Annotated in this window: 44 protein-coding genes and 1 tRNA gene; 16 read left to right on the plus strand and 29 right to left on the minus strand. The window is 71.5% G+C overall.

The features are described 5' to 3' along the window. Positions 1-120: 120 nt before the first annotated feature. From C1J01_RS15160 to C1J01_RS15190, 7 genes are read right to left on the minus strand one after another with little or no spacing between them, the layout of a single operon-like run. The gene (locus tag C1J01_RS15160) at positions 121-528 is read right to left on the minus strand and encodes a hypothetical protein (protein ID WP_111179604.1); all 408 of its coding nucleotides are present in this window, start codon (positions 526-528) and stop codon (positions 121-123) included. A gap of 58 nt (positions 529-586) precedes the next feature. Continuing rightward, positions 587-1,933, minus strand: a complete 1,347-nt coding sequence (locus tag C1J01_RS15165) for a dihydroorotase (protein WP_111179605.1) — start codon at positions 1,931-1,933, stop codon at positions 587-589. Then, positions 1,930-3,414 (minus strand): aldehyde dehydrogenase, encoded by a 1,485-nt coding sequence (locus tag C1J01_RS15170; RefSeq protein ID WP_111179606.1) that lies wholly within the window; start codon positions 3,412-3,414, stop codon positions 1,930-1,932. Before C1J01_RS15170 ends, C1J01_RS15165 begins: the two co-directional genes overlap by 4 nt. Next, entirely contained in the window at positions 3,407-4,369 is a 963-nt protein-coding gene (locus C1J01_RS15175) for an amidohydrolase family protein (protein ID WP_181448758.1), read from the minus strand. The genes C1J01_RS15170 and C1J01_RS15175 overlap by 8 nt, the downstream gene beginning before the upstream one ends. After that, entirely contained in the window at positions 4,366-4,977 is a 612-nt protein-coding gene (locus tag C1J01_RS15180) for a cysteine hydrolase family protein (RefSeq protein ID WP_111179608.1), read from the minus strand. Before C1J01_RS15180 ends, C1J01_RS15175 begins: the two co-directional genes overlap by 4 nt. Further along, positions 4,974-6,221, minus strand: coding sequence for an alpha/beta hydrolase family protein (locus C1J01_RS15185; RefSeq protein WP_111179609.1), 1,248 nt, complete (start codon positions 6,219-6,221; stop codon positions 4,974-4,976). The genes C1J01_RS15180 and C1J01_RS15185 overlap by 4 nt, the downstream gene beginning before the upstream one ends. Continuing rightward, complete coding sequence (locus tag C1J01_RS15190) at positions 6,221-7,432, minus strand: MFS transporter (protein ID WP_181448759.1); 1,212 nt, start codon at positions 7,430-7,432, stop codon at positions 6,221-6,223. The genes C1J01_RS15185 and C1J01_RS15190 overlap by 1 nt, the downstream gene beginning before the upstream one ends. Positions 7,433-7,585: 153 nt before the next feature. Between C1J01_RS15190 and C1J01_RS15195 the strand changes: the two genes are divergently transcribed. The 3 genes from C1J01_RS15195 to C1J01_RS15205 all read left to right on the plus strand — a co-directional run bounded on the left by C1J01_RS15195 (position 7,586) and on the right by C1J01_RS15205 (position 9,826). Further along, a complete protein-coding gene (locus tag C1J01_RS15195) occupies positions 7,586-8,605 on the plus strand; it encodes an asparaginase (protein WP_111179611.1) in 1,020 nt (339 codons plus the stop codon). Between the two features lie 10 nt (positions 8,606-8,615). Further along, the gene (locus tag C1J01_RS15200) at positions 8,616-9,290 is read left to right on the plus strand and encodes a GntR family transcriptional regulator (protein ID WP_111179612.1); all 675 of its coding nucleotides are present in this window, start codon (positions 8,616-8,618) and stop codon (positions 9,288-9,290) included. A gap of 113 nt (positions 9,291-9,403) precedes the next feature. After that, positions 9,404-9,826, plus strand: coding sequence for a Fur family transcriptional regulator (locus tag C1J01_RS15205; protein WP_111179613.1), 423 nt, complete (start codon positions 9,404-9,406; stop codon positions 9,824-9,826). A 52-nt stretch (positions 9,827-9,878) separates the two neighbouring features. On the opposite strand, the gene katG is transcribed toward C1J01_RS15205, so the two are convergent. The 8 genes from katG to C1J01_RS15245 form a co-directional block, all read right to left on the minus strand. Then, the gene (gene katG / locus C1J01_RS15210; protein ID WP_111179614.1) at positions 9,879-12,110 is read right to left on the minus strand and encodes a catalase/peroxidase HPI; all 2,232 of its coding nucleotides are present in this window, start codon (positions 12,108-12,110) and stop codon (positions 9,879-9,881) included. Positions 12,111-12,142: 32 nt separating this feature from the next. Continuing rightward, entirely contained in the window at positions 12,143-12,547 is a 405-nt protein-coding gene (locus C1J01_RS15215; protein ID WP_438943119.1) for a Fur family transcriptional regulator, read from the minus strand. A 124-nt stretch (positions 12,548-12,671) separates the two neighbouring features. Further along, positions 12,672-13,913, minus strand: coding sequence for an NAD(P)/FAD-dependent oxidoreductase (locus C1J01_RS15220; RefSeq protein WP_111179616.1), 1,242 nt, complete (start codon positions 13,911-13,913; stop codon positions 12,672-12,674). A 101-nt stretch (positions 13,914-14,014) separates the two neighbouring features. Further along, positions 14,015-15,517, minus strand: coding sequence for a PucR family transcriptional regulator (locus C1J01_RS15225; protein WP_111179617.1), 1,503 nt, complete (start codon positions 15,515-15,517; stop codon positions 14,015-14,017). A 53-nt stretch (positions 15,518-15,570) separates the two neighbouring features. Beyond that, complete coding sequence (locus tag C1J01_RS15230; protein WP_111179618.1) at positions 15,571-15,912, minus strand: TraR/DksA family transcriptional regulator; 342 nt, start codon at positions 15,910-15,912, stop codon at positions 15,571-15,573. Positions 15,913-15,958: 46 nt separating this feature from the next. Further along, a complete protein-coding gene (locus tag C1J01_RS15235) occupies positions 15,959-16,765 on the minus strand; it encodes a rod shape-determining protein (protein ID WP_111179619.1) in 807 nt (268 codons plus the stop codon). A 142-nt stretch (positions 16,766-16,907) separates the two neighbouring features. Next, complete coding sequence (locus C1J01_RS15240; protein WP_146615599.1) at positions 16,908-17,279, minus strand: hypothetical protein; 372 nt, start codon at positions 17,277-17,279, stop codon at positions 16,908-16,910. Between the two features lie 91 nt (positions 17,280-17,370). Next, complete coding sequence (locus C1J01_RS15245; protein WP_111179621.1) at positions 17,371-19,605, minus strand: ATP-binding cassette domain-containing protein; 2,235 nt, start codon at positions 19,603-19,605, stop codon at positions 17,371-17,373. Positions 19,606-19,667: 62 nt separating this feature from the next. On the opposite strand from C1J01_RS15245, the gene C1J01_RS15250 reads away from it, so the two are divergent. Beyond that, positions 19,668-20,624, plus strand: coding sequence for a helix-turn-helix transcriptional regulator (locus tag C1J01_RS15250; protein WP_111179622.1), 957 nt, complete (start codon positions 19,668-19,670; stop codon positions 20,622-20,624). Between the two features lie 75 nt (positions 20,625-20,699). Further along, complete coding sequence (locus C1J01_RS15255) at positions 20,700-24,746, plus strand: discoidin domain-containing protein (RefSeq protein WP_111179623.1); 4,047 nt, start codon at positions 20,700-20,702, stop codon at positions 24,744-24,746. A gap of 34 nt (positions 24,747-24,780) precedes the next feature. Here the strand turns inward: C1J01_RS15255 and C1J01_RS15260 are convergent, their stop codons facing one another. After that, a complete protein-coding gene (locus tag C1J01_RS15260) occupies positions 24,781-25,287 on the minus strand; it encodes a DinB family protein (RefSeq protein ID WP_111179624.1) in 507 nt (168 codons plus the stop codon). A 131-nt stretch (positions 25,288-25,418) separates the two neighbouring features. On the opposite strand from C1J01_RS15260, the gene C1J01_RS15265 reads away from it, so the two are divergent. Then, positions 25,419-26,567, plus strand: coding sequence for an MFS transporter (locus tag C1J01_RS15265; protein WP_111179625.1), 1,149 nt, complete (start codon positions 25,419-25,421; stop codon positions 26,565-26,567). 80 nt (positions 26,568-26,647) lie between these two features. Continuing rightward, positions 26,648-27,583 (plus strand): RNA polymerase sigma factor SigJ, encoded by a 936-nt coding sequence (sigJ, locus tag C1J01_RS15270; RefSeq protein WP_111179626.1) that lies wholly within the window; start codon positions 26,648-26,650, stop codon positions 27,581-27,583. A gap of 51 nt (positions 27,584-27,634) precedes the next feature. Here the strand turns inward: sigJ and C1J01_RS15275 are convergent, their stop codons facing one another. Further along, positions 27,635-28,108: a carboxymuconolactone decarboxylase family protein gene (locus tag C1J01_RS15275; protein WP_111179627.1), complete on the minus strand. Its 474-nt coding sequence runs from the start codon at positions 28,106-28,108 to the stop codon at positions 27,635-27,637. Between the two features lie 88 nt (positions 28,109-28,196). On the opposite strand from C1J01_RS15275, the gene C1J01_RS15280 reads away from it, so the two are divergent. Continuing rightward, positions 28,197-28,505: a protein kinase family protein gene (locus tag C1J01_RS15280; RefSeq protein WP_111179628.1), complete on the plus strand. Its 309-nt coding sequence runs from the start codon at positions 28,197-28,199 to the stop codon at positions 28,503-28,505. A 1-nt stretch (position 28,506) separates the two neighbouring features. Next, the gene (locus tag C1J01_RS15285; protein ID WP_111179629.1) at positions 28,507-28,743 is read left to right on the plus strand and encodes a hypothetical protein; all 237 of its coding nucleotides are present in this window, start codon (positions 28,507-28,509) and stop codon (positions 28,741-28,743) included. A gap of 154 nt (positions 28,744-28,897) precedes the next feature. On the opposite strand, the gene C1J01_RS15290 is transcribed toward C1J01_RS15285, so the two are convergent. Together C1J01_RS15290 and C1J01_RS15295 are read right to left on the minus strand one after the other, a co-directional pair. Then, positions 28,898-29,743 carry an NAD(P)H-binding protein gene (locus C1J01_RS15290; RefSeq protein ID WP_111179630.1) on the minus strand — a complete coding sequence of 282 codons (846 nt, stop codon included), beginning with the start codon at positions 29,741-29,743 and terminating at the stop codon, positions 28,898-28,900. Beyond that, the gene (locus tag C1J01_RS15295; protein WP_111179631.1) at positions 29,736-30,173 is read right to left on the minus strand and encodes a nuclear transport factor 2 family protein; all 438 of its coding nucleotides are present in this window, start codon (positions 30,171-30,173) and stop codon (positions 29,736-29,738) included. The genes C1J01_RS15290 and C1J01_RS15295 overlap by 8 nt, the downstream gene beginning before the upstream one ends. Positions 30,174-30,268: 95 nt before the next feature. Here C1J01_RS15295 and C1J01_RS15300 point away from each other — a divergent pair, with 95 nt between their 5' ends. From C1J01_RS15300 to C1J01_RS15310, 3 genes are all read left to right on the plus strand, one after another. Next, positions 30,269-30,871, plus strand: a complete 603-nt coding sequence (locus tag C1J01_RS15300; RefSeq protein ID WP_111179632.1) for a TetR/AcrR family transcriptional regulator — start codon at positions 30,269-30,271, stop codon at positions 30,869-30,871. A gap of 102 nt (positions 30,872-30,973) precedes the next feature. Beyond that, entirely contained in the window at positions 30,974-31,543 is a 570-nt protein-coding gene (locus C1J01_RS15305; RefSeq protein WP_111179633.1) for a hypothetical protein, read from the plus strand. 157 nt (positions 31,544-31,700) lie between these two features. Further along, entirely contained in the window at positions 31,701-32,927 is a 1,227-nt protein-coding gene (locus C1J01_RS15310) for an MFS transporter (RefSeq protein ID WP_111179634.1), read from the plus strand. 17 nt (positions 32,928-32,944) lie between these two features. Here the strand turns inward: C1J01_RS15310 and C1J01_RS15315 are convergent, their stop codons facing one another. The 3 genes from C1J01_RS15315 to C1J01_RS15325 form a co-directional block, all read right to left on the minus strand. After that, complete coding sequence (locus tag C1J01_RS15315; protein ID WP_111179635.1) at positions 32,945-33,283, minus strand: hypothetical protein; 339 nt, start codon at positions 33,281-33,283, stop codon at positions 32,945-32,947. A 476-nt stretch (positions 33,284-33,759) separates the two neighbouring features. Then, on the minus strand, positions 33,760-34,413 hold the full coding sequence (locus tag C1J01_RS15320; protein WP_111179636.1) for a class I SAM-dependent methyltransferase: 654 nt from the start codon (positions 34,411-34,413) through the stop codon (positions 33,760-33,762). A gap of 43 nt (positions 34,414-34,456) precedes the next feature. Continuing rightward, the gene (locus tag C1J01_RS15325) at positions 34,457-34,762 is read right to left on the minus strand and encodes a transposase (protein WP_111179637.1); all 306 of its coding nucleotides are present in this window, start codon (positions 34,760-34,762) and stop codon (positions 34,457-34,459) included. A gap of 213 nt (positions 34,763-34,975) precedes the next feature. On the opposite strand from C1J01_RS15325, the gene C1J01_RS53050 reads away from it, so the two are divergent. Next, entirely contained in the window at positions 34,976-35,110 is a 135-nt protein-coding gene (locus C1J01_RS53050) for a hypothetical protein (RefSeq protein WP_268958677.1), read from the plus strand. Between the two features lie 69 nt (positions 35,111-35,179). On the opposite strand, the gene C1J01_RS15335 is transcribed toward C1J01_RS53050, so the two are convergent. From C1J01_RS15335 to galU, 7 genes are all read right to left on the minus strand, one after another. Then, a tRNA-Ala gene (locus C1J01_RS15335) sits at positions 35,180-35,253 on the minus strand. A gap of 50 nt (positions 35,254-35,303) precedes the next feature. Next, entirely contained in the window at positions 35,304-35,888 is a 585-nt protein-coding gene (sepX, locus tag C1J01_RS15340; RefSeq protein ID WP_111179638.1) for a divisome protein SepX/GlpR, read from the minus strand. A gap of 142 nt (positions 35,889-36,030) precedes the next feature. Beyond that, positions 36,031-36,684 (minus strand): GNAT family N-acetyltransferase, encoded by a 654-nt coding sequence (locus C1J01_RS15345; protein ID WP_181448761.1) that lies wholly within the window; start codon positions 36,682-36,684, stop codon positions 36,031-36,033. Positions 36,685-36,725: 41 nt separating this feature from the next. Beyond that, on the minus strand, positions 36,726-37,202 hold the full coding sequence (locus C1J01_RS15350; RefSeq protein ID WP_111179646.1) for a MogA/MoaB family molybdenum cofactor biosynthesis protein: 477 nt from the start codon (positions 37,200-37,202) through the stop codon (positions 36,726-36,728). After that, positions 37,202-37,678 carry a cyclic pyranopterin monophosphate synthase MoaC gene (moaC, locus tag C1J01_RS15355; protein WP_111179640.1) on the minus strand — a complete coding sequence of 159 codons (477 nt, stop codon included), beginning with the start codon at positions 37,676-37,678 and terminating at the stop codon, positions 37,202-37,204. Before moaC ends, C1J01_RS15350 begins: the two co-directional genes overlap by 1 nt. Next, positions 37,675-38,862: a molybdotransferase-like divisome protein Glp gene (glp, locus tag C1J01_RS15360; RefSeq protein ID WP_111179641.1), complete on the minus strand. Its 1,188-nt coding sequence runs from the start codon at positions 38,860-38,862 to the stop codon at positions 37,675-37,677. Before glp ends, moaC begins: the two co-directional genes overlap by 4 nt. Beyond that, complete coding sequence (galU, locus tag C1J01_RS15365) at positions 38,849-39,751, minus strand: UTP--glucose-1-phosphate uridylyltransferase GalU (protein WP_111179642.1); 903 nt, start codon at positions 39,749-39,751, stop codon at positions 38,849-38,851. Before galU ends, glp begins: the two co-directional genes overlap by 14 nt. A gap of 24 nt (positions 39,752-39,775) precedes the next feature. On the opposite strand from galU, the gene C1J01_RS15370 reads away from it, so the two are divergent. The 3 genes from C1J01_RS15370 to C1J01_RS15380 all read left to right on the plus strand — a co-directional run bounded on the left by C1J01_RS15370 (position 39,776) and on the right by C1J01_RS15380 (position 42,257). Then, complete coding sequence (locus tag C1J01_RS15370) at positions 39,776-40,345, plus strand: 5-formyltetrahydrofolate cyclo-ligase (RefSeq protein ID WP_181448760.1); 570 nt, start codon at positions 39,776-39,778, stop codon at positions 40,343-40,345. 24 nt (positions 40,346-40,369) lie between these two features. Further along, positions 40,370-41,872 (plus strand): potassium/proton antiporter, encoded by a 1,503-nt coding sequence (locus C1J01_RS15375; protein ID WP_111179644.1) that lies wholly within the window; start codon positions 40,370-40,372, stop codon positions 41,870-41,872. A gap of 85 nt (positions 41,873-41,957) precedes the next feature. Then, on the plus strand, positions 41,958-42,257 hold the full coding sequence (locus C1J01_RS15380; RefSeq protein ID WP_111179645.1) for an FmdB family zinc ribbon protein: 300 nt from the start codon (positions 41,958-41,960) through the stop codon (positions 42,255-42,257). Positions 42,258-42,302: the final 45 nt, after the last annotated feature.

A 42,302-nucleotide genomic window follows, 5' to 3' on the forward strand; every position in this document is an offset into this window, starting at 1 on the left:
CCCCGCACCCCTGATCCCGCACGGGTGGGCCTGAAGCCGCGTGACCTGCCTACCACGAGCGAGACCTTCCATGACCCACCGCCCCCTGACCCGACGCCCTGGCCCGTGGTCCTGGACTGATCATCCGCCGCGACGGAAGCGGGCCGCCGGCCACGCGGCCACCGGGTACGCGACCGCACCGCTGCACAGGAGCAGGCCGAGCCGGGTGAGGAACGACGACTCCGACGCGACCCACCAGATCACGACCAGCACGGGCACGGCCAGCAGGGCGACCGGCCAGGCCGGGCGCACCCCCACGAAGCGCAGCAGCGGCCAGGCCAGCACCACCGCGATCCAGCGCCCGACGTCCCAGACCAGTTCCGACGCCGCCGCCAGCCTGCCGAGACAGCCCGTGTAGTGACCGCAGTAGCGGTCCGCGGGATAGAGCGGCGCGATCACGAACGCCGCGACCACCAGGAGGGTCGCCAGCGCCATCCCCACCAGACCGGCGAAGACGAGCCGCTGGACGCCCTGCGTGGAATCACTCATGCCCGCATCGTGATGCCCCGCCGTACCAGGACGGGCACGGCTTGGCATCGGTCGATGATCAGGCGACGGCACCGGCGCCCGGCAGGAAGCGGCCGGAGCGGAGGTCCAAGGGCCGGCCGTTCTCGGCGACGAGGGTGCCGCGCAGGTAGGTGCGGACGACCCGTCCCGTGACCTCGCGCCCGTGGTACGGCGTCCAGCCCGCCTTGGAGATCACGTCCTCGTTCCGCAGCGTCCGGCGGGCCTGCGGGTCCACCAGGACCAGGTCGGCGTCCGCGCCCGCCGCCAGCCGGCCCTTGCGCGGCCACAACCCGTAGATCCTGGCGGGCCGCTCGGCGTAGACGGCGGCCACGTCCTCGTACGCCAGGTGCCCGCGGGCGGCGGCGTCCAGCAGCAGCGCCATGGTGCTGTCCAGGCCGGGCAGGCCGAAGTGCACGTTCCAGATGTCGCCGGCCCGCTTCTGCTCCAGCGTGGAGGGGGCGTGGTCGGTCGACATGTGGGTCAGCGTGCCCTCGCGCAGCAGCCGCCACATGTGCGCCTCGTCCTGTTCCGTCCTGGCCCGGGCCGGCGGGGTGAACTTGCGCAGCGCGCCCTCGCTCAGCGCCTCGTCCTCACGCAGCAGGAAGTACTGCGGGCACGACTCGGCGGACAGGTGCGCGCCGCGGGCACGTTCGGCGGCCACGTAGGAGGCGACCTCGGGGTGGCTGACGTGCGCGACGACGGCCCGCGCCCCCGCCCGGCGGACCAGCAGCGCGGCCACCGCGGCGGCCACCAGCTCGGCGTCGCGGTTGCGCCAGTCGATCAGGATGCCGCCGTCGTCGCGGCCCTCCTCGCGCAGCAGCCGTTCGGCGTGCTCGGTCAGCGACTCGTCCTCGCAGTGCATCAGGCTGACCCCGCCGATGCGCGCGGAGGCCGACAGATGCTCCTTCAGCGCCGCCGCGTCGTGGCCGGGCACGCCGTGCGTGGTGCAGGTGAACAGCTTGAAGAACGTCACGCCCGCCGCCCACAGTCCGGGCAGCTCGCCGGTCTCGCCCGGCCAGGCGTGCGCGGCCAGCCCGTAGTCGACCGACGACCGGCCTTCCAGGTAGCGCCGCTTGTCCTCCAGGTCGGCCGCCGTGCGCACCGGGCGGCCGTGGGCGTGCTCGACAATCGTGGTGACGCCGGAGGCCGCCGCGGCGGCGGTGCCGGTCGGGAAGTCCTCGCGCTCGGTGCTGCCGGGGTCCATCAGGTGGACGTGGGTGTCCACGCCGCCGGGCAGTACCAGCAGGCCGGCGGCGTCCACGACCTCCCTGGCGGCCGGACGGCCGGGGCCGACGCCGGCGACCACCCCGTCCTGGACGGCGACGTTCGCCCGCCGCCGGCCCTCGGGGGTCACCACGGTGCCGCCCTCGATGAGCAGGTCGATCATGAGTACCTGAGTTCCTCCGTGCCGGCGAACCAGTCGAAGGGCTGGTCCGCAGTGTTGACGATCGTGCTCTGGGCGCGGGTGTAGGAGCGGTAGGCGTCCAGGCCGTTCTCCGAGCCGATGCCGCTGTCCTTGGTGCCGCCCCACGGCGAGGCCGGGTCGATGCGGTGGTGGTCGTTGATCCAGACGATGCCGATGTCCAGCCGTTCGGTGACCCGCAGCGCGCGGGCCACGTCGCGGGTCCACACGGAGGCGGCCAGCCCGAACGGCGAGTCGTTCGCCTTGGCCACCGCGTCGTCCTCGTCGTCGAACGGCACGGCCACGACGACCGGGCCGAAGACCTCGTCGTACCAGATGTCGCAGTCGGGGGTGACGTCGGCGAGCACGGTCGGCTCGTAGAACCAGCCGGGGCCGTCGGGCGCGCGCCCGCCGCACAGGACCGTCGCGCCCTGGGCGCGGGCCTGGTCGACCGCCTCGGCGACCTTGGTCCGCTGCGCCTGCGAGACGAGCGGCCCGATCTGCGTCGCGAGGTCGAGCGGGTCGCCGAGGCGCAGCGCCCTGGTCCGCCCGGTGAGCGCGGTGACGATCTCGTCGTAGCGGTCGCGGTGCACCAGCAGCCGGGCGCCCTGCACGCACGTCTGCCCGGTGGCGATGAACGACGCGAACAGCGCGCCGGCCACCGCCCGCTCCAGGTCGGCGTCGGGGAAGACGACGACCGGCGCCTTGCCGCCCAGCTCGGCGGTGACCGGGATCAGCGCCCGGCCGGCGTTCGCGGCGACGACCCGGCCGGTCTCCGTGCCGCCGGTGATGTCCAATTTCTGCAGGCCGGAGTGCTCCGACAACGCGCGCCCGGTGGTCGCGCCGAGGCCCGTCACCACGTTGACCACGCCCGCGGGCACACCCGCCTCCTCCAGCAGCACCACGAGCTCGCGCGGCACGACCGGCCCCAGCTCGCTCGGCTTGATCACCAGCGAGTTGCCCGCGGCGAGCGCGGCCGAGAGCTTCTTCATGGTGATGAGCAGCGGGTGGTTCCACGGCGTGATCAGGCCGGCCACGCCGAGCGGGTGGCGGCGCACCACGTTCAGGTAGCCGGGGCCGAAGTCGGGCACGCTGCCCTCGGTGGTCTGCGCGACCGCGCCGAAGTACTCCAGCCACTCCGGCAGCCGGGCGAGCTGCGCCCGCATCTCCCGGAGCGGGCGGCCGACCTGGAGGGTCTCCAGCCGGGCGTAGTCGGCGACGCGCTCGGCGAGCAGCTCCGCCGCCCGGTTCAGCACGCGGGCGCGGCGCCGGGCCGGCATGCCGCGCCAGCGCCCGTCCTCGAACGCCCGCCGCGCGGCGGTCACCGCGTCGTCCACGTCGGCGGGGGTGGCGTGCGCGACCTCGTACAGCAGGTCGCCGGTGGCGGGGTTGCGCACCTCGAACGTGCCGCCGTCGGCCGCCTGGCGGTCCTCGCCGCCGACGCGCAGCGGCACCAGGTCACTCATCGGACTCCTCCTTCAGCGCGTAGAGCCGTTCGGCGTTGCGGTGGGCGACGTCGGGGTCTGCCACCTCCAGCGGGCCGCCGCCCATGTCGAACGGCATGTCGGTGCCGTACATGACGCGGTCCGCGCCCACCAGGTCGATCAGCCAGCCGGTCGCGGCGCTGCTGTGGGTCAGCGTGTCGTAGTGGAAGCGCCGCAGGTACGCGCTGGGCAGCTCACGGCAGCCCTGGGTCTCGGGCCTGACCCGCCGCCCGTGGTCCAGCCGCCCGATCTGGTACGGCAGATGCCCGCCGCCGTGCACCAGCACCAGGTCGAGCTCGGGCAGCGCGTCGAGCGTGCCGGAGAAGATCAGCCGGGACGCGCACAGCGCCGTCTGCCACGGGTTGCCCTGCAGGTTCGTCAGGTAGAAGTCGTCCAGCCCCGGCGTGGAGCCGACGTAGTAGGGGTGGATGGTCAGCGGCAGCCGCAGCTCCTGGGCGGCGGCGAGCACCGGCCGCAGCGCGGCGTCGTCGAGCGGCGTGCCCTCGACGTGCGGGCCGATCTGCGCGCCGCGCAGGCCCAGGGTCGCGCAGCGGCGCAGCTCGGCCACGGCGGCGGCGGGGTCGCTCATCGGCAGCGTGGCCAGGCCGGCGAATCGCTCGGGCGCCTGCGCGACCATGCCGGCCACGGCGTCGTTGACCGCGCGCGCCGCGTCCACTCCTTCGTCGCTCCAGTAGAGGAACAGCGGCGGCGCCGGCGACAGGACGGCCAGGTCGACGCCCATGGCGTCCATGTCGGCCAGGCGCGCCTCGACGTCGTGGAAGGTCGGGGCCAGCGGGTAGCGGTAGCCCTGCCGGTGGACCACCCACTCCTGGCCGTCCACCCGTTCGGTGCGGATGCCGTCGGGCGCGTCGCCCGCCCGCGCCGCCTCGGCGAGGGCGGGCGGGAAGACGTGCGCGTGGACGTCGATCGTTCTCACAGTGCCGCGAGCACCTCCTCGGTCGTGGCGACCCAGCCGAACGCCTGGCGGATCACCCGCAGCGCGGCGTCGTGCAGGGCCGGGTCCATCGTGTCGACGCACTCCTCGACCACCACCGGCGCGTAGTCGCGGGTGTTGGCCGCGACGGTGGTCGCCAGCACGCAGCTGTTGGTGTTGACCCCGGTGAGCAGCAGCGTCCTCGCGCCGAGGGCGCGCAGCGCGTGGTCGAGGTCGGTGGCCGCGAAGCAGTCGTAGCGTTTCTTGGTGTCGACCACCAGGTCGTGGTCGGGGTCGTACACCTCGGGCATCAGCCCCAGGGCGGGCACCTGGTGGCGCAGCACGTTCGCCCGGGTGGCGTCGGTGCCGGCCACGGCCGCCCACCACGGGTTCGTGGCGATCTCCGCCACCGACCGGTAGGAGGTGACGACGTGCACGACCGGCACGCCCCGGCTCCTGACCTCGGCCAGCAGCCGGGCGTTGGCCTTGGTGACCCGCTCGGCGGTGTCGGCGGGCAGCGGCATCGTCGCCACCTCGGGGTCGAGGTGGCCGCGGTGCAGGTCGATGGTGACGACGGCGGTGGTGCCGCGCTCGATCGCGGGCAGGCTCATCGTGCGCTCTCCTTCGGGTGCGGGCGGCGCTCGATCCGGCCGGTGGGCAGCACGTAGTCGACGTAGTCCTCGGCCGGCAGATCCTTGGTCCGGTCGAGCAGCCAGTCGGCGGCGTACGTCACCCAGTTCGGCCCGAGCGCCACCGACGGGGTGGGCAGTGACAACGCGTGCCGGCCCTGCTGGTAGACCAGCATCGGCGCGGGCGCGGGCGAGAGGCGGGCCAGGTCGTAGCTGTGCTCCATGGGCGACAGCTCGTCCTCGTCACCCGCGACGACCAGCCACGGCACGCTCATCCGGGGCATCAGCGGGCGCAGGTCGATCTCCTGCGCCATCCGGTCGAACGCCTCCTCGTCGTACTCCAGCCCCGACATCCACATGTAGCGGGCCTTGAAGCTGGGCGAGGCCATCTCGAAGATCATGTGGCCGCCGGGCTCGTGGCACACCAGCCCGACCGCCGCTCCCTTCAGCCCCGGTTGCGTCGCGGCGATCTGCGACATCCAGTACGACCCGAACGACAATCCGAACCCGACGATCCGGTCGTCGTCCACCTCGGCCCGGTCACGGCACCACGCCATGATCCGCTCGCCGGCCTCGATCCACGCGGTGGGCGTGAACTTCACCCCGCGGATGGGCGCCTCGCCCTGCCCCGGCCCGTCGAAGGCCAGCACGGCGAAGCCGCGCTGCAGGAACTTGTCGCCGTAGAGGTTGACGTTGAGCTCCTTGGCGGCGTCCATGCCGCCGCAGGAGATGACCGTGGGCAGCGGGCCGCCGTCGTATCCGGGCGGCAGGTGGAACCAGGCCGGGATGTACGACTCGCCGAACGGGATCTCGACCCGCTCCACCCGGTGGTCGGCGAGCCGGCCGTAGGCGGCGTAGCAGGCGTTCTTGCGGTCGTCCAGCTCGACGAGGAACGGGGTGTCCTCCCAGATCGGCCACTCGGCGGTGGCGTAGAGCAGCGCCGCGTGGAAGTAGTGCTCGCGGGCGGTGACGTCGCGGCCGTCGCGCTCGGCCTCCTCGGCGAGGCGCTGCCGCCGTTCGGCCAGCTCGGTGAAGACCGGCGTCATGTCGGCGAACTTGTGGATGCGCGACTGCGCCACCTGGAAGTCGGCGGTCGCGTCCACCCCCATCGGCCGCAGTGTGTACGCCACCCGCGGCTGGTCCCATTCGAGACCGTCGGTGCGCAGGATCGAGTCGATCAGCCAGCGCTGCTCGTGCCAGCGCTTCGGCCCGGACTTCTTGACCATCAGTGAACCTCCACCCTGCGGGCGTTGCTGAACTTGGAGACGTCGACGAAGAGCAGCGCGACGACGCCGGCGAGCGGGAGCACGGCGAGCTGCCAGAGCCCGGCGCCGCCCCAGCCGGTCGACTCGACCAGCGCCGAGAACAGGTACCCGGCGATGGCCGCCGGGATGTAGAAGCTGGCGACGTACATACCGGAGGCGCGGCCGATCAGGGCCGGCCGGACCGCGCGCTGCATGGACGAGTAGATGTTGACGAAGAGGAAGCCGCTGGCGATGGCGCCCTCGGCGAACGACAGGAAGATCTGCCAGCCGGCGGTGGTGGGCCCGTTGAACAGCAGCCAGCCGACCACCGATCCGGCGAGCAGCGAGACGATCATGACGTTGCGCTGGTTGAGCCGGTCGCCGAGCCAGCCGGCGGGCAGGCCGACCAGGGCGCCGATGCCGAACATGCTGACCGCGAGCCCCGCGTCAGCGGTCGACAGGCCGAGCTCCTCCTGCAGATAGGTCGGGTAGAGGCCGAGGTAGCCGTACATCGCCAGGCCGACGACGACGGCCGTCACCGCGAGCAGCAGCAGGTTCTTGTTGAACAGCGCGGCCGGCACGTGGTCGTAGCTGCGCGGCGTCTCCTCCCGGGCGCCGTCGCGCTGCTCGGTGAACTTCTTCGAGATGCCGACCAGAATGATCAGCACGAAGCCGAAGCCGATGCCCCCGTAGACCCAGAACGGCGTGCGCCACTCGTCGGTGGCGGTCGTCATGTGCGCCCCGAAGAGCGGGCCGAAGAAGCTGCCGACGCCGTAGGCGAAGTTGAGCGCGCCGAGGGCGAGGGCACGGTTGGCGAAGAAGTAGGCGCCGACGGCGGAGAAGAGGGCGGCGTTCTGCATGGCCTCGCCGACGCCGGAGAGCGCGCGGTAGGCGAACATGTCGAAGAAGCTCACCGACGCCGCGGTCAGCACGGTGAACGCCGAGTAGATGACGATCCCGAGCAGCATGACCGCCTTGCGGGACAGCCGGTCGAGCAGGTAGCCGGTCGGGAGGCCGGCGATGCCGATGCCCAGGGTGAAGATCGTGGCCAGCAGCCCGCCCTGGCCGAGGGTGAAGCCGAACTCCTCGCGGATGTGGGGCACCAGGACGGAGAAGACCTGCCGGTCCATGGCGTTGACGACGTACGACCCGGCCAGCACGACGAGGCTGATCAGCGCGACGGTCGTGGTCAACCGCGCGCTTCCCGGCTGTTCCAGTCGAGGTCTCCGGGCTTGTGTTTCGGACATGTTTCGGTTCCGCCCTTCCTGGAAACGCCCCCCGTCTGTAATGATGCTGCATCCTATAAAATGCATGATGCACGACGTCAAGATGGAGGAACCCGGCAAATGAGCAGACCCCCCGTGGCGCTCGCCTCTCTCGGCGGCACGATCACGATGACCGGCAACGGCTCCGGCGGGGTCCGGCCCTCACTCACCGCCGCCGACCTGGTCTCGGCGGTCCCGGGGCTCGCAGAGGCCGCCGACCTGGCCGTGACCACACTGGCCACCGCGCCGGGGGCCTCGCTCGGCGCCGCCGACATGCGCCGCTGCCTGGCCTGGGCGGGCGACGCCGTACGGGCCGGGGCGGCGGGGGCCGTCGTCGTGCAGGGCACCGACACCATCGAGGAGACGGCGTACTTCCTGGACCTGCACTGGGACCGGGAGGAGCCGCTGGTCGTGACCGGCGCGATGCGCAACCCGACGGCGCCGGGCCCCGACGGCCCGGCCAACCTCTACGCCGCCGTCACCACCGCCGCCGACCCGGCCTCGCGCGGGCTCGGCGCGCTCGTCGTGCTGAACGACACCGTGCACGCCGCCTGCCGGGTCCGCAAGATCCACACCAGCGCCGTGCAGGCGTTCGCCTCGCCGGGCTTCGGCGCGCTCGGCCACCTCTTCGAGGGCGGCGTCCACTACGGCAACCCGGTGCCCCGGCATCCGGCGCTGCCGCTGCCGCCGGAGGATCGGCCGCGGCCGCGCGTGGCCATGGTGGAGACCTGCTTCGACGACGACGGCGCCCTGCTCGCCCACGCCACCGCCGAGTACGACGGCGTCGTGCTGGCCGGGTTCGGCGTCGGCCACGTGCCGGCCGCGCTCGCCGAGACCGTCTCGGCCGCGCGCGTCCCCGTGGTGCTGGCCAGCCGCACCGGTGCGGGGAGCACGGCCTGCCGGACGTACGGTTTCCCCGGGTCCGAGCGCGACCTCATCGCGCGCGGGGCGATCCCCGCCGGGTTCCTCGACGCGCGCAAGTCACGCATCCTGCTCGGCTCGCTGCTCGCGCTCGGCGTTCCGCGGGAGCGGCTGCGGGCGGAGTTCGCGGCGCGCGGAGCGGGGGCGCCAGGCTCTACAGTCGGATGCGAATCCGGATAGAGGAGGAAGAGTGGCGCTTGGCAGGTTCGCGACAGCCAACCGGTCGCGCACCGCGCACGAGTACGTCCTGACCACGCTGCGCTCGGCGATCCTCGGCGGCACGCTCAAGGGCGGCACCCGGCTGGTGCAGGCCGAGCTGGCAGCCGAGCTGGGCGTCAGCACGACTCCCGTCCGCGAGGCGCTGCGCGACCTCGCCACCGAGGGCCTGGTCGTCATGGACCCGCACAAGGGCGCCGTGGTGCGACCGCTCGACATCGCCGAAGTGCGTGAGATCTACGAGCTGCGCATGACGCTGGAGCCGCTCATGGTGCGGCGGATGATCGCCTCCGTCGGCGACGCCCAGCTCGCCGAGGCCGAGCAGCTCCAGCAGGCCATGGAGACTGAGACCGACCTCGGGGCGTGGGTCGACCTCAACCGCCGCTTCCACGCGATCTTCAGCGAGTTGGAGGACGGCAGCCGGCTGGCGGGCATCCTGGCCGGGCTGCGCGACAGCGCCGCGCCGTACGTCAGCCTCTCCCTGGAGGCGCGCCCGTTGCAGGTGCCGGAGGCCAACGCCGAGCACAAGCAGCTGATCGTGCTCTACCGCGACGGCGACGAGGCCGCGATCCTCGATCTGACGCTGCAACACCTGGCCTCCACGCTCGCGGCCATCGAGCAGGCCCACGACGCCGGGCTGATCGGCTGACGGCTCCCGCGGTTTGACGGTGCCCGCGCGCGGTAGGCGTTACCCGTCCACTGGTGATTTTGGGATATTTATTGTCCTGACCGTTCGCGTTCGACGAAGGCAGGTGCCGTGCCATGACCGCATCCCCGACCATCGCCGAGGAGTTGCGCGGCGCCGGCCTTCGGGTGACGGCCGCCCGGGTCGCGCTGCTGGAGACCGTCCGCGACGGTGACCACCTCGACGCCGAGACGATCGCCTCCGGCGTGCGCGACCGCGTGGGCCACGTCTCGCTCCAGGCCGTCTACGAGGCCCTGCACGCGCTCACCGCGGCCGGCCTCGTGCGCCGCATCGAACCGGCCGGCAGCCCCGCCCGCTACGAGCGCCGCGTCGGCGACAACCACCACCACCTGGTGTGCCGCGCGTGCGGGGCGGTCAAGGACGTCGACTGCGCCGTCGGGCAGCCGGGCTGCCTGGAGCCGGTCGACGACGGCGGCTACCTGGTCGACGAGGCCGACGTCACGTTCTGGGGCCTGTGCCCGCAGTGCCGCCGCAAATGAGACGTCCGGGCCGGCGTCGGCCGGCCCGGACGCTCACATGATCAGACCGTGATCAGACCAGGTCGAACCGGTCGAGGTTCATGACCTTGACCCACGCGTCGACGAAGTCCTTCACGAACTTCTCCTTGGCGTCGTCGCTGGCGTAGACCTCGGCGAGCGCGCGCAGCTCGGAGTTCGACCCGAAGACCAGGTCGGCCCGGGTGCCGGTCCACTTCACCTCACCGGTGGAGGCGTCGCGGGCCTCGAACGTGGTCGAGTCCGGCGACGTCGCCTTCCACTCGATGCCCAGGTCGAGCAGGTTGACGAAGAAGTCGTTCGTCAGCCGGCCGGGGGCCTCGGTGAGGACGCCGTGCGGGGACTGCTTGTAGTTCGCGCCCAGCACGCGCAGGCCGCCGACGAGCACCGTCATCTCGGGGGCGCTCAGGGTCAGCAGGTTGGCCCGGTCGAGCAGCAGGTACTCGGCCGGCAGGCGGTGGCCCTTGCCGACGTAGTTGCGGAAGCCGTCGGAGGTCGGCTCCAGCGCCGCGAACGACTCGACGTCCGTCTCGTCCTGCGCGGCGTCCACCCGGCCCGGCGTGAACGGCACCGCGACGGAGTAACCGGCGTCCTTGGCGGCCTGCTCGACCGCCGCGCTGCCCGCCAGCACGATCAGGTCGGCCAGCGAGACCTGCTTGCCGCCGGTCTGGGCGGCGTTGAAGGACTGCTGGATGCCCTCAAGGGTGCGCAGCACCGTGCGGAGCTGGTCGGGGTCGTTGACCTCCCAGCCGTTCTGCGGCTCCAGGCGGATGCGGGCGCCGTTGGCGCCGCCGCGCTTGTCGCTGCCGCGGAACGTCGAGGCCGACGCCCACGCCGTCGAGACGAGCTGCGACACCGTCAGGCCCGAGGCCAGGATCTGGGCCTTGAGCGCGGCGATGTCGTCGGCGTCGATGAGCTCGTAGGTCCGCTCGGGCAGCGGGTCCTGCCACAGCAGCACCTCGCTCGGGACCTCCGGGCCGAGGTAGCGCACGACCGGGCCCATGTCGCGGTGGGTCAGCTTGAACCACGCGCGCGCGAAGGCGTCGGCGAACTCCTCCGGGTTGTCCTTGAAGCGCCGGGAGATCTGGTCGTAGATCGGGTCCATGCGCAGCGCGAGGTCGGTCGTGAGCATCGTCGGGGCGTGGCTCTTCGACGGGTCGTGCGCGTCGGGCACGGTGCCGGCGCCGGCGCCGTCCTTCGGCGTCCACTGCCACGCGCCCGCGGGGCTCTTGGTGAGCTCCCACTCGTAGGCGTAGAGGTTCTCGAAGAAGCCGTTGCTCCACCGGGTCGGGGTGGAGGTCCAGATGCCCTCCAGACCGCTGGTGATCGTGTCGCCGCCCTTGCCGGTGCCGAAGCTGTTGCGCCAGCCGAAGCCCTGCTGCTCGATCGGGGCGGCCTCGGGGTCGGGGCCGACGTGGTCCGACGGGCCCGCGCCGTGGGTCTTGCCGAACGTGTGACCGCCCGCGATCAGGGCGACCGTCTCCTCGTCGTTCATCGCCATCCGGCGGAACGTCTCGCGGATGTCGCGGGCCGCGGCCAGCGGGTCCGGGGTGCCGTTCGGGCCCTCGGGGTTGACGTAGATGAGGCCCATCTGGACCGCGGCGAGCGGGTTCTCCAGCTCCCGGTCACCGCTGTAGCGCTGGTCGCCCAGCCAGGTGGTCTCGGGGCCCCAGTAGACGTCCTCCTCCGACTCCCAGACGTCCTCACGGCCGCCGGCGTAGCCGAAGGTCTTGAAGCCCATCGTCTCCAGGGCGACGTTGCCGGCCAGGATCATCAGGTCGGCCCACGAGATGTTCTTGCCGTACTTCTTCTTGACCGGCCAGAGCAGGCGGCGGGCCTTGTCCAGGTTGCCGTTGTCGGGCCAGCTGTTGAGCGGCGCGAACCGCTGCTGCCCGGCCCCCGCGCCACCGCGCCCGTCACTGATCCGGTACGTGCCCGCGCTGTGCCACGCCATCCGGATCATGAACGGGCCGTAGTGGCCGAAGTCCGCCGGCCACCAGTCCTGCGAGGTCGTCATGACCTCCGCGAGGTCCCGCTTCACGGCCGCGAGGTCGAGGCTCTTGAACGCCTCGGCGTAGTCGAAGTCCTCGCCGAACGGGTTCGCCACGGCCGGGTTCTTGGCGAGGATCTTCAGGTTGAGCCGTTCCGGCCACCACTGACGGTTTCCTCCGCCCTGCGTCGGGTGCAGCGCGCGCCCGTGCGCGACCGGGCAGCCGCCTGCCTCCTCCGGCTTCGGGTCTGTGACGATCGCCTCATGGTTCTCGGACATGGAATCCTTCCGTATTCAGGGGTTCACGCAGCTCAGGCACTGCTGGTGGTGGAACAGTCGGAGCACAGGCCCCAGTAGACGACCTCGGCCTCGTCGATGGTGAAACCGTGGTCGTCGGACGCGGTCAGGCAGGGCGCGTGGCCGACCGCGCAGTCGACGTCGGCGACCACACCGCACGACCGGCACACGACGTGGTGGTGGTTGTCGCCGACACGCGACTCGTAGCGAGCCACCGAGCCGGAGGGCTGTATGCGCCGCACCAGGCCCGCGGCCGTCAGTGTGTGCAACGAGTCGTACACGGCCTGGTGCGACACCTCGGGCAGCTCGCGGCGCACCTCACGGATGATCGAGTCCGTGTCGGCGTGCGGCAGTGCGTGCACCGCACCCAGCACCGCCACCCGAGGACGGGTCACCCGTAAGGCGGCCCCGCGCAACATCTGCTGGTAGTCCGAGGTCGTGGCCACGGCCCAAAGACTGTCCCACTTTCTGGAACCAGTCAAGATACGACCGCCGAACGACGTGTGACGTGTTCGGTGTGACTGTTCCGCCCCGAAGGAAGGGTCAGCGCAGCGGGTCGAAGTCCCGCAGTTCGGCGGGCTGCTTGCCGGTGGTGATCTGCTCGGCGAGCAGCCGCCCGGTGGCCGGGCCGTGGGCCAGGCCCCACATGCCGTGCCCGCCGGCCACGTAGATCCCGGGCGCCTTCGTCGCGCCGACCAGCGGCCGCCCGTCGGGAGTGACGGGCCGGGGGCCGACCCACGCGTCGGTGCGCTCGTCCCAGCGCACGCCGTCCAGCAGCGGGCGGGCGGAGGCGATGACGGCCTCCATCCGGGCCGGGACGAGCGGGTCGTCCGGGCCGCGGAACTCCATGGTGCCCGCCACGCGCAGCCCGCCCTGGTACGGCGTGCACGCGACCCGCACGTCCGGCAGGTAGATCGGGCCGGGCACGGGCCGGTCGACCGGCACGGTGAAGGAGTAGCCGCGCCCCGCGCGCACCTGGGTCCGCACACCCCACCGGCGGGCCAGCCGCGGCAGCCACGCCCCGGTGGCCAGCACCACGGCGTCGGCGGACAGGGTGGTGCCCTTGCGGGAGAGCACGATGACCTTCTTGCCGTCGGTGCGCACGTCGTCCACCTCGAAGGCGTAGACGGTGGCGCCGCGGGACATGACGGCCCTGCCCAGGGCGTGGACGAAGCCGCCCGGGTCGACGTAGCGCTGGCCGTCGATCCGCACGCCCGTCCGCAGCGCGCCGGAGGCGAGCGGCACGTGCTCGGCCAGCCGGTCCAGCACGGTGTGCTCGACGTGCTGCCCGGCCTCGGCCAGCCGGCGCAGCTCGCGCAGCAGGCCCTCGGCCTGGCGCGGCGTGCGGAAGGCCGCCGTGATCGGCGCCTGCTCGACCGGCGCGGCCACGCCGCTCGCGGCGAGCACCTCGTACGCCTCGACGCTGTCCTCGTTGAGCGGCAGGTTGGCGCGGACGGCGCGGGTCCACGACGGCCAGCGGCAGTTGGCGGCGAAGCGCGCGAGGAACGCCCACAACCCCGGGTCGAGGCTCGCCGGCACGTGCAGCGGCGCGGACGGGCTCAGCAGCGAGCGCAGCCCGTACCGCAGGACGGAGGGCTCGTTCAGCGGGATGGCCAGCCCGGGGGCGATCCATCCGGCGTTGCCCCAGGACGCGCCCGCCGCCACGCCGCCGCGGTCGACCACGTCGACCTTGACCCCGCGCTCCTGCAGGAACCACGCGGTGGACAGCCCCACGATGCCCGCGCCGACCACGACCACCGATCGCGGCCACTCACCGATGCCCATGCCCGACCTCCTGAATACGACATTCCATGCCAGGATGGCCCGCTCGGCGTCACAAGCCGCTGTACGCATCCGACAATCGCCGCGCCGATCTTGTACGCCCGCTACACCTCGTACGCCGCCAGCGTGATGATCATGGCCAGGCGTTTGCGGGCGTCGTCCAGGTCCAGCGGGGTGACCTCGGCCATCTTGCGCATCCGGTTGCGGACGGTGTTGGGGTGCACGCCGAGCCGTTCGGCGGCCACGGTCAGGTCGCCCTGGGCCTCCAGCCAGGCACGCAGCGTGGGCACGAAGTGGGTGGCGTGGCGGGCGTCGTGCCGGCGCAGCTCGCTGACCGGGCTGCGCGCTGGGGTCCGGCCCGTCCGGGCGGCCGCGCGCAACCGCCGCAGCAGGACGTCGTCCCACGACTCGTCGTAGGCGGGCGGCACGGCGCGCGGCCCGGCCTCGTGCAGGGCGAGACACTCGTCGGCCTCCTGCCGCCCGGCCGGCAGCTCGGCCGTCGCGGCGGGGGCGCTGATCCCCGCCGTGATCCCCACGTGCGGCGGCAGCCCGGCCCGCAGGCCCGCCACCCAGTCGCGCGCCGTGTCCGCCTGCTCGGCGGGCAGGATCGTGTAGAGCGTGGTGCCCAGCAGGGCACTGCGTCCCGGCCTGGACCAGCCGAAGCCGTCGGTGGCCCGCTCGAAGGTCAGCAGCAGGGCGGCCTGCTCGTCGGCGTGGGCGCGGACGGCGACCACGCGCATGGTGCTCGGGGCCAGCCCGAGCTGGCTGAGCACCGTCGCGGCGTCCGGCGTGCCCTCCAGCAGGCGGACGACCAGGTCCGACTCCACCTGCCGCTCCAGGTCGGCGCTCGCCCGCGAGCGCAGCAGGTGCAGCGCCACCGTACGGGCGCCGTCGGCCAGCGCGCCCAGCCGTGCCCCGGTCAGCGGGCGGTCGCAGGTCACCCAGACGGAGCCGAGCAGCTCACGGCCCGCGCGCACCGCCACCGCCATCCGCCCGGTCAGGCCGTTGCCGGGGTCCGGCTCGACGAACACCGGCTCGTCGCTCGCCTCCAGCCGGGCGAACACCCCGCGCGCCCGGAACAACTCGTGCAGCCGGTCGGGCACCTGCCGGACGAGGATGGTCTCCAGCCGGGCCGGGTCGCCGGCCTGCTGCGAACGGGAGTAGGCCAGCACCCGCGACAGCCCGTCCTCGATGGTCACCGCACCGCCGATCAGGTCGGCCAGGGCGTCGGCCAGCGCGAACAGGTCCGTCGGGCCCCGCCCGGCCGCCGTCTCCCGCCCTTCCAGCACCAGCCCGTAGACCACGCCCGCCAGCTGGCTCCACGACACCGACGGGTCGGCGAGCAGCACGGCCGGGCCCTGGTCGTCGAGGGCCGCGGGGGCCCGCCCGCGCACGACGACCACGGCGGCCCGCGCGGCCACGGCCCACCGCACCGCCTCGGCCACAGAGGAGGCCCCGACGGCGAGCAGCACGTCGCCCGTGACCCGGTCGTCGCCGGGATCGGGCATGGCGACGCTGCGCAGCCGTACCGAGCGGGTCTCCGGCCGGCCGCACAGGCGTACGCCGTACCCGCCGAGCACGTTGACCAGCCGATCCAATGTGATCATGAACAGCTCCCGTGAAAGGGGGAGCCCGGCCCCGGGCTCCCCCGCGAACTCCGCTAGGCGGCTTCGGCGTGGCGCTGGCAGCCGATGCAGTAGCGGGCCAGCGGCCGGATCTTCAGCCGCTCGAACGGGATGCCGGCCTCGCAGCGGGCGCAGCGCCCGTACGTGCCCGTCTCGATCCGCTCCAGCGCCTGGGTCAGCTCGGCGATGGCGCGGTCGGCGGCGGTGAGCGTGACGAGCAGTTCCTGCCAGGTGTCGTCGGCCCCGCTGCCGTCCTCCGCCTCGGCCCGCAGGCCGAGCACGTGACGGCTGCGGCGCTCCAGCTGCTCCTGAAGGTCCTGCCGCAGGGCCTGCAGCTGCACGCTGCTGAGGTGGGAGGTGCCCCTGGTCTCGGTCATGGTGAAACGTCCTTTCTGGAAGGGATGAAGACGCTGACGTGGCAGCTCAGCGGCCGAGGGCGATGCGGGCCGCCGGGTTCGGCAGCAGGCACAGCCGCATCAGGCCGCGGATGGTGGCGTACTGCGGCTCCTGCGCCGCTTCGACCCGCACGCGCAGCGCGGCGTGCAGGCGGCGCAGCAGCTCCGCCTGCCGGGCGCCGCCGCCGGTGACGACCAGCCCGCGCGCCCGCACGGCCGGGCGCAGGTTCTCGGGCAGCCGGCGCACGAGCCCGGCGGTCATCTCGACGACGCCCTCCAGCGCGTACGGCGGCAGCCCCGCGCGGGTGGTGACCTCCAGCTGGAGCGCGGCGGCGTCGGCGATCACGCCGTCGCGGATGGCGGCGGCCTCGACGACGCCGGCGCCCACGTCCAGCAGCAGGCAGGGCGCGGTGACGTCCAGGCCGGCGCCGACGGCCGCGGCCAGCGGCTCGTCCACCAGCGTCACCGCGCACCCGGCGGCCTCGGACACCGCGGCGCGCACCGCCCGGCGGTCGCTGCGGGTCGCCGCGACCGGCACGCCGGCCAGCACGCGTTCGAGCGCCCGCCCGCCGGCCACCCCGGTGTCGCGCAGCGCCAGGCGCACCAGCCGCAGGCAGGCCGCCGGGTCGGCGACCATGCCATGGCGGAGGGGACGCACCTGGTCCGTTCCGCCGACCGCCGAGGGCCGCTCCACGATGGCGTTCCCGTCGGACGACAACGAGCGGGTGCGGGCGGTCCCGAGGTCGAGCGCCACCAGCCCGCCGGGCAGCACGGCCGCGTGCGGCGGGGAGGCGGCGGCGAACTGGTCGTACAGCACTGATCTGATATCGGCCATGATCGGCTCCTAGCTCGCGCCGGTGAGAGCGGGCCGCCCCTTTCTCGGCAGGGGCGCCCGCGGCGACGTCCACGGCCGTGGGCACACACGGCCAGGCCTCACGGCACGCAGGCCGGAGGCGTCGCGGAGGTGAAGGCGTCGGCTAGGCGAGCGGCGGGCTGCGGGAACCCGCCGTGCGGTGCCCGAGTTGCTGGGGATCGCGGATCGCGTCGGTGTCGGCGCCCGGGGAGGGCAGCAGCGCCAGATGGGCGTGCTCACCCTGCCGGTGCGGTGGCGGCCACAACGACAACACGTGGTGCTCACGGACGCTGGTGGCCTGCGGCGGCAGGCTCGTCAATCCCGCGTCGGACGCGCCCGGGGTCCACGCCGGGCTCGAAGAGGTGCCCCCGGGGTGGGCCGGAGCCGCGCCGTTCCACACCGGAGTGAGGCCGAACAGGAGCAGGGACAGCACAACGAGGCCCATCACGCCGGTGAACGCGATGGACCCTCGTGGTGCTCTCCACGACCCCGCCATAGGCCCGACCATAACCCAGACCTAGAGAAAAGGCATGCCTGCCCGTTTCCGGCGCGCGCCCCCTGGTCGTCAGCTGGTCGTCAGCTGGTCGTCAGCGCCAGAGGGCTCGGGCCGTCGGGGTGCCCCGGTCCGCCGTGTACGCGGCGACGGGGCCTTCGTACAGGATCGTCCCGCCGTGTCTGCCCGGTCCCGGGCCCAGGTCGACGAGCCAGTCGGCATGGCGCACGACGTCGAGGTCGTGTTCGATCACCACGACGGTGTGCCCCTGCTCGACCAGCGTGTCCAGCACGTGGAGCAGGGTGCCGATGTCGCTCGGGTGCAGGCCCGTGGTGGGCTCGTCCAGCAGGTACGTGGCGGGCCCTTCGTTGTCGCGCAGCTCCTTGGCGATCTTCAGGCGCTGGCACTCGCCACCCGACAGCGTGGTGAGCGACTGGCCGAGCCGCAGATAGCCGAGCCCGACCTGCGACAGGTGACGCAGCGCCGCGGCGATGCCCTGATCGGGCAGCCGGTGCCTGGCCTCGTCCACGGACAGCGCGTCGATGTCGGCGATGGACAGGCCCTCGACGGTGTACGCGAGCACCTCGGGCGTGAAGCGGCGCCCCTGACAGGCTTCGCAGACGACCTCCTGGCCGTCCATGAACGCCAGGTCGGTGTGGACGACGCCGAGCCCGTCGCACTCCGGGCAGGCCCCCTCGGAGTTCGCGCTGAACAGCGCGGCCGGGACGCCGTTGCGCCGGGCGAACAACTTCCTGACGGCCGGGGCGATGCCGGTGTAGGTGACAGGCGTGGACCGGCGGTTGGTGCTGACCGGCCGCTGGTCGATGACGGTGACGTCGTGCTGCTCGACCAGCTCGGCGGCGAGGCTCGACTTCCCCGACCCGGCGACGCCGGTCAGGACGGTCATCACCCCGGTGGGCACGTCCACGGTGACGCGCCGCAGGTTGTTGCGGCTCGCCTCGGCGATCCTGATCGCCCCCTTGGCCGTGCGCGGGGTCCGGGCGGTGCTCCGGGGCCGGGCGAGCACGCGGCCGGTGCGGGTGCCGGCGCGCCGCAGCTCGTCGAAGCCGCCCTGGAAGACCAGCCGGCCCCCGTCGGCCCCGGCGCCGGGGCCGAGCTCGATGACCTGGTCGGCGACGGCCATCACGGCCGGGTCGTGCTCGACGACGAGCACGCTGTTGCCGCTGTCGCACAACCGCCGCAGCAGCCGGGTCACCGATTCGACGTCGGTGGCGTGCAGCCCGACCGTGGGCTCGTCGAACACGTAGATCATCTCGGTGAGGCTGGAGCCGAGCCGTTTCACGATCTTGACGCGCTGCGACTCGCCGCCCGACAACGTCGTGGTGGCCCGCGCCAGGGTGAGGTAGCCGAGCCCGATGGCGTCCATGGCGTCGAGCCTGCCGACCAGCGCGTCCACCACGGGGGCGACCTGCGGCGCGTCGACGGCCCGCACCAGCGCGGCGAGCTCGGCGACCTCCATGCGCGCCATCTCGCCGATCGTGCGCCCGAGCACGGTCGCGGAGCGGGAGCGCTCGTTGAGCCGGTCGCCATGGCAGTCCGGGCAGACCTGCGACCTGGTGAACCGGCGGATCGTCTCCTGCTTGCGCTCGGAGACGTTGTCGGAGGTGTGCAGGTAGATCCGGACGAACCGTTCGACGACGCCCTCGTAGTCCTTGGGCGGCCTGCGCCCCAGCCGTGCCGCCGCCTCGCCGCCGTGGAGCAGGGCGTCCCGTTCCTCCTGGCTCCACTCGCGCAGCGGCGTGTCGGGGCTGAAGGCGCCGATGTCGGCGTACTGGGCGTACCAGTAGCCTCCGTTGCCGAAGCCCGGCAGCAGGATCGCGCCCTGCTCGAGCGATTTGTCCAGGTCGAGGAACCTCTCCACGGCCGGGGCCACGACGTCGCCGAGCCCCGAGCACGTCGGGCACATCCCGGCCGGGTCGTTGAAGGAGAAGTGGTTCGACTCGCCCACGTGGGGCTCGCCGATCCGCGAGTACAGCAGCCGCAGGTACGTCCAGGCGTCGGTGACCGTGCCGACCGTGGAGCGGGCGTTGCCGCCGATGCGCCGCTGGTCGATCACCACCACCGGCGAGAGCCCCTCGATGTGCTCCACGTCGGGACGCGACCACTTCGGCAGCCGGTTCCTGACGAACGGCGGGAAGGTGTCGTTGAGCTGGTGACCCGCCTCCGCCGCGATCGTGTCGAAGACCAGCGACGACTTGCCCGACCCCGACAGGCCGGCGAACACCACGAGCCGGTTGCGGGGGATCTCCACGTCCAGGCCGCGGAGGTTGTTCGTACGGGCGCCCTTGATGCGGATGCTGCGGTTCATGCCCCCGAACGTACGACCAGATGTGGCCGGATCCTGACCGCATCTCGGCACATCATGGAGTCATGGCCGATGTCACCGAACGCATGCTCGCCCTGCTGTCCACCCTGCAGACGGGCCGGCCGTTCAGCGGGGAGGAGCTGGCCTCCCGGCTGGCGGTGAGCCCGCGGACCGTCCGCCGCGACGTCGAACGCCTGCGGGGCTACGGCTACCCCGTGGAGACCCAGCCCGGCCCCGGCGGCTACTACCGGCTGGTGGCGGGCCGGACGATGCCCCCGCTCGTGCTGGACGACGACGAGGCGATCGCGGCGCTGCTCGGCCTGGCCACGCTCGCCTCCGCGCGCTCCGACGAGGAGGGCACGCTCGACGACGCGGCCACCCGCGCGTACGGCAAGCTCGACCAGTTCCTCCCGGCGCGGCTGCGCCCGCGGGCCGCCGCGCTGCGCGCCAGCCTGGAGACCGACCGGCAGCGCGCGCCCAGCGTGAACCCGCGGGTGCTGGCCGGCCTCGCCGAGGCGATCGGCGCGCGGGAGGTCGTGTCGTTCGACTACACCGACCGGCGCGGCACCGCGCGCCGGCGGCGGGTGGAGCCGCACCGCCAGGTCCACCTGCGGCTGCGCTGGTACCTGCTGGGCTGGGACCTCGACCGCGACGACTGGCGGGTGTACCGCCTCGACCGCGTCGCCGGCCTCGTCCGGACGGGCGTCCGCCACTCGACGCGCACGCTGCCGGCCGACACCGCCCTCGCCTACCTCCGCCAGGGCCTGAACGCCGAGCGCCGCCGCGTGCGGCTCACCGTGCGGGCCGAGCCGGACGAGGTCGCCGACGCGCTGAAGTACCAGGACGCCCGGATCGAGCCGGTGGCCGACCGGGAGACCAGCGTCGAGGTCTGGCTCGACTCCTGGGAGTGGCTCGTGCTCAACCTCGCCTTCCTGGACGCCGACTTCACGATCACCGAGCCGGACGACGTGCGCGCGGCCTGCGCCGCCTTCGCCCGCCGCCTGCTCGCCGCATCCGAGTGACGTTCCCTCTTGCCATGATCGGGTCGAGTGCTGAACTATGACAACGTTGTCAGCAAGGATTGGACTCCGCACTCCATGTCGCATCAGCTCTCACGCCGGTCGGTCATCGCCTCCGGCGCGACCCTCCTCGCCGGGTTCGGCCTGGGCATCACCCCTTCCCCGGCCCGGGCGGCCGGCCGCACCCACGGTCGGGAAGAACTGGCCGTCCACCGCCCGATCACCGTGTCGTCCACCGACTACGCGCCGACACCCGGCGCGTTCGCGGTGGACGGGATCAGCACCGTCGGCGTACGGGGCACCGGCTGGCGGGCCGCCGCCGGCGACCCTCAGTGGATCTCCGTGGACCTCCAGGGCGAATGCGAGATCACGGCCCTGCGCCTGGTCTTCGAGGCCACGCTGGACGACCCCGTCTTCGTCCCGTCGACGAGCGGCAACCCGCGCGACAGCACGACCGGCCAGGAGATCCTGTCGAGCTGCGCCGTCGACTTCGTCATCGAGACCTCCCTCGACAACCGCGCATGGACCGCCGTGTACCGCACGAGCTCCGGCACCGGCGGCGTCATGGAGATCGGCCTGGAGCGGCCCGCCGTCGCCCGCTGGGTGCGGATGACCGTGCACAAGCGCTCCAACGCCAACCCCCTGGGCCTCAACGGCCTCCAGGTGTACGGCACCGCCAAGGGCCACCGCCCGGCGGTCACCGGCTGGACCGACTGGGGAACCCACCGGCACAAGGCGCCGAGACTGGAGGTCGCCGCCGACGGGACAGTGCCGCTGGAGTCCGGCTGGACGCTCACCATGGACGACTGGGCCGGCGGCGACGGAGCCGCCCTGTCGCGGCCGGGGGTGGACACCGGCTCCTGGCTGCCCGCCGTCGTACCCGGCACCGTCCTGGGCGCTCTGGTCGAGCAGGGACATCTGCCCGACCCGGTCCGGGGCTTCAACAACCTGCGCGTCCCCGAGGCGTTGTCGCGTCACTCGTGGTGGTACCGGCGCGGCTTCGACCTGCCGCGCGGCCTGCGGACCGGGCCGGGACGCCGCGTCTGGCTGGAGTTCGCCGGGATCAACCACAAGGCGGACATCTGGCTCAACGGGCGGCAGGTGGGCGAGCTGACCTACCCCTTCGCCCGCTCGGCCCACGACGTCACGGACCTGCTGACCGGCGAGGGCGAGCAGGTGCTGGCGGTGCGGATCTCGCCGATGCCCTTCCCCGGCAGCCCCGGCGACAAGGGCCCCGAGGGGCTGGCCTTCGTGGACGCCGGCGCGACCATGATGAACCGCAACTCGCCGACGTACCTCGCCGCCTCCGGCTGGGACTGGATGCCGGCGGTCCGCGACCGCGCCTCCGGCATCTGGAACCACGTACGGCTGCGCTCCACCGGTGACGCCGTCATCGGCGATCCCTGGGTGGACAGCAGACTGCCCGACCTGCCGGACACCGGCCGTGCCGACGTGACGATCGTGGTCCCGGTGCGCAACGCCGCCGCCGAGGAACGGCAGGTCACCGTCGAGGCGGCGTTCGGCGGCGTACGCGTCTCCCAGACGGTCGCCGTGCCCGCGGGCGGGACGGCCGACGTCACGTTCGCCCCCGACGCCTACGACCGGCTGCGCCTGCGCGACCCCCAGCTGTGGTGGCCCAACGGGTACGGCGAGCCGGCCCTGCACGACCTCACGCTGGTGGCCTCGGTCGACGGCCGGGAGAGCGACCGGCGCACCACCCGCTTCGGCATCCGCCAGTTCGGCTACGAGCACCACGTGCCGCTGCCCTTCGGCGGCGGCACCGACTCGTACACGCAGCAGGTGGACCTCGGCCCGCAGCGGGCCCGGTACGTCCGCGTCAGGTGCCTGACCCGCGCCACCTCCTGGGGCAACTCCCTGTGGAGCCTGTCGGTGCTCGGCAGCGCCGCACCCGGGACCGACCTGGCCCTGCACCGGCCCGCCACCGCGTCCTCCGTGGACGACCCGGGCAACCGGCCGGAGAACGTCACCGACGGCGACCCGGGCACCCGCTGGTCCTCCGAATTTGCCGACGACCAGTGGATCCGGGTGGACCTCGGCTCGGCCGTCGCGTTCGACCGGATCGACCTTACCTGGGAGCAGGCGTACGCCCGGACCTACGTGGTGCAGGTGTCCGACGACGACGCGACGTGGCGGGACGTCAAGGCGGTCGACAACTCCGCCGTGCCGCTGCCCTTCAACCGGGGCGACGCGAGCCTGCAGACCGTGGACTTCCCCGCCCGCACCGCCCGCTTCGTCCGCCTCAGCTGCGGCGCGCGGGCGACGAGCTGGGGCAACTCGTTGTGGTCCCTCTCCGTGATCGACAGCGCCGCCCCTTCGACCGACCTGGCCCTGCGCAAGACCGCCACCGCCTCGACGGAGGAGTCGTCCCACCCGGCCGCCCACGCGACCGACGGCGACCCCGGCACCCGCTGGGGCTCGGCCTACGAGGACGACCAGTGGATCCAGGTGGACCTGGGCTCCCCCGTCTCCTTCGACCGGGTGGCCGTCGTCTGGGAGTCGGCGTACCCGAAGACGTACACGATCCAGGTGTCCGACGACGGCGACGCCTGGACGGACGTGAAGTCCGTCGACAACACCCCGGAGCCGCTGAAGATCAGCGTCAACGGCGTGCGCGTCTTCGCCCGCGGCGGCAACTGGGGATGGGACGAGCTGCTGCGCCGGATGCCCGCCGACCGCATGGACGCGGCGGTGCGCATGCATCGCGACATGAACTTCACCATGATCCGCAACTGGGTCGGCAGCAGCACCCGCGAGGAGTTCTACGCCGCCTGCGACGAGCACGGCCTGCTGGTGTGGAACGACTTCCCGAACGCCTGGGCGATGGACCCGCCGGACCACCAGGCGTTCAACGACCTGGCGAAGGACACCGTCCGGCGCTACCGCATCCACCCGAGCGTGGTGGTCTGGTGCGGCGCGAACGAGGGCAACCCGCCCGCCGCCATCGACGCCGGCATGCGCGACGCCGTCGAGTCGCAGGCCCCCGGCATCCTCTACCAGAACAACTCGGCCGGCGGCATCGTCAACGGCGGCGGCCCGTACGGCTGGGTCGAGCCGCGGCGCTACTACGCACCCACGACGTACGGCAGCCAGAGCTTCGGCTTCCACACCGAGATCGGCATGCCGGTGGTCTCCACGGCCGAGAGCATGCGCGAGCTCGCCGGCGACGAGCCGGAGTGGCCGATCGGCGGCGTCTGGTACTACCACGACTGGAGCACGAGGGGGAACCAGGCGCCGCAGAACTACCAGGCCGCCATCGAGACCCGCCTCGGACCCGCCGCCGACCTCGACGACTTCGCGCGCAAGGCGCAGTTCGTCAACTACGAGAACGGCCGCGCCATGTTCGAGGCGTGGAACGCCCACCTGTGGGAGGACGCCACGGGGCTGATGCTCTGGATGTCCCATCCCGCCTGGCACAGCACGGTCTGGCAGACCTACGACTACGACTTCGACGTCAACGGCATGTACCACGGGGTTCGCGCCGCGTGCGAGCCCGTCCACGTGCAGGCCGGGCTCGACGACTGGCGGGTGGTCGCCGTCAACCACACCGCCCGGGCGCTCAAGGGCGTGACGGTGACGGCGCGCGTCTTCGACCTGCTCGGACGGCCGCTCGGCCCGGCCCGGCGGACGTCGGTGGACGTCGCCCCCTCCGCGACGGCCGAGGCGTTCACCGCCGGCTGGACGGATGACCTGCCCGACGTCCACCTCCTCCGCCTGACCCTGGAGGACGGCAGGGGCGAGCCGCTGTCCAGGAACGACTACTGGCGTTACCGGGAGCCCGCCGACCTGCGGGCGCTCAACGACCTCCAGCGGACCGCGCTCTCCGTCGAGGCGGGCAAGGTGACCAGGTCGGGGACGCGGCACACGCTCACCGCAAAGCTCCGCAACCGTGGCCAGGCGGTCGCCGCGATGGTCCGCCTGTCGCTGCTGGACGCCAGGACCGGCGAGCGCGTCCTGCCGACGCTGTACAGCGACAACTACGTCTGGCTGCTGCCGGGCGAGTCGCGCGCCTTCACTCTTTCCTGGCCGGCGGACGCCCTGCCCTCCGGCAGACCGGTCGTCCGTGTGGACGGCTACAACGTCCCCCGCACCGAGGCACGCCCGTGAACCAGGCCCGGGGCCGTTCCCGGCCCCGGGCCCGCTACAGCCCGGTCGCGCCGTCGGTGAGCTCGCGCAGGATGTCGGCGTGCCCGGCGTGCTGCGCCGTCTCCTCGATCATGTGGGCGTAGATCCACCGCAGCGACACCTCACCGAGCCGCTTGGACGGCACCGTGTCGTCGAGCGCGAACCCCGCCGCGATCCGCCGGCTCTCCTGGCACACTCGCTCGTACTCGGCGACGAGACCGTCGAGGGTGTCGTCCGGGCCCGGCTCCCAGCTCTCGTCGTCGCCTCGCGAGTTGCCGGGGATGTCGGCGGGATCGCGCTGGGCCAGCTGCCGGTGGAACCAGTTCCGCTCCACCGCGGTCAGGTGCTTGACCAGCCCCGCCAGCGTGGTCTTCGAGGGCACGATGCGCCGGCGCGCGGCCTCCTCCGGGACCCCGGCGACCTTCGCGACGATCTGCCTGCGCTGACAGTCGAGGAACGCCTCCAGGACATCGCGTTCCGTGCCCGTGCTGACGAGCTCCTCCGGCCATAAGGGCGTGGACATGGTGGCACCTCTCGTGTCGTTTCGCCAGGCATAGATGATCACCGAAAGGATGCCCGGATGACACCCCCCGGTTACGGTCCCGGCGATTCCTGGTCTTCGTTCTCGCCTGGTCCGTCCTGTCGGTCGTCCTCATGCTCGCCGACCTCGACCTGGTCGTGCCCCTGGAGCCGGACGACCCCCTGGCCGTGAACGGGATCGGCGGGATGGCGGTCACCCTCGTGCTCGTGCTGCTCGGGCTGCCCCTCGGCATGCTCATCGACCGGGCCCGCCGCCGATCGGCGATGGCCGTGGTTCCCCTCCTGGTGGCGGCCGGGGGGCTCTCCGTCCTGGCGGCCGACGTCCTCGGCTCGCGGAGCGACGGCCACGCCGTCGCGGTGCTGACGGCGACGGGCGTGCTGACGGCGATGGCGCCCGTCGTCCGCGACACCTGCCTGCCCGCCATCGCCGGCCGCGAGCGCCTGGTTTCGGCGAACGCCCTGCTGTCGGTGGTGCCGCTGGTCCTGGCCCTCTGCCTGGTGCCGGTCCTGTCGCTGCTCGACGACCTGGCCGACGTCGCGATCCCGCTCCTCACCGCCACGATGGCGGCCGGAGCGGCGTTGTTGTTCCGCATGGTCGACGCCGCTCAGGAGCCAGCGCCGCCCCGGGTGGGGTCGCGGCGGGAGATGGCGGAGGCGATCCGCTTCACCGCGCGCCACCCGGTGCTGCGCGCGATCGCCCTGTACCTCGTGGTGTCGGCGCTGGTCGCGGAGTTCGCCGACGAGGTGGCGGACGGGGCGTTGCGGGTGGCGGCGGAGTCGGCGGGGATACCGGTCGGCTCCTACTTCTCCATGGTCAACCTGTCGGCCCTTTCCGCGCCGTTCGTGGGGGCGCTGCTGGCCGTGCTGCTCCACCGGAAGGTCGGCGTCTTCCGGCTGGCCTGCGCGGCACTCCTGGTGAGCGAACCGTTCACGCTGCTGCTCGCGCTGTCCGGCTCCCCCGGAGCAACGATCTGGTACGTCGTCGGCACCCTCGTCCCGATCACCGGGACGGCCGTCGCCGCCCTCACCCTGCTCAGCCACCTTCAGGCGCTCACCCCGGATCGCCTCCTCGGCCGGGTCGGCGGCCTGCTCCTGGCGCTCACCACACTCGCCGACGCCCTGGGCGGGCTGCTGGCGACGCCCGCCGAGCGGCTCGCCGACGCCACGCCCCTGACGTCGCTCCCCGGCCCGACCCTCGCCACGCTCGCCGCTCTCGCCGCCACCGTCCCGCTCCTGCGGGCTGTCGCGGCTCACTTACGATAGGGCGTTCCAGCTCACATTCGGAGGCGCCGTCTCGTCGTACTGGTGAGGAATGAACCACCACAAAGGGAGCCAGCGCCACCATGACCACTCCATCCGAGCCGGGCCACGACCAGTTCGACCCGAGCCTGAGCGCGATCATGGGCGAGCGGCGCCAGCTGATCAACGTCGCGTACCGGCTCCTCGGCTCCCTGGCCGACGCCGAAGACGTCGTGCAGGAGACCTACACCCGCTGGTACGCCCTGTCCCCCGAGCAGCAGGACGCCATCGAGTCCCCCGGCGCCTGGCTGACGAAGGTCGCCGGCCGCATCTGCCTCGACCTGCTCGGCTCGGCCCGGGCCAGGCGCGAACGCTACGTGGGCCAATGGATCCCCGAGCCGCTCCCCGAGGAGCGCACGGAGTGGATCAACGGACGCTCGGGCGGCGCCGCGATCGACCCGGCCGACCGGATCACCCTCGACGAGTCGATCAACATGGCCTTCCTCGTCGTGCTCGAGTCCATGACCCCGGCCCAGCGCGTCGCGTTCATCCTCCACGACGTCTTCCGCTACTCCTTCGCCGAGGTCGCCGAGATCGTCGGCCGTACGCCGGCCGCCTGCCGCCAGCTGGCCACCTCGGCCCGCCGCCGCATCCGCGAGTCGCAGTCGCCCGCCACTCCGGCGGCCCAGCGCGCCGGCGTCGTCAGGGAGTTCAAGCGGGCCTGGGAGGCGCAGGACATCGACGCCCTCATCGGCCTGCTCGCCCCCGACGCCACGGGCATCACCGACGGCGGCGGCCTCGTCGGCGCCGTGCTCCCCCCGATCGAAGGCGGCAAGCGGCTCGCCCGCCTCTTCGCCGGCGCCATCGGCAAGGCGCCCGACCTCACGATCACCGAACGCACGGTCAACGGCCAGCCCGGCCTGGTGGCCCAGCTGCACGACTTCACCGTGGTGCTGGCGTTCGACGTCGCGGGCGACCGCATCCAGCACATCTGGGCCGTCCTGAACCCCGAGAAACTCCGCCCCTGGACGACGACCTGACCCGGCCCTCAGGCCGGATGGCGACCTGCCATCCGGCCTGGCGAGGATCGATCATCCGAACTGGCCGGGCTGGTAGCCGCCGGCCGGCTGCCGGGTGATGATGTTCAGGCGGTTGACGGTGTTCATCATGGCGATGAGACCCACCAGGACGGCGAGCTCGTCCTCGTCGTAGTGCTTGGCGGCGTTCGCCCAGACCTCATCGCTGACACCACCGGCGCCGTCCGCGATGCGGGTGCCCTCCTCGGCCAGCTCCAGGGCGGCCCGCTCGGCCTCGGTGAAGACCGTCGCCTCCCGCCAGGCGACGACCAGGTTGAGCCGCACGGAGCTCTCTCCCGCCCGGGTGGCCTCCTTGGTGTGCATGTCGATGCAGGCGGCGCAGCCGTTGATCTGGCTGACCCGCAGCGCCACGAGCTCCTGCGTCGTGGCGGGCACGCTCGACTCGCGCAACGACTTGCCCGCGCTGAGAAGGTACTTCAGGAACTTCCCCGCGACGGGGCTCTCGAGGTAGTTGAGACGGGCGTCCATCCTGATCTCCTGTCGTGTCGACGGTTACACCCCACCGACGACACAGCCCCCCGAGATGTGATGCCCCAAGCGGGCGGACGGAGGTCACATGAGGATGCCGCGTGCCACGGGCGGACGGACACTGGCGTGGTCGGCGCGCGCGCCGGCGGTGGCGGCGTTCCATCGCCGCGAGGCGGCGATCTCCGAGCGGCTTCCCGCGCACGCCCCGGTGCCGCGCCTGCTGGGCACGTACGACGACGGCGACTGGATCGCCCTGGCCTTCGAGGAGATCGACGGCCGCCTCCCCGCCCAGCCCTGGCACGATGACGAACTACAACGAGTCCTGGAGACGGCGGGACCCCGCATCGGGTCGTGGTCGTCGACTGGCCGCACGCGTGGACCGGAGCCCGTACTGTGACGTGCTGACGTTGATGTCGAGCGCCCGCTTGAGCGGCGTCGATCCGCAACCGCTCGCCGACGCCCACCCGCTCACCCGTCATCTCCCCGCGGCGCAGATCGACGATCTGCTGGTCCTGCACGCCGGCTTCCTGGTCAGGACCGCCGTGACGGCCGGGCCGACGGTGGACCGCCATCTGCTGGACATGATGACCGCGCTCGGCACAGCCTCACTCCGCTGGCTGCGGGACCGGTGGTGAAGGCGGTACTTCACGCCCAGAGTTGCCTCGTCCACGGCACCGCCGCCCGCCGTCATGCGCAAGGCTTCACGTACGCCACGATGACGGGCCACCCGCAACCTCGACGCCGCCCGAGGCCGCTGACCACCCGCCGCAGCCTTGCCACACCATCCCGTCACGTCACGCGCCCGTGAGGGGCGCCGGAACGGAGCTCCCGTTCGGCGAACTCCCGGAAGCCGCGGGGCGGGCGGCCGGTGACACGTTCGACGGTGTCGGTGACCCGGTCCTCCGAGCCGTCGCTGATATCGGTGTCGAGCCCGGCGAGCATGGCGGCGAAGGCCGAGGGGATGCCGTGCCGCGTGAAGTGGCGGGCGAGCTCGTCCACCGTGACGGACCGGTGGCGCACGGGTCGGCCGGTGTGCCGGGTGAGGAGCGCGGCGACGTCGTCGTAGCTCAACGTCTCCGGCCCGGTCAGCACGTGCTCGGTGTCGTGCGGCACGTCCGCCGTCAGCGCGTGCCCGGCGACCGACGCGATGTCGGCCGCGTCGACGAACCCCACCCGGCCCTTGCCCGTGGCGGAGATGATCTCGCCGTCGCGGGTCCTCAGCGCGAGCGACTCGCCGGCGAAGTTCTGCATGAACCACGACGGCCGCAACACCGTCCATTCCGGCATGACCGTACGGACCAGGCCGTACAGCGCCCCGACCCCCGACGTGCTCTCCGGCACCGCCGACGAGCCGAGCAGCACCACCCGCCGCACCCCTTGGCGGACGGCCTCCCGCAGGAACGGCTCCACCAGCGGGACAGGTTCGGCCACCCCGATGGGCGGGACCAGGTAGACGGCTCGAACCCCGGTCAACGCGGGTGCGTGTGTCTCCCGATTCGCCCAGTCGAAGCGTACGAATCCGGCGAGATCCGCCCGACGAGAGGCCGGCCGCACCGGCAGGTCGCGTTCGCGCAGGAAGTCCACCACCCGGGAACCGGTCGTCCCGGTCGCGCCGACGACGAGAACCTCACTCATGCGCACCCCCGGCGAAAGCCCGGTTCGTCGCCTCGACCCCGCCCAGCGCCTCGGCAGCGGCCAGCGGACTCCAGTAGTCCCGATACATCTGGATCTCTCCGTCCCGCACGGTGACGACCGCGACATAACGCATGCGATACGGCTTCCCCGTACCCGCCACGACCCCCGCCACCTCGAACTCGACGATCACCACCTCGGGATCGACGCTCTGGTGCACGGTCTCCTGGACGATCTGCCGGACGTCGAGGATGTCCGGGTAGCCGCGCATGTACTCCTGAATCGCGGCCCGCCCCTCCACGCGCGACGGATATCCCGGCGCCGCGAAGGGGAACTCGATCACCCCGTCCTCCGCCCACAGCCCGGCGAAGGCTGCCATGTCCTTGGCCACCAGCAGTTCCAGGGCCCGCCTGACCAGCTCAGCAGCAGTCATTCCGCGCTCCTTCCCACACATGGACGATACGGTACCGTCCCGACGTGAACGGTAGACGAGACGGCACCGTCCCGTCCAATCGCTAAACTCTCCCCATGACCCGCCGCACACCCACCGGCGCAGCCGTGCTGCAACCGACGGTCACCAAGGCCATCACCGAAGCTGTCCTCGACGAACTGGCCGAGAACGGCTACGCCCGCCTGTCGATGGAGGCCGTCGCCAAACGTGCGGGCGTGGGCAAGAGCGCGCTGTATCGCCGCTGGTCGTCCAAGCAGGAGATGGCGATCTCGGTGATCTCCGAGTTCGGCGCGGAACAGGTCACCGTCCCCGACACCGGCTCCCTGCGAGGCGACCTGCGGGCCGCCCTCGGCACGCTCATGAAGTGGCTGACGCATCCGCGCTTCTCGCGGATCATGGCCGACCTGGTGGCGGAGACGGCCCGCAACGCGAAGCTCGGCGAGGCCGTCGAAACCCTGGTCGGGATGCCCAAGCGGGAACGCGTCGCGGCCATGTTCCATCGCGCGATCGCCCGCGGCGAACTGCCCGCGGACACCGACCTGGAGCTCGCCCTCGACCTGCTCGCCGCCCCCCTCTACTGGCGACTGGTCGTACGCTCCGCCGCGGCCGATCCCACCTACATCGACGACCTCACCGACGCCCTCCTGCGATCCTTCACCAGACGCCCGCACGACCGTTGACGCCCCACCCCGGGAACGACCGGCCGAGATTCCGGACATCCGCCCGTTACGGCGCCACGGCGCTGCCATGATCTTGGTGGCGCCTCACGGATGGGATCCCCGATGTCCACTCGTTCGCTCGTGCCGCTGGCCGCCTCGCTCTGTGCGGGCGCCCTCGCAGTTCTGGTGCATCACTTCAGCGACTCCGACCTGGTGCTCCTGAGGGAGCACCTCAACCACCCGTTCGCGCTCGGCGTCCTGGCCTGCGCCCTGATGACGTGGGCCGCCCTCGGGCTGCGGCGGAGGTGGCTACGCGCCGCGATCATCGTCCTCGCCGGACTGGGTGGAAGCGCCGCGCTGTTCGTCGGGCTGGCCGCCGCCGCACTCACCACCGCCGAGGACGTCGGCTACGTCGACGGACCCGCCCCGTACCGGATCCGCCTCCAGCAGTCGACAGCGGGCCTCGGCCCCGACACGGTGACATCCCTCAGCGTCCGCAAGGACGACGGGCTGCTCAGCAAGGAGTGGCACCTCGGCTGCTTCAACGACGACGACCCGAACGACGCCTTCGACTCGATCAAGTGGACCGGCCCGAGTTCGATCGAGATCCGCGTCACCGACGGCCGAACGTTCCCCATAACCCTGAACCCGACCTCAGGCCGCCCCCGAACCACCGCAACCCTCAACTGTTGACCGCATCCCCACGCCACGCGCCGCTCAGTGTTCCTTTCGCCCACGATCAAAGTCGGTCCCCGGCAGCCGGAGCGCCCCAGCCATTCACGGTGAGCACCGAAGTCGTGGCACGCCCAAGGAGCCTTGACACCCTCTGCCCCTCTAGTGACCATCGGGGGTGGCTTCCTCCCCCACCCTTCTCCAGAACCGGAACTTCCGGCGGCTGCTCGCCGCCGACGCGATCAGCCATGCGGGCACCCAGATCACATCGGTGGCGCTGCCCCTGACCGCTGTCGTCGCGCTCCAGGCGGGCGCTCTGGACACCGGCCTGCTCAACGCCGCGCAACAGGCCGCTTTCCTGCTGCTCGGCCTGCCCGCAGGGGTGTGGGTGGATCGGCTGCGCCGCCGTCCCATCCTGGTCACCACCGATCTGGCCAGAGCCGCACTCCTGCTGACGCTCCCTGTCGCCTGGTGGCTGGACCTGCTCACGCTGCCGCATCTGTACGTGGTGGCGTTCGGGCTGAGCGCGGCCACGGTCTTCTTCGACGTGGCCTACCGCAGCTACCTGCCGACCCTGCTCGACAAGGACCAGCTCGTCCGGGGCAATGGCGCGATCGAATCCGTGGCCGGGCTGTCGAGGGTTGCCGGGCCCGGCGTCGGCGGCTGGGCCGTTCAGCTGGTGGGTGGGCCCGTCGCACTGCTGGCCGACGCGTTCAGCTATCTCGCCTCGGCGCTCTGCCTGCGCGGGATCGACGCACACGAAGCGCTGGAAGATCGGCCGGCCGAACGCCGGGCGCTCTCGGGTGAGATCTGGGAGGGCGTGACCTTCGTGCTACGAGATCCCGCCCTGCGGGCCATCGCCACCAGCGCGGCCGTCTCCAACTTCTGCGGCGCGGCGATCGCCGTGCTACAGGTGCTGTTCCTGATCCGCACGGTCGGAATCAGCCCCGGCCTGTACGGCATGCTGCTCATGGCAGGCGCCGCGGGCGGCCTGGTGGCGGCGGTGACCTCCGGCCGTCTGGCCGGACGGATCGGTCAGGCCAGGCTCATCTGGCTCGCCCCAACCGTCTGCACGCCCTTCGCGCTGTTGATCCCGTTCACCGGCGCGGGCTGGGAACTGTCCTGGTTCGTCGTCGCCACCCTGATGACCGCAACGGGCGGGGTGCTCTTCAACGTGGCCCAGGCGAGCTACCGGCAGGCGATCAGCCCGGACCACCTGCTCGGCAGGGTGACGGCCTCGACCCGGTTCATAGCCTGGGGAGTGCTGCCCTTCGGCGCCACCGCGGGCGGCCTGCTCGGCGAGCTGTACAGCACGCGTGACGGCCTCTGGGTGGTGGCGCTGGCCCAACTGCTCAGCCTGGCGCCCCTGCTGCTCTCACCGCTGCGCCGAATGCGGAACTTCTAAGGTGAGCACCCAGAGTTTCAACGTACGGCGTCGGACACGCGGACCGTTATGTACGGATGCGCCTGTTCCAGCCACTCGCCGTTCAGCCTTGCTCCTGTGGTCTGGTCGATGACCGCGAGCCACGCGCCTCTCCAGTCGTAGCCTTCGTCACGTTCCTCGAACTCGACGAAGAAGTCCGTCATCGCCTGCAGCTCCGGCCATCGGCCGATGCCGGGATGGTCTTCCGGGCTCCCGGGGAAGAACGCGTCGATCGCCAGGACGAGCTCGTCTCCGGCCGCGAAGCTCAGCTGATTGTGGCTGTTGACGTTCCACCAAGCGCTGTAGACCCGAGCCCCCTGACTGAGCCGCCGCAGCACGAAGGGACTGATCCGAGGTAGTCGATCTCCAGAAGCATGGCGGCGGCACCGCACCAGTCGACGAACACGGGATAGGCGTCCCCGGCGGGAGGCCCTGCTTCCCTGAAGGGTGCCGGCTCATGAAGCTGGTACGGGGTGCCCCCACTGAGCCGGACGGCGATCTCATCGAGGTCGAACGCATGTCCGCTGTCCGGCACCACGACCGTCCAGCACATGGCCACGCCCAGCCAGGGATGACTGGAACGGAACTGCCGGTAGTGCTCGCGCAAACCAGTGGTCGACGGCTTTCCGTTCACGCATGGCCCCTTCTCTCAGCCGGAACGATCTTTGAGATCCTCGCATGTGGCATCGGGCCCGAGGTCGCGTGTGGAGGCGTTCCGTGGTGCGTTCAGGGCAGCGGGCGTGCCCGGTCCGTTTCCGTGCCAGGCCGCCCGCGTGCCCGCCCACCCACTGTGCCGGGACCACCAGTGCGCGCGTCAACTCGCGGCGGCGGCTTGCCTGCGCATCAACAAGTGGCCACGGCGGAATCGTTCATCCTCCAAAGGCTCGCGCAACATCCGCCCCACCTCGACGAACTCTTCCTTGCGCGCCAGTTCGGCCAACTCATCGATCGGCCACCGGTAGGCCGGCGCGACCTTATGGTCGAACTCCAGAACCGGACCGCCCTCGGATTCGAAGAACCCGAGCAGGAGGTGACCACCCGGGGCCAGCACCCGGCGGAACTCGGCAAAGTACGGCGGCAGCTCCGGCGGTGGGATGTGGATGACGGAGTACCAGGAGAGCAGCCCGCCCAGCTCACCGTCGGCCACGTCGATGGCCCCCATCGAACCGACCTCGAACCGCAGGTCAGGGTGGTCCTTGCGGGCGATGTCGATCATTGCGGGAGACAGGTCGACGCCGAAGGCGTCCAGTCCGAGGTCACGCAGGTGTGCCGTCATGTACCCAGGACCGCACCCGGCCTCGACGACGACCCGGGGCCCGGCGGCCCGTACGAGCTCGGCGAACACGGCGAGCATCGCGCGATCCAGAGGCAGGCGGTCGAGCGAGTCTCGAACGAGGTCGGCGTACAGGTCGGCGACGGCGTCGTAGGCGTCCGCCGTCGCGGTCAGATAGGGGGAGAATTCGGCCATGGCGGACGACTGTAGTTCATCGCCCGGCAAAGACCGCCGACCATCACCGCGATGGCCTCGAACCGTCTTTTGGGGGCACCACCTCTCGCACCAGCTCGATGGCCCGGCGAGTCGCTTGAAGCTCGACCTCCAACTCGGCGATACGCCGTTTCGCGGCCGCCAGTTCAGCCTTCTCACCACTGGTCAGGCCAGGTTCCAGGCCGCGGTCGATACGGTCTTGCCGCCGCCAGTTGTAGATCGTCTGGATGCTGATGTCCAGGATACGGGCCAGCTCGGTAGCCGTGCGGCCCGCTTCGAGTAAGTTCAGCACCTTACGCCGGAACTCCGGCGGGTAGCCCCGTCGTCCCATGCCACTTTCCTCTCATCAAGTGGCACAAGAATCCAGAAATCCACCTCCACTCAACGCGGGGCACACCAAAGCTCCACCGAAGCCGGGGCGATTCACACAACGTCCGCCGCTCCTTCAGGGCCGTCCTCAAGAAGGCCGGCCTCAACCCGAAGGACTGGACACCCCGCGAGATGCGGCACAGCTTCGTCTCGCTGCCCTCCGTCCGACTCCGGCATGCCCATCGGGGCCATCTCACGCCTGGTCGGCCACCGCAACACCACCGTCACCGAGACCTTCTACCGCAAGCAACTCCGCCCCGTCATCCTCGACGGTGCTGAGGCCATGGATCAGATCTTCAGAGACACATAGTCACCCAGTTAGTCACCCGCCAACGCAAAAGGCCGCTTCCAGCGCTCTGGAAGCGGCCTTTGACCTGGGTGGAGATGAGGGGATTCGAACCCCTGACCCCTTCGATGCGAACGAAGTGCGCTACCGGACTGCGCTACATCCCCGAGGACTCGACCAGATTAGCAAACTCCGGAGGGTCCTCGCGCCATCGATCTCAGTCTCCGACCGCGCGCCTGGGTGGTTCGGCGTACTGATCGAACAGAACGTCCTGCTGTGGCGGCGTGAAGTCGATGATCTCGGCCTCCGCCTCAGCCGCGGCGCGCCGCTGCTCACGCAGTCTTCGCTGCCGCTCCGCACGCGCCAGGCGGGCGCGTTCGCGACGGTCCCGATCGACTTGTACGGCCACGCGCAAGAAGACCATGTACGTCAACATGACGACCACGGACGGAGCAACGCCCCACCATGGGATCATGTGTACGGCCGCCGTCACGATGGAGGCCAGCACCAGCAGGGCGGTGAAGAAGAGCAGCCGGCGCCGGCGGGCCACGATGATGGCGCGGCGGCGGAGCCGGAATTGGCGGACGTCGACCTTCTCGACTTCCGCCGCAGGCGTGCCGTCGTCTTCGTCGCCGTCCGAAGGGTCCAGGTTGTCGAGGTCGGGGAGTTGATGCTCGCCGGTGTAGTGCTCTTCGAGCTCCGCCAGTTCAGCGAGGTTGGTCTTGTCTCTGCGCAGCCACATAGGGATCAGGACGCAGAGCCACATCACGACGATGGCCAGGTAGAGGAGGACGCTGCTCACGACCACCTCCAGGCGAAAAGCCGCCTCCGGGCAGCACGAAGACGCGGCTGTGTTCGTTGCGTCTTCAATGTGCTCACGTCACGCACCGTAAGACCGCGTGTCACTGATTGACGAGCATTCGGTGCGGTGTGTCGCGAGATCGTCAAACCTCTTCGACGGGAGACCCCCCGTGAGCAGCCGACTCACGCGCGCGACGCCATTGCACGAGAAGGCCGCCGGGGACGTCCTCGACGGTCAACGCGTAACACATGTGGTCGCGCCAGGCCCCATCGATGTGGAGTTGGCGACGCCGTATGCCTTCTTCCCGGAAACCGAGCTTCTCAACCACCCTACGGCTGGCCTGATTCTCGGGGCGGATGTTCGCCTCCAGCCGATGCAGCCCGGTGGTGAAAAAGCAGTGGTCAACGGCCATGGCGAGGGCGGTCGGGGTGATGCCCTTGCCCGCCAGCGCGCCGTCGATCCAGTATCCGACCTGGGCAGAACGGGCAGATCCCCACACGATCGCGCCGACCGTGAGCTGTCCGGCGAAACGCCCCTCGTACGTCACCACCCACGGCAGCGCGAGCCCCTGCCTGGCCTCGCGGCGCAGGGTGCCGACCATGGAGACGTACGGCCCGAGACCGGTCCTGAACAGGGGCGTCTCGGGGTTGCTCGGCTCCCAGGGACGCAGCCAGTCGGCGTTGCGCAGCCGGGTCTCACGCCAGACGCGTACGTCGCTCAGCCGCAGCGGCCGCAGGCCTACCGGCCCTTCGTTCAGTGTCGCCGGCCAGCCACGAAGTCGATCCACACCTCTCATCATCCCCCCATCGGGCGCGATGTCGCCACGGGGATTGACGGTCAGCGCGGGTGATCGCCGCCCTGGATCTGCTCGACCGTGTGCCGCAGGATGGGAGCCAGTACGGCGACGCCGTCCCGCACCCCACCGGACGATCCCGGCAAATTTACGATCAAGGTCTTGCCTGCCTGTCCCGCCAGCCCCCTGGACAAAATGGACGTGGGCACCTTTTCCCGATTTGCCAGACGGATGGTCTCCGCAATGCCGGGAATTTCGCGAGAAATTACGCGAGAGGTCATCTCGGGGGTCAGGTCCATGGGCGTCACCCCCGTCCCGCCCGTGGTGACGATGACGTCGTAACCACCGGCGAGACCCTCGCGGAGCGCGGCCTCCACCGGGTCGCCGTCGGGTACCACGACCGGGCCGTCGACCTCGCAGCCGGCCTCCTGACGCAGCAGGTCAGCGAGCAACGGCCCTGATTTATCCTCATAAATCCCAGCAGACGCCCGGTTCGACACCGTGATCACCAACGCGCGCATCACTCACCGTCCCGCGTCCACCGGCCGGTCTTGCCGCCCAGCTTCTCCTCCACCCGCACGTCCGTGATGACCGCGGCCGGATCAACCGCCTTCACCATGTCGATCAGGGCCAGCGCCGCCACCGAGACCGCGGTCAGCGCCTCCATCTCGACCCCCGTACGGTCCGCCGTCTTCACCCGGCACGTGATCGCCACGCCCCAGTCTTCGACGTCGAGGGTCACCTTCACGCCGTGCAGCGCGATGGGGTGGCAGAGCGGAATCAGGTCAGGCGTACGTTTCGCCCCCATGATCCCCGCGATCCGCGCCACCCCGAGCGCGTCGCCCTTCGGCACCTCCCCCGACCGCAGCAGCGATACGGTCTCGGCCGACAGCAGCACCCGCCCGGTGGCCGTGGCGCTGCGCGCCGACACGTCCTTGGCCGAGACGTCGACCATGCGGGCGGCGCCGGTCTCGTCGATATGAGTGAGTTCGTTCACAGCCTCATCACCTCCACCGAGGCCCCGGCGGGTACCTCGGTCACGTCCTCGGGGACCACGATGAGCGCGTTCGCCGCGGCCAGGGCCGCGAGCTGGTGGGAGCCCTGCCCGTGCACCGGCGAGACCGTGCCGTCGGCGGCCAGCACGCCGCGCAGGAACGAACGTTTCCCGGACGGCGAGCGCAGCGGCTCCGTCGTCCGCGCCGCGACCGTCTGCGGCAGCCCGGCGGGCAGCCCGCGCATCTTGTCGAGCGCGGGGCGGACGAACAGCTGGAACGACACGAACGACGACACCGGATTGCCGGGCAGCGCGAAGATCGGCACCTGGTCGTCGCCCAGCACGCCGAACCCCTGCGGCATGCCCGGCTGCATGGCCACCTTCTCGAACGCGACCGTGCCCAGCGGCGACAGCGCCTCCTTGACCGGCTCGTACGCCCCCATCGAGACGCCGCCGCTGGTGATGACCGCGTCGGCGCGTACGAGAGCGGTGTCGAGGCGGTCGAGCAGGACGGCCGGATCGTCACCGACGGAACCCGAACGGAACCCCTCGCCCCCGGCCTCGCGGACGGCGGCGGTCAGGGTGAAGCTGTTGGAGTCCCAGATCTGGCCGGGGGCCAGCTGGCCGCCCGGCTCGACCAGCTCAGAACCGGTCGAGATCACCACCACGCGCGGACGCGGACGCGCCAGCACGCGCTTGCGGCCCACCCCGGCGAGAATGCCGAGCTGCGCCGCACCGATCAGGGTGCCGGCCTTGAGCACGACCTCCCCCGCCTGGACGTCCTCGCCGGCCCGGCGGATCGCGTTGCCGGGCTCGGCACGGCGGTCGATGAAGACCGAGACCGTGCCGCCGTCGGTCCACTCCACCGGCACGACGCAGTCGGCCCCGGCCGGGAGAGGAGCCCCGGTCATGATGCGTACGGCATGACCGGGCCCCACGGCGCGCAGCTCGGTGGAGCCGGCCGCCACGTCGTCGATCACCGGCAACGTGACCGGGAGCTCCGCGAGGTCCTCGGCGCGGACGGCGTAGCCGTCCATCGCCGAGTTGTCGAACGGCGGCAGCGGCACCGGCGACGTCACGTCTTCGGCCAGGGTCGCCCCCAGCGTCTGCTCGAGGTCGAGCTCCAGCGGCGCCAGCGGACGTACAGTGGCCAGGATCTCGGCCAGATGCGCGTCAACTGATCTCATCGAGGAACTCCCGCAGCCAAGGCACGAAGTCGGGCGCCAGATCCTCGCGATCCGCGGCGAACTTCACCACCGTCCGCAAATAGTCGAGCTTGTCACCGGTGTCGTAGCGGCGGCCCCGGAACAGCACGCCGTGCACCGGCCCGCCGTCCTCGCCGCCGCGTGAGGCGAGCGTGCGCAGCGCGTCGGTGAGCTGGATCTCGCCGCCCCGCCCCGGAGGCGTCTTCTCCAGCACCTCGAACACCGCCGGGTCGAGCACGTAGCGCCCGATGATCGCCCAGTTGGACGGCGCCTCCTCGACCGGCGGCTTCTCCACCAGGTCGACCACGCGGACGACGTCGTCCTGCGCCGTCGCCTCGATGGTCGCCACGCCGTACAGGGAGACCTGCTCCTTCGGCACCTCCATCAGCGCGATCACACTGCCGCCGAACGTGTCGCGCACCTCGATCATGCGCTGCAGCAGGCGGTCACGGTGGTCGATCAGGTCGTCGCCGAGCAGGCAGGCGAAGGGGTGGCCGCCGACGTGCTGCTTGGCGCACAACACCGCGTGGCCGAGGCCCTTGGGCTCGCCTTGGCGTACGTAATGGAGGGTCGCCAGCGAGGCCGGCTCGCGGACCTGGGACAACCGGTGCTCGTCGCCCTTGGCTTCAAGCGCCTCCTCCAACTCGAACGCCCGATCAAAATGGTCTTCGATGGACCGTTTGTTCTTGCCGGTGACCATCAAGACGTCGAGCAGCCCGGCAGAGGCCGCCTCCTCGACGACATACTGGATCGCGGGCTTGTCGACGATGGGCAACATCTCCTTGGGTGTCGCCTTGGTCGCCGGGAGGAACCGGGTGCCCAGACCCGCGGCGGGCACGACGGCTTTCGTCACAGGGTCGAAGTCAGCCATGAGTAGACCCTAGTGGAGGGATCTGTGGACAAGTTGAACCTGCGCCGCGAGCTGAACGCGGCGCGCTCACGCCTCTCCCCCGAACAGTTGCGCGCAAACGCCGTCAAGGTCCGCGAAACGCTGCTCGAACAACCGTGGGTTCAGATGGCCGGCCTGGTGGCTTGCTACTGGTCAACGGGGTCGGAGCCCGATACGCACGGGCTCGTGTTCGCTCTGTGGAAACACGGCGCCACGGTGATCCTGCCGGTGCTGCGGGAGGACAATGATCTTGATTGGGCGGTGTACGACGGCCCCGGCACGCTCGCCCCGGGTCGCCACGGCATCATGGAGCCGGTCGACACGCGCCGCGGCGTCGAGGCGATCCGCACGGCCGCGCTGGTGATCGTCCCCGCCCTGGCGGTCGACCGGCGCACCGGCGTACGCCTCGGGCGGGGCGGCGGCTCGTACGATCGGGCTCTGGCCCGGGTCGGTCCGAACGTCCCGACGGTGGCGCTGCTGCACGACGGCGAACTCATCGACGACGTGCCCCAGGAGCCCCACGACCGGCACGTTCGCTACGTCATGACCCCTTCCGGACTCACTAGTCTTATGTGAGCGCAGATACGAGAGGGGAGCCAGATGACACTCGATGTCTGGCTCCTCCTCGGTGCCTCGATCGTCATCGCGGCCATCGCCGCCGTACGCCTCGTCCACCGCAGCGGCCTGCCGTCCCTCCTCGTGTTCCTGGGCCTGGGACTGCTGCTGTCGGCCGGGTTCGGGATCTCCGTCGAAAGCCCCGAGACGGCCCAGCAGATCGGCCTCACGGCGCTGGCGGTGATCCTGGCCGAGGGCGGTCTGACCACGACGTGGTCCCATGTGAAGCGTTCCGTCCCGATCGCGCTGGTGCTCGCGACCGTGGGCGTCGTGGTCAGCACCGTCGTGGTGGCGCTGGTCGTGCAGGTGGTGCTCGGCTTCGACACCACGACTGCGCTCATTCTCGGCGCGGTGCTGGCCTCCACGGACGCCGCCGCCGTCTTCACCGTGCTGCGGCGACTGCCGCTGCCGCCCCGGCTGGCGGGCGTGCTGGAGGCGGAGTCGGGCTTCAACGACGCCCCCACGGTCATCGCGGTGATGCTGCTCAGCACGTCCGCCCATCCGGGGGCGGGCCTGGGAACGTTCCTGCTGGAGACCCTGATCGAGCTGGTCATCGGCGCCGCGGTCGGCCTCGCCGTCGGCCCTGCGGGCGCGTTCGCCCTGCGCCGCGTCGCCCTGCCCGCCTCAGGCCTCTATCCCATCGCCGCCCTCGCCCTCACCTTCGTCTCGTACGGCGGCGCCGTCCTGCTGCACGGCTCGGGCTTCCTGTCCGTCTACCTGACCGCGCTCATCCTGGGCAACTCCCGCCTGCCGCACCGGGCGGCCACCCGCGGTTTCGCGGAGGGCGCGGCCTGGCTGGCGCAGATCGGGCTGTTCGTCATGCTCGGCATGCTGGCCGACGTGCACGAGATGCCGTCGGCCATCATCCCCGGGCTCATCACCGGCACCGTGCTGGTGCTGCTGGCCAGGCCGGCCTCCGTGGTGGTCAGCTCGGTGGTGGCGTGGGGGCTGCGGCTCGACCGGGTGAGCTGGCGCGACCAGGCGTTCCTGTCGTGGGCCGGGCTGCGCGGCGCGATCCCGATCGTCCTCGCGACCATCCCGTGGGCGGCCGGGGTCGAGGGCTCGAAGGACATCTTCAACCAGGTCTTCGTCATCGTCATCGTGTTCACCGTGCTCCAGGCGCCGACGTTGCCGTTCGCGGCGCGGGTGCTGGGGGTGTCGGCGCCCGCAGAGGCCCACGACCTGGAGGTGGAGTCGGCGCCTCTGGAGGAGCTCAACGCCGATCTGCTGCAGGTCAGGATCCCGCCGGGCTCCCGGCTGCACGGCGTGGAGATCTTCGAGCTGCGCCTGCCCGGCGGCGCCGCGGTGACGCTCGTCGTACGCGACGGCCGCTCGTTCGTCCCGGCCACCACCACCCGGCTCCGGGCGGACGACCAGCTGCTCGTCGTCACCACCGCCGCCTGCCGCGAACAGGTCGAGCGCCGCCTGCGCGCCGTGAACCGCAGTGGCAAGCTGGCCGGGTGGTTCGGGGAGCGGGGGTTGGAATAGGTGTTTCTGGCAATCGGTTACCATTAGCAGTCGCATCGCTCGAGTGCCAATGCTGATCGAGTGTCCATGCTTGAAGGAGGAGCGCGTGCCGACCTACCAGTACGCCTGCAATGACTGTGGTGAGCAGCTCGAGGTCGTTCAGAAGTTCACCGACGATGCGTTGACGGTCTGCCCCAACTGCCAGGGCAACCTGCGGAAGGTGTTCTCCGCCGTCGGCATCGTCTTCAAGGGCTCTGGCTTCTACCGCACCGACAATCGCTCGTCGTCGACCTCTTCGTCCTCGTCGTCCGCTTCCTCTTCTTCCTCGAAGTCGACGGAGAGCAAGTCGTCGTCCGACTCGGGTACGTCCACCCCGGCCGCCGCTCCGGCCGCCGCCTCCAACTGACCCTTCCCTCGGGTCCCGGCACACGCCGACCTCCCGCCCCCGGGG

This window comes from Nonomuraea aridisoli (assembly GCF_003236395.1).
Lineage (GTDB): Bacteria > Actinomycetota > Actinomycetes > Streptosporangiales > Streptosporangiaceae > Nonomuraea > Nonomuraea aridisoli.

Coding starts and splice junctions, on each gene's coding strand:
- C1J01_RS15280 (WP_111179628.1), top strand. CDS start 28,197: ATGAGGATGCCGCGTGCCACGGGCGGACGGACACTGGCGTGGTCGGCG.
- C1J01_RS15250 (WP_111179622.1), top strand. CDS start 19,668: ATGGCCGATGTCACCGAACGCATGCTCGCCCTGCTGTCCACCCTGCAG.
- C1J01_RS15345 (WP_181448761.1), bottom strand. CDS start 36,684: ATGAGAGGTGTGGATCGACTTCGTGGCTGGCCGGCGACACTGAACGAA.
- C1J01_RS15320 (WP_111179636.1), bottom strand. CDS start 34,413: ATGGCCGAATTCTCCCCCTATCTGACCGCGACGGCGGACGCCTACGAC.
- C1J01_RS15255 (WP_111179623.1), top strand. CDS start 20,700: ATGTCGCATCAGCTCTCACGCCGGTCGGTCATCGCCTCCGGCGCGACC.
- galU (WP_111179642.1), bottom strand. CDS start 39,751: ATGGCTGACTTCGACCCTGTGACGAAAGCCGTCGTGCCCGCCGCGGGT.
- C1J01_RS15305 (WP_111179633.1), top strand. CDS start 30,974: ATGTCCACTCGTTCGCTCGTGCCGCTGGCCGCCTCGCTCTGTGCGGGC.
- sigJ (WP_111179626.1), top strand. CDS start 26,648: ATGACCACTCCATCCGAGCCGGGCCACGACCAGTTCGACCCGAGCCTG.
- C1J01_RS15290 (WP_111179630.1), bottom strand. CDS start 29,743: ATGAGTGAGGTTCTCGTCGTCGGCGCGACCGGGACGACCGGTTCCCGG.
- C1J01_RS15180 (WP_111179608.1), bottom strand. CDS start 4,977: ATGAGCCTGCCCGCGATCGAGCGCGGCACCACCGCCGTCGTCACCATC.
- C1J01_RS15245 (WP_111179621.1), bottom strand. CDS start 19,605: ATGAACCGCAGCATCCGCATCAAGGGCGCCCGTACGAACAACCTCCGC.
- C1J01_RS15195 (WP_111179611.1), top strand. CDS start 7,586: ATGAGCAGACCCCCCGTGGCGCTCGCCTCTCTCGGCGGCACGATCACG.
- C1J01_RS15325 (WP_111179637.1), bottom strand. CDS start 34,762: ATGGGACGACGGGGCTACCCGCCGGAGTTCCGGCGTAAGGTGCTGAAC.
- glp (WP_111179641.1), bottom strand. CDS start 38,862: ATGAGATCAGTTGACGCGCATCTGGCCGAGATCCTGGCCACTGTACGT.
- katG (WP_111179614.1), bottom strand. CDS start 12,110: ATGTCCGAGAACCATGAGGCGATCGTCACAGACCCGAAGCCGGAGGAG.
- C1J01_RS15240 (WP_146615599.1), bottom strand. CDS start 17,279: ATGGCGGGGTCGTGGAGAGCACCACGAGGGTCCATCGCGTTCACCGGC.
- C1J01_RS15235 (WP_111179619.1), bottom strand. CDS start 16,765: ATGGCCGATATCAGATCAGTGCTGTACGACCAGTTCGCCGCCGCCTCC.
- C1J01_RS15275 (WP_111179627.1), bottom strand. CDS start 28,108: ATGGACGCCCGTCTCAACTACCTCGAGAGCCCCGTCGCGGGGAAGTTC.
- C1J01_RS15260 (WP_111179624.1), bottom strand. CDS start 25,287: ATGTCCACGCCCTTATGGCCGGAGGAGCTCGTCAGCACGGGCACGGAA.
- C1J01_RS15225 (WP_111179617.1), bottom strand. CDS start 15,517: ATGATCACATTGGATCGGCTGGTCAACGTGCTCGGCGGGTACGGCGTA.
- C1J01_RS15265 (WP_111179625.1), top strand. CDS start 25,419: ATGCTCGCCGACCTCGACCTGGTCGTGCCCCTGGAGCCGGACGACCCC.
- C1J01_RS15185 (WP_111179609.1), bottom strand. CDS start 6,221: ATGGTCAAGAAGTCCGGGCCGAAGCGCTGGCACGAGCAGCGCTGGCTG.
- C1J01_RS15300 (WP_111179632.1), top strand. CDS start 30,269: ATGACCCGCCGCACACCCACCGGCGCAGCCGTGCTGCAACCGACGGTC.
- C1J01_RS15295 (WP_111179631.1), bottom strand. CDS start 30,173: ATGACTGCTGCTGAGCTGGTCAGGCGGGCCCTGGAACTGCTGGTGGCC.
- C1J01_RS15160 (WP_111179604.1), bottom strand. CDS start 528: ATGAGTGATTCCACGCAGGGCGTCCAGCGGCTCGTCTTCGCCGGTCTG.
- C1J01_RS15230 (WP_111179618.1), bottom strand. CDS start 15,912: ATGACCGAGACCAGGGGCACCTCCCACCTCAGCAGCGTGCAGCTGCAG.
- C1J01_RS15165 (WP_111179605.1), bottom strand. CDS start 1,933: ATGATCGACCTGCTCATCGAGGGCGGCACCGTGGTGACCCCCGAGGGC.
- C1J01_RS15350 (WP_111179646.1), bottom strand. CDS start 37,202: ATGCGCGCGTTGGTGATCACGGTGTCGAACCGGGCGTCTGCTGGGATT.
- C1J01_RS15170 (WP_111179606.1), bottom strand. CDS start 3,414: ATGAGTGACCTGGTGCCGCTGCGCGTCGGCGGCGAGGACCGCCAGGCG.
- C1J01_RS15375 (WP_111179644.1), top strand. CDS start 40,370: ATGACACTCGATGTCTGGCTCCTCCTCGGTGCCTCGATCGTCATCGCG.
- C1J01_RS53050 (WP_268958677.1), top strand. CDS start 34,976: ATGCCCATCGGGGCCATCTCACGCCTGGTCGGCCACCGCAACACCACC.
- C1J01_RS15205 (WP_111179613.1), top strand. CDS start 9,404: ATGACCGCATCCCCGACCATCGCCGAGGAGTTGCGCGGCGCCGGCCTT.
- C1J01_RS15220 (WP_111179616.1), bottom strand. CDS start 13,913: ATGGGCATCGGTGAGTGGCCGCGATCGGTGGTCGTGGTCGGCGCGGGC.
- C1J01_RS15215 (WP_438943119.1), bottom strand. CDS start 12,547: ATGTTGCGCGGGGCCGCCTTACGGGTGACCCGTCCTCGGGTGGCGGTG.